This window comes from Clostridium sp. Marseille-QA1073 (genome assembly GCF_054863625.1).
Map to the genome: position 1 here is coordinate 1 of NZ_JBSVQM010000029.1, position 41,659 is coordinate 41,659.

43 protein-coding genes, 1 other RNA gene and 1 CRISPR repeat array are annotated in these 41,659 nt (G+C 28.4%); of the genes, 4 read left to right on the plus strand and 40 right to left on the minus strand.

Features of this window, described 5'->3' with window-relative positions:
• Nucleotides 1-67: 67 nt before the first annotated feature.
• From ACY1IQ_RS18615 to ACY1IQ_RS18625, 3 genes are all read right to left on the minus strand, one after another.
• Nucleotides 68-388 carry a putative heavy metal-binding protein gene (locus tag ACY1IQ_RS18615; protein ID WP_039632198.1) on the minus strand — a complete coding sequence of 107 codons (321 nt, stop codon included), beginning with the start codon at nucleotides 386-388 and terminating at the stop codon, nucleotides 68-70.
• Nucleotides 389-1,232: 844 nt separating this feature from the next.
• Entirely contained in the window at nucleotides 1,233-2,321 is a 1,089-nt protein-coding gene (locus ACY1IQ_RS18620; RefSeq protein WP_461615385.1) for an amidase domain-containing protein, read from the minus strand.
• Nucleotides 2,322-2,336: 15 nt separating this feature from the next.
• A complete protein-coding gene (locus tag ACY1IQ_RS18625) occupies nucleotides 2,337-3,248 on the minus strand; it encodes a M15 family metallopeptidase (protein WP_461615386.1) in 912 nt (303 codons plus the stop codon).
• 1,046 nt (nucleotides 3,249-4,294) lie between these two features.
• On the opposite strand from ACY1IQ_RS18625, the gene ACY1IQ_RS18630 reads away from it, so the two are divergent.
• Entirely contained in the window at nucleotides 4,295-4,516 is a 222-nt protein-coding gene (locus tag ACY1IQ_RS18630; RefSeq protein WP_461615387.1) for a hypothetical protein, read from the plus strand.
• Nucleotides 4,517-4,860: 344 nt separating this feature from the next.
• On the opposite strand, the gene ACY1IQ_RS18635 is transcribed toward ACY1IQ_RS18630, so the two are convergent.
• From ACY1IQ_RS18635 to ACY1IQ_RS18780, 30 genes are all read right to left on the minus strand, one after another.
• Entirely contained in the window at nucleotides 4,861-5,061 is a 201-nt protein-coding gene (locus tag ACY1IQ_RS18635) for a hemerythrin family protein (protein WP_461615388.1), read from the minus strand.
• Between the two features lie 504 nt (nucleotides 5,062-5,565).
• On the minus strand, nucleotides 5,566-5,763 hold the full coding sequence (locus ACY1IQ_RS18640; protein ID WP_461615389.1) for a hypothetical protein: 198 nt from the start codon (nucleotides 5,761-5,763) through the stop codon (nucleotides 5,566-5,568).
• Nucleotides 5,760-6,251 (minus strand): HAD family hydrolase, encoded by a 492-nt coding sequence (locus tag ACY1IQ_RS18645; protein ID WP_461615390.1) that lies wholly within the window; start codon nucleotides 6,249-6,251, stop codon nucleotides 5,760-5,762. The genes ACY1IQ_RS18640 and ACY1IQ_RS18645 overlap by 4 nt, the downstream gene beginning before the upstream one ends.
• 432 nt (nucleotides 6,252-6,683) lie before the next feature.
• Nucleotides 6,684-6,956, minus strand: coding sequence for a hypothetical protein (locus ACY1IQ_RS18650; RefSeq protein ID WP_461615391.1), 273 nt, complete (start codon nucleotides 6,954-6,956; stop codon nucleotides 6,684-6,686).
• Nucleotides 6,957-7,120: 164 nt separating this feature from the next.
• Nucleotides 7,121-8,278: a cell wall-binding repeat-containing protein gene (locus tag ACY1IQ_RS18655; protein ID WP_461615392.1), complete on the minus strand. Its 1,158-nt coding sequence runs from the start codon at nucleotides 8,276-8,278 to the stop codon at nucleotides 7,121-7,123.
• Between the two features lie 676 nt (nucleotides 8,279-8,954).
• Nucleotides 8,955-9,964: a CRISPR direct-repeat array (repeat unit 30 nt; unit sequence ATTTAAATACATCCTATGTTAAGGTTCAAC).
• Between the two features lie 404 nt (nucleotides 9,965-10,368).
• Nucleotides 10,369-10,539: a hypothetical protein gene (locus ACY1IQ_RS18660; RefSeq protein ID WP_461615393.1), complete on the minus strand. Its 171-nt coding sequence runs from the start codon at nucleotides 10,537-10,539 to the stop codon at nucleotides 10,369-10,371.
• Between the two features lie 217 nt (nucleotides 10,540-10,756).
• Nucleotides 10,757-11,911 (minus strand): N-acetylglucosamine-6-phosphate deacetylase, encoded by a 1,155-nt coding sequence (gene nagA / locus ACY1IQ_RS18665; RefSeq protein WP_461615394.1) that lies wholly within the window; start codon nucleotides 11,909-11,911, stop codon nucleotides 10,757-10,759.
• 12 nt (nucleotides 11,912-11,923) lie between these two features.
• The gene (gene pfkB, locus ACY1IQ_RS18670; protein WP_461615395.1) at nucleotides 11,924-12,853 is read right to left on the minus strand and encodes a 1-phosphofructokinase; all 930 of its coding nucleotides are present in this window, start codon (nucleotides 12,851-12,853) and stop codon (nucleotides 11,924-11,926) included.
• A 4-nt stretch (nucleotides 12,854-12,857) separates the two neighbouring features.
• The gene (gene fba, locus ACY1IQ_RS18675) at nucleotides 12,858-13,712 is read right to left on the minus strand and encodes a class II fructose-1,6-bisphosphate aldolase (protein ID WP_461615396.1); all 855 of its coding nucleotides are present in this window, start codon (nucleotides 13,710-13,712) and stop codon (nucleotides 12,858-12,860) included.
• An 86-nt stretch (nucleotides 13,713-13,798) separates the two neighbouring features.
• On the minus strand, nucleotides 13,799-14,893 hold the full coding sequence (locus tag ACY1IQ_RS18680) for an ABC transporter ATP-binding protein (RefSeq protein WP_461615397.1): 1,095 nt from the start codon (nucleotides 14,891-14,893) through the stop codon (nucleotides 13,799-13,801).
• Between the two features lie 39 nt (nucleotides 14,894-14,932).
• Nucleotides 14,933-15,928: an N-acetylglucosamine kinase gene (locus ACY1IQ_RS18685; RefSeq protein WP_461615398.1), complete on the minus strand. Its 996-nt coding sequence runs from the start codon at nucleotides 15,926-15,928 to the stop codon at nucleotides 14,933-14,935.
• A 33-nt stretch (nucleotides 15,929-15,961) separates the two neighbouring features.
• Nucleotides 15,962-17,209, minus strand: a complete 1,248-nt coding sequence (locus ACY1IQ_RS18690; protein ID WP_461615399.1) for a Gfo/Idh/MocA family protein — start codon at nucleotides 17,207-17,209, stop codon at nucleotides 15,962-15,964.
• A gap of 60 nt (nucleotides 17,210-17,269) precedes the next feature.
• On the minus strand, nucleotides 17,270-18,103 hold the full coding sequence (locus ACY1IQ_RS18695; RefSeq protein ID WP_461615400.1) for a carbohydrate ABC transporter permease: 834 nt from the start codon (nucleotides 18,101-18,103) through the stop codon (nucleotides 17,270-17,272).
• A gap of 25 nt (nucleotides 18,104-18,128) precedes the next feature.
• Complete coding sequence (locus tag ACY1IQ_RS18700; protein WP_461615401.1) at nucleotides 18,129-19,073, minus strand: carbohydrate ABC transporter permease; 945 nt, start codon at nucleotides 19,071-19,073, stop codon at nucleotides 18,129-18,131.
• Between the two features lie 93 nt (nucleotides 19,074-19,166).
• Nucleotides 19,167-20,441 carry an ABC transporter substrate-binding protein gene (locus tag ACY1IQ_RS18705; RefSeq protein WP_461615402.1) on the minus strand — a complete coding sequence of 425 codons (1,275 nt, stop codon included), beginning with the start codon at nucleotides 20,439-20,441 and terminating at the stop codon, nucleotides 19,167-19,169.
• A 177-nt stretch (nucleotides 20,442-20,618) separates the two neighbouring features.
• Nucleotides 20,619-21,788 carry an SIS domain-containing protein gene (locus tag ACY1IQ_RS18710; protein WP_461615403.1) on the minus strand — a complete coding sequence of 390 codons (1,170 nt, stop codon included), beginning with the start codon at nucleotides 21,786-21,788 and terminating at the stop codon, nucleotides 20,619-20,621.
• Nucleotides 21,789-21,867: 79 nt separating this feature from the next.
• Complete coding sequence (locus ACY1IQ_RS18715; protein WP_461615404.1) at nucleotides 21,868-22,596, minus strand: GntR family transcriptional regulator; 729 nt, start codon at nucleotides 22,594-22,596, stop codon at nucleotides 21,868-21,870.
• A 697-nt stretch (nucleotides 22,597-23,293) separates the two neighbouring features.
• A complete protein-coding gene (locus tag ACY1IQ_RS18720; protein ID WP_461615405.1) occupies nucleotides 23,294-24,064 on the minus strand; it encodes an SHOCT domain-containing protein in 771 nt (256 codons plus the stop codon).
• Nucleotides 24,065-24,347: 283 nt separating this feature from the next.
• Entirely contained in the window at nucleotides 24,348-24,959 is a 612-nt protein-coding gene (locus tag ACY1IQ_RS18725; protein ID WP_461615406.1) for an LptM family lipoprotein, read from the minus strand.
• 295 nt (nucleotides 24,960-25,254) lie between these two features.
• Entirely contained in the window at nucleotides 25,255-26,349 is a 1,095-nt protein-coding gene (locus ACY1IQ_RS18730; RefSeq protein ID WP_461615407.1) for a hypothetical protein, read from the minus strand.
• A gap of 690 nt (nucleotides 26,350-27,039) precedes the next feature.
• On the minus strand, nucleotides 27,040-27,297 hold the full coding sequence (locus ACY1IQ_RS18735) for a hypothetical protein (RefSeq protein WP_461615408.1): 258 nt from the start codon (nucleotides 27,295-27,297) through the stop codon (nucleotides 27,040-27,042).
• A 153-nt stretch (nucleotides 27,298-27,450) separates the two neighbouring features.
• Entirely contained in the window at nucleotides 27,451-28,212 is a 762-nt protein-coding gene (locus tag ACY1IQ_RS18740; protein WP_461615409.1) for a DNRLRE domain-containing protein, read from the minus strand.
• A gap of 465 nt (nucleotides 28,213-28,677) precedes the next feature.
• The gene (locus ACY1IQ_RS18745) at nucleotides 28,678-28,839 is read right to left on the minus strand and encodes a hypothetical protein (RefSeq protein WP_461615410.1); all 162 of its coding nucleotides are present in this window, start codon (nucleotides 28,837-28,839) and stop codon (nucleotides 28,678-28,680) included.
• Between the two features lie 24 nt (nucleotides 28,840-28,863).
• A complete protein-coding gene (locus ACY1IQ_RS18750) occupies nucleotides 28,864-29,016 on the minus strand; it encodes a hypothetical protein (protein WP_461615411.1) in 153 nt (50 codons plus the stop codon).
• Nucleotides 29,017-29,359: 343 nt separating this feature from the next.
• Nucleotides 29,360-29,572, minus strand: a complete 213-nt coding sequence (locus ACY1IQ_RS18755) for a hypothetical protein (RefSeq protein ID WP_461615412.1) — start codon at nucleotides 29,570-29,572, stop codon at nucleotides 29,360-29,362.
• Between the two features lie 481 nt (nucleotides 29,573-30,053).
• Nucleotides 30,054-30,875, minus strand: coding sequence for an MBL fold metallo-hydrolase (locus ACY1IQ_RS18760; protein ID WP_461615413.1), 822 nt, complete (start codon nucleotides 30,873-30,875; stop codon nucleotides 30,054-30,056).
• A gap of 377 nt (nucleotides 30,876-31,252) precedes the next feature.
• A complete protein-coding gene (locus tag ACY1IQ_RS18765) occupies nucleotides 31,253-31,486 on the minus strand; it encodes a PepSY domain-containing protein (protein ID WP_461615414.1) in 234 nt (77 codons plus the stop codon).
• 239 nt (nucleotides 31,487-31,725) lie between these two features.
• Complete coding sequence (locus tag ACY1IQ_RS18770) at nucleotides 31,726-31,914, minus strand: hypothetical protein (RefSeq protein WP_461615415.1); 189 nt, start codon at nucleotides 31,912-31,914, stop codon at nucleotides 31,726-31,728.
• A 51-nt stretch (nucleotides 31,915-31,965) separates the two neighbouring features.
• The gene (locus ACY1IQ_RS18775; protein ID WP_461615416.1) at nucleotides 31,966-32,235 is read right to left on the minus strand and encodes a hypothetical protein; all 270 of its coding nucleotides are present in this window, start codon (nucleotides 32,233-32,235) and stop codon (nucleotides 31,966-31,968) included.
• 10 nt (nucleotides 32,236-32,245) lie between these two features.
• Nucleotides 32,246-32,527: a hypothetical protein gene (locus tag ACY1IQ_RS18780; protein ID WP_461615417.1), complete on the minus strand. Its 282-nt coding sequence runs from the start codon at nucleotides 32,525-32,527 to the stop codon at nucleotides 32,246-32,248.
• A gap of 229 nt (nucleotides 32,528-32,756) precedes the next feature.
• Here ACY1IQ_RS18780 and ACY1IQ_RS18785 point away from each other — a divergent pair, with 229 nt between their 5' ends.
• Entirely contained in the window at nucleotides 32,757-32,927 is a 171-nt protein-coding gene (locus ACY1IQ_RS18785; protein WP_461615418.1) for a hypothetical protein, read from the plus strand.
• A gap of 24 nt (nucleotides 32,928-32,951) precedes the next feature.
• Entirely contained in the window at nucleotides 32,952-33,200 is a 249-nt protein-coding gene (locus tag ACY1IQ_RS18790) for a tyrosine-type recombinase/integrase (RefSeq protein ID WP_461615419.1), read from the plus strand.
• A 57-nt stretch (nucleotides 33,201-33,257) separates the two neighbouring features.
• On the opposite strand, the gene rnpB is transcribed toward ACY1IQ_RS18790, so the two are convergent.
• From rnpB to ACY1IQ_RS18825, 7 genes are all read right to left on the minus strand, one after another.
• Nucleotides 33,258-33,599, minus strand: an RNA gene (gene rnpB / locus ACY1IQ_RS18795) — RNase P RNA component class A.
• 61 nt (nucleotides 33,600-33,660) lie between these two features.
• Complete coding sequence (locus ACY1IQ_RS18800) at nucleotides 33,661-34,476, minus strand: Nif3-like dinuclear metal center hexameric protein (RefSeq protein ID WP_461615420.1); 816 nt, start codon at nucleotides 34,474-34,476, stop codon at nucleotides 33,661-33,663.
• On the minus strand, nucleotides 34,467-35,156 hold the full coding sequence (locus ACY1IQ_RS18805) for a tRNA (adenine(22)-N(1))-methyltransferase (RefSeq protein ID WP_461615421.1): 690 nt from the start codon (nucleotides 35,154-35,156) through the stop codon (nucleotides 34,467-34,469). Before ACY1IQ_RS18805 ends, ACY1IQ_RS18800 begins: the two co-directional genes overlap by 10 nt.
• Nucleotides 35,157-35,168: 12 nt before the next feature.
• The gene (locus ACY1IQ_RS18810; protein WP_461615422.1) at nucleotides 35,169-36,056 is read right to left on the minus strand and encodes a PH domain-containing protein; all 888 of its coding nucleotides are present in this window, start codon (nucleotides 36,054-36,056) and stop codon (nucleotides 35,169-35,171) included.
• Between the two features lie 110 nt (nucleotides 36,057-36,166).
• Nucleotides 36,167-37,222: an RNA polymerase sigma factor RpoD gene (rpoD, locus tag ACY1IQ_RS18815; RefSeq protein WP_039632143.1), complete on the minus strand. Its 1,056-nt coding sequence runs from the start codon at nucleotides 37,220-37,222 to the stop codon at nucleotides 36,167-36,169.
• Nucleotides 37,223-37,244: 22 nt separating this feature from the next.
• On the minus strand, nucleotides 37,245-39,005 hold the full coding sequence (gene dnaG / locus ACY1IQ_RS18820) for a DNA primase (protein ID WP_461615423.1): 1,761 nt from the start codon (nucleotides 39,003-39,005) through the stop codon (nucleotides 37,245-37,247).
• Nucleotides 39,006-39,193: 188 nt separating this feature from the next.
• Nucleotides 39,194-40,225 (minus strand): deoxyguanosinetriphosphate triphosphohydrolase, encoded by a 1,032-nt coding sequence (locus ACY1IQ_RS18825; RefSeq protein WP_461615424.1) that lies wholly within the window; start codon nucleotides 40,223-40,225, stop codon nucleotides 39,194-39,196.
• Nucleotides 40,226-40,825: 600 nt separating this feature from the next.
• Here ACY1IQ_RS18825 and ACY1IQ_RS18830 point away from each other — a divergent pair.
• On the plus strand, nucleotides 40,826-41,659 hold an 834-nt coding region (locus ACY1IQ_RS18830), incomplete at its 3' end, for a CotS family spore coat protein (RefSeq protein WP_461615425.1).

Sequence of the window (41,659 nt, forward strand, 5' to 3'; positions counted from 1 at the left end):
TCCCCCCCTAATATAAAAGGACTTTGCAATGCAAAGTCCTAATTTATTTATTATGTAAAAATTATTTTTAATCAACTAAAACTGCAGTACCTGAAACTGTTACCATAAGCATGCTGCCACCTTGACCTAGCACTTCATAATCTACATCTACTCCAACAACTGCATTACCACCTATTGCCATAGCTCTTTCTTCTAATTCTCTTAATGCAGCCTCTCTTGCTTCAATTAATTCATTTTCATAAGATCCTGAACGTCCTCCAAAGAAGTTAGTTAATCCTGCTTTGAAATCTTTAATAAAGTTAACTCCTGAGATTACCTCACCAAAAACTATTCCTTTGTACTCTAATATTCTTTTTCCTTCAATTGCATTTGTTGTCGTAACTATCATAAATTATCCTCCAAAGTTTTTTAATATTAATATAGGATTTTTCTATTATATTTTATACTTAAATAAAATAATTTCTATAATTTTTTTAAATATATTCTACAAATGTATGAAAAATCCCTTTATTTTCTTTAATATTATATGTAAATTTTAATTTTTTTAAAACTATACCATAAACAAAAAACTGAAAATTTAAAATTACGTTAATCAAATTACTGCTGCTAGAGGAAATATTTCTAGCAATGATGTTAAATACATCTTATGTTATGGTTCAACTTTAAGTACAGTTTTAGTTACTTCATCTTTCAGCCCATTTAAATACATCTCATGTTAAGGTTCAACTTCATCAATTGAGAATTGACTATTGACAATGGACAATTATTGATATTTCTCTCTTATAAGAGAAATTTAAAATTCATTTGTTTTTAAAAAAATTAGTTTGATTAAAACTAATTTTAACCTTAATTGTCAATTATCTATTCTCAATTTTCAATTGTATAAGATTCAACTACTGTGTTTAAGCCATTCTTTATTTTTATCATATCATTAAAACTATTGAGATTAAAGAGTTTTCTTAAAATTTTCCCAACCATTTTGTGTTTAAAAAATTAATAAAAACCCCTCACGACCTTTGAGTTTTCAATAGGTTGCGAGGAGCTTTATTTTTAGGGAGATTGGAAAAATTTTGTGTTAGTATACTAATAGGACAATTAGATATTTACTATTACATTAAGTCAAAATAAAAAAATGAAAATTTATATCAGTTAAAAATTACTGTACCACAGTTAAAATACTCTTTACTGCGGTGCTCCAAAGAAAATTTTATTTATAATCAGCATAACTTTTATTAATAATGTACTCTAACTAACCAAAATCTTATTTTTTTATCACTCCAGCCTAAATCCCATGGTACATCATTTCTGTCTACATTATGGCAGCTTACCAACGAATAGCCTTTGGAGTCTGCTCCTGTTACTACGGAGATATGAGTAATATCTCCTTTTTTCTCATAGGCTATGAAATCTCCAGGTAACAATTTATATGATGCTTTATATACATTTTCATAAGAACCTTTTGCTATAACTGATGCTCTACCACTATTTAACATATAGTGAGTAAATTTATCTGCGTTTACCCAAGGTCCTGTAGCGCTTCCTTTATCATAATTCCATGTATAATTCTTTTTAAACTTTCCTCCTTCATGAAGTATTTGAGATGCAAAATTTGCACAATCTCCTCCTTCATAGTTAAAGTTTCTATATTTTTTATTGTATTTAAAATCAAATTCTGGTTCTGTAGCTGAGCCGCAATACATTTTAGCATACTCTATAGCTCCCGCTCTTCTTTCGTTTAAGTTAGACATGTCTCTCGGAGGTTGTGAAATTATATGTTGTTTTATATCATTAGATTTTATATTCTCTAGGTCTAAGGAGTCTGCAAAAGGGTCATTATACCATTCTTTTGTAATAAGCCAATTACCATCTTTTTTAGCTAAAGTCATAGTATGATAGCTTCCTATCCTCGATTTATTGGAAACTTCTGGCTCGTCTTCATAGGAATATTTATATTCCATTGAACAAAGTATATTAAATGAATAAACATCATCATTACCCTTTACTTTTCTAATTACTACATGAGGGTTTATCTCTGTAAACTTAACTCCTTGCTTCTCAGCCCAATTTATTATGTATTTAGTTTTCTTTTCTTGATATTCATATGCCCATCTTCCATATTTACTATCTGTATCATAAAACTGTTCTACCAGTTCTAAGTCCTGATTTAATATGGCTAAACTTCTATCCTTAAAAATTCTTTCAACAACCTGATTAATATCAACATCCTCTTCCTCTGCCTTCACTGTATAAAATTTATTGAAAGGGCTAAAGAGAATGAGTAATAGCAAGATAATGACTTTTTTACAGGAAGAGAATCTCATATGTACACCTCTTTTCTAACTTAAAGCTTTGTCAATTTTTTCAATATAGGTTTTTATTGTTTCATCGCATGGTACGCCTTCATACCAATTAGCTTTTTCTCCCTTATTATCTCCAAAGTATCTTGCTTTTAATATAATTTCTGGACGATATTCAAAATGTAATATATCAAAATGTCCCCATTTTCCTCCCCACACAAAATTGTTCTCTTCAAAGGTTTTTACTAATTCATCTGGATATTGAAGTAATCTAGCTTTTCCTTGTTCTCTTGATGCCCATTTCCAATAATCTCTTTTATCACTAGCAATATCTATAGCAATGCCATAGGCATGTGGACTTAATCTTCCTGTTCCTGAGATTATTCTATAGTTAAAAGTTCCATTAGATGGATTTACAAATGGTCCAATCTTAGTATTAGTTTTGGCAAGTATTAAAAGTTTTTTTGAAACATTATCTAAATTTTCAGCTGCCTTATTATTTTTATTAAATTTATAATTTTGATATGCAAAATTTACATTTGTAAGATTTTTTTCTATCTGTTCTCTAGATGAGCCGTATACTTCATTTAATAATGAATAAACTCTTATACGACCAGGATCAAAATTTTCCTCCATTAAATCATCAATTTTTTCAAGAGGATATACTTGCTCCATCATGTCCTGTAAATCCCCATTAACCAACTTTTCTTGTTGAGTTTTTTCTTTTTTATCATCGTAAACTATTTTATTTCCTGATTTCATAACTAAATAAACAAGCCCATTATCCTGTTTTTCTATATCAACAATATCCTCTGGATATGCCATAAATAAAGATAATAAGTCCTGTTTCATAGTAGTATCATAATCTATATTTTGAGCGTAAGCATTTATATTATAGAATTTACTTGTTAATAAGGTAAATGCTACAATAAAGGAACATATTTTTTTCATTTTAATACCACCTCTAAGAATTTATATATTCATATCCTCTCCCTTAGACTAATATAATATGTATTCGTCTTTAAATTAAGATTGCATTTTTATAGATATATGGGTATATAATGTTAAAACTTAAAATATACTATGAAAATAATACATAAAAATAGTCTAAATCTTTATAAATTAAAGATTAATAATTAGAATGAAGAATTAGGATGAAATTACTAAATGTGAATTTCTTAAAATAAAATTTATTTTAAAAACTCAAAGGCGCTGGCATTATAGTTTTAAGCCATAATTCGTATCCCTTCATTCTTAATTGCGATCATAGAAAAAGAATTTTTGACATTATATAGAAATTAAAATTATACATAAGTTAAATTTTCAAAATTTGTGAAATCCATAATCCTAAATTTAATATATATTAAAACACATGCCAAAAAATACCGTTATTTTGAAGTTATAACCTAGATTTTCAAGATAGTTTATCTATAACATTATCCAATAGCTATCTTGATTATTTAATAGAAAAATATTTTTAAAAATAAATGAGGATATGTCATATCCTCACTAAATATTATAAATTATACTTCTGCAATATTTAATGAAAAATTATATCCAACAAAGATAACAATAGCTGAGAAGGCACATAAAAAAGCCATATTGATAATCCGGAGATATTATGCACTATGTCAATAAAGGTCCATGAGATTCCTGTAACTTCTGTTATATTATATAAAGCTACATTTATATCACATAAAATAAAAAGTATCATACCATAAGCTATCATATATTTATTAGGGCAAGGGTATAAATTATTTTTACAAATTTTTATAGCTTTTCTAATACTGATTATTAGACAAATAGCATAAATAATGCTACTGCAAATAATATATCAATTTTTATAATAAACAAATTAATTAATAAATAAGATAAACGTGCAGGAAAGGAATGTAATTATAAATTTTAGAGATGTTTCACTAATTTTAAGAGCTTCATATCTAATAGAATAAAGTATTTGAACCACACAAAATAAAGCTACACCTAAAGTATAATAATTGAAAACAGTAAGAAATAAATCTGCAAACATGGTTATAAAAAGTCCTGCTTTAAGTAAAGAAATATCTAATTTATTAAGAGAATTTTTTTCAGCAAATAAACATATTAGAAAGCAAAGCATTATACATATATACTTAATCATATATGATGAAATAAATATTTCTATATTGAAAAACTCTATATACAAAGAAGAAAATGCCTATTATAGAAACTATTATTAATAAAGCTTTAAGAAACCATGATCCATAATTTATACTACTTTTCAACTGTATCACCATCATCATTTAAATTTTATCTCACATATTTTTTTATTTTTTATAAATTTTCAAATCAATTTCTTAATTTAGTTTACTCAAATTTAAAGATATTATTAAATATTGAGTAAAAGGTTAATATAAATATGCCGTTCTACAATTAATGTATATATTGAAATGAATGTTATTCTTTTAGTACTTTAATTGTATCTATTTAGTTCACAATATCAAAAATTAAAATTTATGATTTATGTAAAGCAAAAAAAGAGCTTTTGGCTCCTTTTCTATTTTAATAAATTTAAATGTTATTCTTAATTTTGTTCTAATGCTATTAATTTATCTCTCTTTAAAATATGTCCATCTATCCATTTTATTACGAACTCTAGTATCTCTATTAGATATCGTTGTTGACTTTCATCAATTTCTTTTAAATCAAAGCTATTAATCTTTGCAATAAAGTCATCATGTTCAACTTTGTGTGATAAATATTTTTTATAACCTATACTAAGCATGTACTCTTCTTCTGATTTAAAATGAAATACAGCATAATCTTTTAAATCATTTAATATTTAATTAATTCTATCGTATTTATCTGTAATAAATTGATTTTTCCAAAAGTTGTATAAATCATCAGCTATTCAATTAATTTTTTATGTTGTTCATCTACTAGTTCCACTCAGTAATATATACTCATCTTTCCAGCTATTCATTTTATCCTCATCATCAAATTATAAGATTTTCTATATAAATCTAAAAATCCCTTCTATAAAATCAATCGTTTTTTACATATAATTTAAAATTTACTTATAAATTCTTCTGTTTTATTATTTATATATAAATTCATCTATCCTCATAAAATTAAATCCTTTAATTTATTGCTAATAAAATTATAAACTTTTTCTATAATATAGAAAGATAAAATCTTCTATCACTTAAATATTAAGAATTATTAGTTATAATCCCAATAATCCTTTTAAATTCTATATTAAAATTAATAAAATTTAGTTTTCATTATTTCAAAATAATATACTTTTAATTTCTTTAAAATCTTTGATATAATAATCTGCAAATTTCTTTATTGCATTATGTTGTCTTTCATCCCTTTTTAGTAAGTATTCTGTTAATATGGTCTTTATTCCTAACTCTTTTGCACCTTTTAATTCATCAGAACCACCATCTCCAATAAAAATGCATTCTTTTGGATTAACATTCATTTTTTTAATGCAATATCATATATTTCAGTTTGAGGCTTTAAATATCCTACTTCATATGAAAATATTGTATCGTCAAATAAACCATTTAGAGGAGACTTCTCCCAATGCATCACATCAATTATATCTGCATTACTGAGCAAGCATATCTTCTTTCCATTTTTCTTTATATCTGCAAGAACATCAAGTATTGTAGAATCTACATCAATTAACGATTTTTTAAATCTCTCTTCCCTTAGTTTTAAAATTTCTATTTTCTCACACTCTTTAACATCTATTTGCATTTTTTCAACAATACCTTCAATTATCTTCTGAGGTTTTTTTTCCTGTCCAGTTGCTCTTTTTACATATAGTTCATTGTCTTCTGTATATTTTTCCCATTCTGCTTTTGTTATTCTTAATACATCATTTTCATTTCTTAAATCGTTATATTTTGGTGTTACCAGTGTAAAGAACAAATCAAAAAATATAACATTTATATTATTATTCATATTGAAACCCTCACTTTTATATTTAATCTTTCATGATATATTTAATCAAATTTTCAGCTCTTTTGATATTGCAAAAATGTCTATAACTTAGATATTAATCTAATTCATATCACTATCTACCTACTATTAATTTTCTTTGCTCTCTGTACTGGGGTTATCTTATCTAGCAATATATTATTCTACAATCACATATATTTACCTTTTATAAACAAAAAAGTTAGCTTCTAAATTTAAGTTAAAACAAGGTCTTTTGCAACTAGCCAATATAAAGATTAATTTAAAAATACAATTATAACTAAAAGAAAAAACTTTTATTTTTTAATAAGTAATTTCTTCATGTTAATTTTTAAATAATAAATCAAATAATTAAAAAGAGAATTACTAGGTATAATTCCTAATAATCCTCTTTTTTGATTTCTAGTTTTAAATATACTATTTTTTCTCTTCTTTGCTTTGATCTGCGCTTTGATCTTTATTTTCTTCTTTGTTATCTTCTTTGTTGTCTTCTTTTTTATCTTCTTTACTTTCTTCTTTTTTATCTTCTTTATTTTCTTCTTTTGAAGAATCTTTATTTTCATCTACTTTTTTATCTTCTACTTTAGTACCTGGAGTTTCTTCTGTCTTTTGTCCACAAGCCATAAATCCAGTAGCTGTTAAAAGTACTGCTCCTGTTAAAAGTAATGTTTTTATTCTTTTTCCCTTCATGAATATTCCTCCTAAAATTTTAATTAATACGTATTACATATTATATATTACCAAAGTTTATTAATTTTTTCAAATTATATTCACTTTTTATTCATTAAAAATTAATGAGAAAATATAAAAAGACAAGAATTAACTAGATAATACTAACCAATTCTCTTGTTATTCTAAGGATTACATTTACTGCAAGGCTTATATTTTTTAGATATTGCATCTGCTCTAGACATAGCAGTAGGATTCTTCATATTACTACAAGTATCATTTTTGTGATACGCTTTTCCATTCAAAGTTACATATACAGTGTTTGATACTGGTTGAGGTTGTGGTATTTGATTCGATTCTGTAGTATTATCTTTATCTGGCACGTAACTTCCTGTTTTAATAATGTTAATTATTGTCTCTGATACAACACCAGTACCTCCTAGTACTGTTATTGTATTAAATTTGTTCTCTTTTACAAAATTTAAAGTAGTATTATTTATATTTTCTTCTACTAATAAAATATAGCCGTTATTTTTAGCAGATAATGCACTTCCTGCTAAAGCATCAGGATAATTATCTCCAGTTGCTACATAAATATTTTCTTTGTTATCTACAAATTTATTTATTAAATTTATATTTCTCTCGTATTTATTTACTCCACTTATTCTCTCTGGTGAAGGAAGTTGTTTGTATACTACTTCATTTATTTCCTTCGTTCCACCAATTACATATGTTTTTGATACTTGTGCTAAATATTTTTTAACAGCATTATTTATGTTACCCGATGGACTTAGTATAATTGGTGCTCTCATTTGAGCTGCAATAGGTGCAACTGTAAGTGCATCTGCAAAATCAGTTCCAGTTACTATAAATGCTTCTTTAGTATTTTCTAATTTTTTAGCAACCTCAACAGATGTCTCATATCTTCCATGTCCCCATATTCTTTCTATACTTATACTTTGCTTTTTTAATTCATTTTCTATTTGTGGTCCTACTGCTCCTAGTCCCCCTACTATAAATACTTTTTTAACACCTAACCTTTTTATTTCACTTAAGGTATTATTATTTAATTTACTTTTTTCTGTTAATAGTATTGGAGCATCATATTTTTTAGCTAATGGTGTTGCACTAAGTGCATCTGGATAATCTGAACCTGTAACTAAAACTGCATATTCTGATTTATCCCATTGTGATGTAACAGCTTTTGCAGTTTCATACCTCCCTTGACCAGCTAGTCTTTTTACTTGAGTTTCTGCATTAACATTTAAGCTAAGTAGATTGGTAATTATTAATGTTAATGCAATAAAACAGGATATAACTTTTGTTTTTCTATTATTCCCCATAAAATCACCTCTCAATGTATTATTATTCTACAATTATTTATATTATCCTTTTATAAACGAAAGAGGATTATTAGGTACGTCTCCTAATAATCCTTCTTAAATTACATCCTATGTTAAGGTTCAATCAAATTGCTTTAAATAATTTAAAACAGAGATTAAAATTTAAATACATCCTATGTTATGGTTCAATTCTTCTTGCCTTTGAGTATATATCTCTTTTTCTGTTATTTAAATACATCCTATGTTATGGTTCAATCCTACTTTTTATAATTTATTTGTGTTATGCCTTAATTTAAATACATCCTATGTTATGGTTCAATCACTGCACTTAAGCCATTCTCTATTTTCATTATACCTCTTAACCCATTGAAAATAAAAGGCTTATTAAAAATTTCGCCAACTATTTTGTGTCTTTTAAAAAACAAGAATAAAACTCCTCATAAACCTTGATATTTCAACAGATTATGAGGAGTTTTATTCCCTTCGAGGTTGGTAAAACTTTATATAAAATTTGATATTAAATTTATTGGCATTGTTCCAAACTATACTACACCTCAGGGGAACCCTAAAGGGCTTCACTACTGTTCCCCAGAGGTGGAAAACTAATAGTATTTTGTTATTACAAATTGGACAGGGTACTATAAAAATCCCCCTTAGATTTGCTCTATAATCTAATGTTGAAGTACATCTTATGTTAAGGTTCAACATTTTTGAGCGAACAAATGGAGCAAAATAAACAAACATTTAAATACATCCTATGTTAAGGTTCAACCACCCATGTAATGCCTAAAGAAAAAGTTTCTGCTGCATTTAAATACATCCTATGTTAAGGTTCAACTTATACTGCATAGGGAATTTGATAAGCAACAAACATTTAAATACATCCTATGTTAAGGTTCAACCTCTTCTGTATCACTACTATCTGGCATGTAAAAACATTTAAATACATCCTATGTTAAGGTTCAACTATAATAACAAACAAGTTTTAATTCTTAGAGACAAATTTAAATACATCCTATGTTAAGGTTCAACCTTTAAGAAAGAAAAATAATTAGGGGGATAAATCAATTTAAATACATCCTATGTTAAGGTTCAACATCTTAGGCTAGAAATAGAGACGCTTAGAAGTATGTATTTAAATACATCCTATGTTAAGGTTCAACAAGAGAGGTTGACGATTATATACTAAATAAATTTAAATTTAAATACATCCTATGTTAAGGTTCAACTATCACATTGATATAGAAACTGGCGAGATTATTTTATTTAAATACATCCTATGTTAAGGTTCAACTGTTACACAAGATACATGGATAGATAGGCGCCTAAGATTTAAATACATCCTATGTTAAGGTTCAACATAAATGGGAAATAACCTCGGTCGGTCATTTCCTATTTAAATACATCCTATGTTAAGGTTCAACTATAACTTTATCATCAATAACAAATTGAACTTCATTATTTAAATACATCCTATGTTAAGGTTCAACATGTTCCACTAACGAAATCTTGTTTTAGTGTTTCATCATTTAAATACATCCTATGTTAAGGTTCAACAACAACGTATTTGCCTATCAAGTAATCTGTCATTTATTTAAATACATCTTATGTTAAGGTTCAACAAAATGGTTTAGAAAACATGGAGACTGAATTAAAATTTAAATACATCCTATGTTAAGGTTCAACCACTGTATTTAAGCCATTCTTTATTTTTATCATATCATTAAAATCATTGAGATTAAAGAGTTTTCTTAAAATTTTACCAACCGTTTTGTATTTTTGAAAAAATAATAAAAAAGCTCCTCATAAATCTTGATATTTCAACAGATTATAAGGAGTTTTCTTTAAACTTAGGTTGGTAAAATTTTATATAGTTTTAATATTAATATTTTTAAAAAGTAACTGATTAAGAAATTATACTAATAAAATTACTGCACCCCATGGGAATCTTGCCGTAAGGATGTCAAATATATCTTATGTTAAAACTCAACTATTTAAATTGTTCTTTTATAAAATAAAAATAAGATAGTCTATAAATTTTCTGATAAACCACCTTATTAAGCTAATACAATGCATAGTTATTATCATATTTAATGATTTTTTAGATAATTTTCCACTTCCATAGCTGCTATAGATATGATGTATAATCCAATTATAATCCACGTATCTTTATTATTTTCAAGCTTTGAAAATAATAGATACATCATTAAAAGCATAGATATAGTCCTAGCAAACCTAGCAATATATTTATATTTTTTCATTATTTATCTCCCCCTTAACTAGTTTACATTATTAATCAAATGATTTCTAATCTTTAAATAAATGGAATATATTTAAACTTTAACTCAAAATAAGATAGTCCTTAACATAAGTAAGAACTATCTTTATTGCATTATTTTATATATAATTATCTTTAAATGAAGTTTTTTGAGATAAGGTAAACCATTGCATTTAATTTGACAATTTAGTGTTAAAAAATTAGAAGTTAACACAATTTCCAGCAATAAATACAGAGGATATATTTATATCATCATCAAATAATAACATGTCCGCGTCTTTACCAATTTCAATACTTCCTTTATGTTTACTTACACCAATCGCTTCACCTGGAGATAAGCTAGCCATCCTTACAGCATCTTGAATTGGTATATTTAACATACTTACCATATTGTATACCGCATCTTTTAAATTTAATGTTGACCCAGCTAAACCTCCATTCTCTAAACGTGCTGCTCCATTATTAACTATGACCTTTTGTCCACCTAATTCATATTCTCCATCTTCAAAGCCTGCTGCCCTCATAGCATCTGAAACTAATATTATTTTATCTACTCCTTTTGTTTTTAGAGCAATTTTTACTGTTTCATCATGTAAATGTATCCTATCATAGATAAGTTCACAATATACCCTATCATCTGTAAGAGCTGCTCCTATTATACCAGGCTCTCTATGGTTAAATTCTCTCATACCATTAAATAAATGAGTAGCTACTGTTACACCATGATTTATTCCTCTTTTAGCTTCGTTAAATGTAGCATTGCTATGAGCCATTGCAATAGTAATATTCTTTTCTTTTAAGTAAGAGATAATCTCTATAGCTCCATTAAATTCCGGTGCTATAGAAACCATCTTTAATTTATTTTTAGCCAGCTCTACAAAGTCCTTAACAATCTCAATATCCGGCTCTTTAATATATTTTTCTGGTTGTGCTCCTTTTCTAAGAATGGAGAAAAAAGGCCCCTCAAGATGAATACCTAGTAACTGTGACAGTGTTTTCTTGTTTTTATAATCCGTTATATTTTTTATTGAAGTAATAATATTATCATATGAAGAGGTTATTATAGTTCCTAAATAGGAAGTAATTCCATTTTTTATATGAAATTCTCCAATTCTATCAAGAGTTTCTTCTGTGCTATCCATAATATCATGACCTGTATTGCCGTGATTATGAATATCAATAAAACCAGGTGATAAGAATTTTCCATCTCCATTGATTACTTTACTTATTAATTCTAGATTTATATTTTCTTCTAAATCTATATCTATTATTTTACCTTCATTAAATACAACCCCATATCCTTTTTCTACACTATTAGGTGTAATTAATCTAATATTTTTAATTAAAGTACTCATTAAATCTCCTTTTTATAATTTAATCTTTTCAATAATTATATCTTCTATAAGTCTATTAATATTATTGATGTCTACCTTTCCTGTTTCCTCTTCTAAAGCATTAGCTGTTCCACAAGCCGCTGCTAATTTTAGCATATTTTCAAATTCATAATTTCTTTTTAAAGATACAGCAAATCCTGCTATCATTGCATCTCCTGAACCTACTGGATTAACAGCCTTTACTTTAGGTGTTTTTACTCTATACATATAATTATCATTAAATACTAAACATCCTTCTCTTCCAAGAGATACAGCAATTATATTGATACCTTCTTTAATCATAGGACTTACTGCTTTGATTATATCCTCTTCTGTAGAAATAACATTTCCAATGAGATTTTCTAATTCTTCCTTATTTGGCTTTATTAAATATGGTCTAGCTTCCATACCCTTTTTTAACGCTTCTCCACTGGTATCTAACAAAATTTTCTTTCCTTCTCTATTAGCGGTCTCTATTAAATTCTTATAAGCCTCTATGTCCACATCTTTTGGCATACTTCCTGAAATACATATGATTTCATCCTGTCTAATTAATTCTTCATATAGCTTGTAAAACCTCTGCATATCTTTTTGTGATATCAAAGGGCCAGACTCTAATATCTCTGTTTGGCTACCATCATCTGAAATTATTGCTAAACAACTTCTGGTCTCACCATCAATGGAAACAAAATTATGCCTAATATTCATTTCATCTAACTTTTCCTCTATATAGCTTCCAGATCTTCCTCCTAAAAAGCCTGTAGCTATAACTGGTTCGTTAAGAGTTTTTATTATTTTTGCCACGTTTAATCCTTTTCCTCCAGGAGTATACTGGAAGCCATCAGCTCTAAAAACCTTTCCCCTCTCAAAGTTTTTAATATTATATCTTCTATCAATTGATGGGTTTAAGGTAACAGTAATCATTAGTTTACCCCCTATTTATACTGCCACAAATTTTTATTTTTTCTGCTACTGCCTTTTTTAATGCTTCTTTAGCAGGTACTAAATAATGTCTAGGGTCATTTGCACTAGGATTTTCATTAAAGAATTTCTTTATTGCATCAGCAAAAGGCATTTTTAACTCCGTTGCAATATTAACTTTGCAAATACCATATTCTATTGCTCTTATAAGACTTTCAGCGGGCACTCCTGAAGCTCCATGTAATACTAAAGGAATGCTGACTAAGTTGTTAATTTCATGTAATCTTTCGAAATCTAACTTTGGTTCACACTTATAAGCTCCATGGGCAGTACCTATTGCAACTGCCAGTGAATCAACTTTTGTTTTTTCCACAAAATCCAAAGCCATATGGGGATCTGTAAGCATGCTATCTTTTTCTTCAATTTTTCTTTCATCTTCTTGTCCACCAACTAGCCCTAGTTCTGCTTCTACACTTACATTATACTTATGTGCAAAGGTTACCACTTCTTTTGTTATTCTAATATTCTCCTTATATCCCTTTAATGAGGCGTCTATCATTACAGACTTATATCCTTCTTTTATACATCTTTTTATGGTTTCAATATCTGAACAATGATCTAAATGCAATGAAATGGGGATATTATATCTTTTAGCTCCAACTTTAACCATTGAAACTAAATAATCCATTCCTGCATAATCAATAGTTCCTGGTGTAGTAGCAATGATTACTGGTGAGTTTAACTCATTAGCAACTTCTAATACACCCTGCATTGTTTCTAAATTATGAATATTAAAAGCTGGAACAGCATATCTATTTTTTTTGCAATCTAATAACATTTCTTTTGTTGAAACAATATCCATCTTATTCACCTCTCTAATATCAAATTATTTATATGGTTAAAATTCCTCAATAACATAAGGCTTACCTCATAATTCTAATAAGAATACTATACTAATATGCCACTATCTTTATCAAATATGTGAATTTTTTTATCATCTAGATATAGCCTTACCTTATCTCCTTTTTTCACAATATTATCCGAATCTACTCGAGCTGTAAATGAACTGCCTTCCATTGTAAGATAGAGATATTTCTCTGAACCTAGCATTTCTATAAAGTCTACTATACCATCTAAGAATACATCAGTTTTCTTTTTATTATAATACATATGTTCTGGTCTAATTCCCATTATAATATCTCTACCTACATATCCCTTATCTATTATTCTCTTAACTCTAGCACTATCTAGTTTAATCATTGAATTAAGGAGTTTTATGAAAATATCTCCGTCCTCTTTAACAACTTTAGCATCTACGAAATTCATCTTGGGGCTTCCTATAAATCCTGCTACAAAGATATTTGTCGGATTTGAATATACATTTTCTGGTGTATCTACTTGTTGAATTAAACCATCCTTCATTATTACAATTCTATCTCCCATTGTCATTGCTTCAGTTTGGTCATGGGTGACATAAATAAATGTAGTTTTTAATTTATTGTGTAGCTTTGTTATTTCTGCTCTAGTCTGAATCCTTAATTTCGCATCTAAATTTGATAGTGGTTCATCCATTAAGAAAACCTTTGGATTTCTAACAATGGCTCTTCCAAGAGCAACTCTCTGCTTTTGACCACCTGAAAGGGCTTTAGGTTTTCTATGAAGCAGGGTTTCTATTCCTAATATTTTTGCCGCCTCTTTAATCTTCTCATCTATTTCTTGTTTTGGATATTTTTTAGATTTAAGACCAAAAGCCATATTGTCATATACAGTCATATGAGGATATAGAGCATAATTCTGAAAAACCATTGCTATATCTCTATCCTTAGGATGAACATCATTAACAAGTTCATCATCAATATATAGTTCACCTTTAGATATATCTTCTAGTCCTGCAACCATTCTAAGTGTAGTAGATTTTCCACATCCTGAAGGCCCTACTAGTACTATAAATTCTTTGTCTTCTATTTCTAAATTGAAATTACTTACAGCAGTTACATCACCGTCATATATCTTATATAAATTTTTAAATAATAAACCAGCCATAAAAGCTCTCCCTTCATACTTGAATAGTATTTAACTCATTCAACGATCGTGGATTTCCCATTTTAATTGCTCTGCTTTTATATTTTCAACAATATTAATATTGCTTTTCCCCATTTTCATAGTTAAAGCGTATAGTGCAGCACCATATACTGGCTTTAATATAGGAGTAATTAGCTCAATACATTTATTTTCATCTTGAAAGTATTTTCTTAAAGGAGCTAAAACATACTCGCCTGCATTAAATACTCCCCCCGAGTAAGAAACTAATAACTTTTCCTCAGGTAAAAAATCTAATTTATCTATTATAGATTTAATAGTTAGGTAAAGTTCAAATGCCGCTTGTGAATAAGTTTCTATTGAAATTTTGTCATTTTCTTCAGCTGCTTTGTATAATAATTTCGCTAGTTTTGCAACTTCCTCTCTTTTCATTTCCATCTTATTCACAACAATATCAAGTAGATCAAAATCATTTTCAATACCAAATTCATTTCGAACAATATGGTATAAAGGTGTTCTCTCTAATCTCCCATCAACTTCTTTACTAAATATCTCTATAACCTTTTTGCCAAGCCAAAAGGCTGAACCTTCATCTCCACAAAATGGACCCCATCCACTAGATCTAGCAGTCTTACCTTTATAGTCCACTCCGTATCCTATTGCACCTGTTCCAGCCACAATGTTTATTCCAGGATTACACCCTAGCGAGCCTGCCCATGCCACCACAGCATCATTTACGCATTTATATGTATCCTTCAATAAGATACTTTTGACCACTTTTTCAATAGTATCGATATCCGCTGGTATTTCTCCATATCCTGCAATTCCAATTACAGAAAAATCTATCTCACATATACATATATTTGCTTGTTTACAAACCTCTTCTATACCTTCCAACATAACTTTTTCGAATGTTTCTAAAGATGTTTGTTTGTAGTGGCAGGTAGGTTTAATGTGATGCCCAAGTACCTGTCCATTTTCATTTATTATGATGAATTCTGTTTTAGTTCCACCTCCATCTACCCCTAAAAAGTTCAAACAAACTCCCCCTATCACTAAAATATATGAAAATTAAAAATTATTGTAATAATCTTTCATATTTACTACTTTATCTGTTAATCTTGATTCTTCTGCTGCAAAGGCCATCATATGGCTTTGTACGGAGACATTAGCAGATGTTAAAGCTTTACTCTTGTTAGATAAGATTAGAGATATAAAATCTTCCATTATCCCTGTATCTCCACCACCATGCCCTCCAGTGATTTGTTTAGGATTTAATACTTTTCTTTCATTTGTATCAAATAATTGAACTTCTATTTCATTTTTACTATCTATTGCACGAATTTCTCCTTTAGTTCCCATTATTTTAAGGGTTCTATTCACTTGATTTGTAAATGCTGATAAGTTAAAAGTTACTGTAACATTATTTTCAAATTCTAATATAGTACTTTGATGATCAACTACATTATTGTCACAATTGTACACACATCTTCCATAAGGTCCCTTAGCAACTGCCTTTTTAACCTCATCTATTGTTTGAATTTCAACTATTGCAGTAGTGGGCCATCTTCCAACGTTATTGTAATATAATTTAACTGCTGAATAAGGACACTTACTTTCTATGCTGCACTCAACACACCTATCTCCTGCACCTTCAGGCTTTCTTTCCTTTTTAAAATAGCTTAACTCACCAAAGGAAGCTATTTTTCTGCAAGGACTTCCCACTAACCATAATAAGATGTCCATGTCATGACAAGACTTTTGTAACATTAGAGAACTTGATAAATTTGAATTTCTCCAGTTTCCTCTTACAAAACTATGGCCAAAATGGAAATATCCAATATTTTCGTTATGTTGAATGGACATTATATCCCCTATTTCACCGCTGTCTATTATTTTTTTGATAGTATTAAAGAAAGGTGTATATCTAAGAACATGGCATATCATAAATACTTTGTTATTTTCCTTTGCAAGCATTCCTAATTTCATTACTTCCTCTGGTATACTTGACATAGGTTTTTCTAAAAGTATATGATAACCACTTTTTAATGCAAGCTTTGCAGGTTCAAAATGTGTTCTATCTGGAGTAGCAATAACCACTGCATCGCAGAATTTATCTTTTTCTAAAAGTTGTTCCCATGATTCAAATTGATATTCTGATTTTATATTATGTTTTTCGGAAAACTCTTTTCTTTTTATTTCATTTGGTTCTGCTACTGCTATAAATTCTATATGCTCAGGATTTACAAGTGCATAATTTCCATAAATATCTTTACCTCGCTGTCCTGCTCCTATTAATCCAACTCTAATTTTTGACATTTTTAATCCCCCTCAACTAATTAAGATTTCCAAAATATTATAAAATGAATTTCAATCATATTAACCTTTTGTTCCAGTGAAAGCCATTCCTTCAACGAATTGTTTTTGGAATATTAAGAATACAATTATCATAGGCCATATAGCAAGTACAGTTCCAGCCATCATTACTGGGTAGTTAGTTGAATGCTGTCCTTGCATGGAAGCAAGACCCGCTGACAATGTCATCTTATCTATAGAAGTATTTGCAATTAAAGGCCACATTAATGAGTTCCAGCAATACAACATTGTACTTATTGCAAGTGCAGTTAATGCAGGTTTAACTAGTGGAAGCATTATCTTCGTCAATATTTGAAAACGATTATAGCCATCCAATACTGCAGCTTCTTCCAATTCCTTTGGAATATTCATAAAAAACTGTTTCATTAAATAAGTACCAAAAGCACTAAAGAGTCCAGGAAGGATAAGGGCAGGTATTGAATTTAATAATCCTAGTTTCTTAATAATCATGAACTGAGGGATTATAAATATTTGTCCCGGTACCATAAGTACAGATAGTATAAGAATGAATATAAAATTTTTCCCCGGAAAATCAATTCTTGCAAAGGCATATCCTGCCATGGAGCAGAAAACTAGTTGTCCTATAGTGGTTACTATAGTATATACAATAGTATTGTAATAGAATGTTCCATAAGGCAGCGTATCTATAGCCTTCTTATAATTGCTCCACTGAGGTGAAGATGGAAAAATTTTAGGAGGTATTTGTGTTGTTTCTCCTAATGTTTTAAGTGATGTTAGTATCATCCATATAAATGGTATTGCCGTAGTAATTACTCCTATTATTAAAATAAAATATATAAGAATTTTTTTATTCTTATTTAAATTTAATTCATTCATTTTCAACTCTCCTAACCTATTCTTACTAATCAACAAATTTCTTTTGCAGTTTAAGTTGAAATGCTGTAATGATAAGTATTATTACAAATAATACTATAGAAATTGCTGATGCATATCCTTTATCAAGATATTCGAATGCATTTTTGTAGAATAGATATACAATGGACATAGTGCTATCTATTGCCATACTAGTCTTGCTAATCATCATAAATATTATGTCGAACATTTGAAGAGCACCAATTAATGATGTAATTGAAACAAAGAATATTGTTGGTGCTAATAGTGGTAAGGTTATTGAGAAAAATTGTCTTATTGGACCAGCACCATCTATAGTAGCAGCTTCATAATAAGACTTTGAAATCCCCTGAAGTCCTGCAAGAAAGTAAATTATTTTCATTCCGAGTGAACTCCATATGCCTACAATTATTAAAGCTGTCATTGCGTATTTAGGCTCTGCTATCCAAGCATGTCCCTCTAAGCCAAGTTTAGCTAAAACATGGTTTATCAAACCATATTGTCCATTGTAAAGCCATTTCCACATGGTAGCAATAGCAGCTGGCATAGTGACAGCTGGCAAGAAAAACAATAATCTATAAAATGAGATTCCTTTTATTTTTAAATTTAATAACGTAGATATGATAATTGCTAAGCAAATACTAATAGGAACAGATACTATGGTAAATTTGAAAGTATTAAGTAATGCTCGTGGAATAGTAGGATCAGAGATAAGTCGCTTATAATTTTCGAGTCCGATCCATGAGTATTTTCCAAAAGAGCCTAAGTCCGTAAAACTATAATACAGATTCTGAAAAAAAGGTATTATATAAAATATACCTAGTCCTAATAATAATGGTAGTATTAATAAATATCCCCAAAGACAATCATTCAATTTTTTACTTTTAAGTCTACTCTTTTTCTTAGGAGGTTTTTTCTTTTTAATTTCTCTTTCTTCAACAATTAATGTATCCATTTTACTCCCCCTTCTTTAAATCTAAGGAATAGTACAAACTAGGTGAGCTATTTTAAAAAAGTCCAACTAGCTGTACTACTATTAGTTTTCACCTTACTTTTCTTGTTGAAGTACTTTGTCCATTTCCTCACCGATTTTTTTCAACCCTTCTTCAACGGATATTTTTCCAGCCCACATTTGCTTAATGTAATTAATTTCAATATCATTCCATTTTGGCGTGTTTTTTGATGTTGGATACATTATTGAATAGTCTAATTCGTCAATATATGCTTGAAGGTTTAGATTAGGATAAGTCTTTTTCCATATATCTAATACATCCATACGTGCAGGGATAACTACTCCTGATTTTGCCCAAATTTCATTTGCTTCTTTACCTCCAAGGAATTTCACAAACTCCCAAGCTTCTTTAGGATGCTTTGTATTAGCAGAAATAACATTGCTCAATCCATGTATTACTGCTGCGCGCTCTTTAATCAATGGCATTACAGTCAAATCAATGTGATCTTTTATTAATTCATTTTCCATAAATACAGGCACATCCCATGAAGCTGCGTTAACCATAGCTAATCTCTCAGCCTTAAACATGTCTATTTCAGAGGTATCTGACATTTCTTCTATAGTAGGTGATATTCCCTCTTTTATAAGATCTATCCATATTTGTGTTCCTTCTATAGCTTCTGGAGAGCTATATCCTGATTTTTTTCTATCCTCTGAAATTATAAATCCACCACTTTGAGGTATTGAGTTATAAAGACCTTCTTGTGTATCAGGTCTTGCAGCTGTTCCGTAAACACCTTTTTCTTTATCTGTTAATTTTCTAGCCGCTTCAACCATATCATTCCACGTCCAATTTTCATTTGGATATTCTACACCTTTCTCATCAAACAATTTTTTGTTATACCATAACGCTGTTAAATCCCAATCTTTTGGAATACCATATAGTTTATCATCAACGGTATATAACTTCACTAAGCTTTCTGGATATAAACTTAAGTCCATATTATCTTCCTTCACATTATCATCAATAGGTAACAGTATTCCATTCGATGCATATTTAACTATATTGGGACCATTAATCCAGAATATATCTGGAAGAACTTCACCAGTAGCAGCTGCTTCTAGTTTTGTCCAATATTGACCAAAAGGCGTTAATTGAATGTCAATTTTAATATTTGAGTTCTGTTCTTCAAATTTGTTAGCTATCTCTCGCAGTATTGGTTCTTGATACTTGTCCCACAATCCAAAGGTCAAAGTTACATTGTCGTCATTACTAGTAGTTTTGTCATTAGTTTCTCCGCTGCATCCAGCAAGCATTGTAGTCACTATAATTACGGAGAGAATAGTGCCAACCATTCTTTTAAATTTCATAATATTTTCCCCCTTAAAATATATGATAGTGTAAAATTCTTCACACTACTTTTTAAATTTTTAATATATATGAAAGGTTACACAGTTTTTTAAATAAAAAATAATGACTTTCTAATTTCATGTTATAATTCACTACTATATATCGACTCATACTATTTAAATATATTTTTATAGCTACTACTCATAACTATAAATTGATACTCCCTTAACTACCCTATTAACAATTCCACTTGGATTAGGATTATCAGGTTCCACATGATTATTTACTGAGCATAATAGTGTGAATACTTGAGCGTAAAGTAGATAAAGTAATGATATATAAATTTCATTATCTATTTTAATTGGATATTTACTTAAATAAAGTTGATGATTTGAATTTTTTTCAACCTCTTCATCATATTCCTGTGTGATTGAAATTATCTTATGTTCTCCAGCATTATTATAAATTTCGCTTAACATATCTACATCATATTTTCTCGCATAATCATCTATGGAAACATATAAAAATATTAAGGTTTTATCATCAACAATAGACTTAGGACCATGTCTAAACCCTAGTACCGTCTCATTATAAGATATAATTTGCCCTCTAGTTAGTTCTAATAGTTTTAACGAGCTTTCTTTTGAAATTCCAAAGAAACTGCTAGATCCCAAATATACAACCCTATTATAATCATAATCTAATAATTTTTTCTGTTCCTTATATCCATCCTCTAATAGGTGTTTACCAATGTTTGACATTTCATATATCTGTTTCTTATTCTCTTCAAGGTTTTCCATATCAAAAATTAATGATGCCGCAATGGTCATGCAGGTAAAACTACTAGTCATGGCAAATCCTAAATCATTAGATTTATCTGGCATAAGCAATAAAAGAGCATTTTCATTTTCCTCAGACATTTTTGCTAGTTTTCCTTTTGAATTGCATGTAATAAATATATGACTTATATCATCAATTAACTTATTAGCTAAATCATAAACTGCAACACTTTCAGGACTATCCCCTGAACGAGCAAAAGATACTAATATTGTAGGAATATGCTTTTTAAAATATGACTCAGGATTAGAAACTATGTCCGTTGTAGGTATAGCTTCAAAAATATATTCCTTTCTTTTATTTAAATAAGGAATCACTACTTCCCCTACATAGGCAGAGGTACCAGCTCCTGTAAATACCACTCTAATCTTTTCTTTTTTAAGTCTTTCATCTATAAACTTGTTAATATTATCTTTATTAGCTTCAATTATTTCTAATGTTTTAATCCAAAGCTCCGGTTGTTGATATATTTCTTTAGCTGTGTTAAATCCATTCAGTTCTTTCCACTTATCTTCATTAAATCCAAACATTTCATCACCCTTATCACGTCATAATTACATGATGTCATTATGTCATCATGTTGTAATTACCAGTTAGTTTAAAAAAAATTTATTTTTTTAATAAAACATGGTATTTAAATTTATCTCCTCTTGCAATACCTTTTGTATATTCAATAACCATATTATTTTCATATGTTATTCTCTTTATCATCATTGCAGGCAATCCGGAATTATATTTTAGTATTGCTGCTTCTTCTTCACTGGCTAACACTGGCTGAAATATTTCCTCAGCACAGGTAAAGGTTGTTTTGTATGTCTCTGTAAATATATTATACATTGCGTCTTTTTCTAGCTGTTCTTTCGTAAGCCCTGGAAATCTGTTACAAGGTACATAACTTGTTTCTAACATCATAGGTTCATTATCAGCTAGTCTTAATCTTGTAAATACATAAACTTTTTCTCCTGACAATAAATTCATCTTTTTTGCTAATTCATCATTACATTCTATTGTTTTAAAATCTAATACTTGTGATGATGGTTTCTTTCCTATTTTTTTCATTTCATCAGTAAAGCTATAAAACTCTAGAAGATCTTGTTTCAATTTTTTTGGTGAAACAAAAGTTCCCTTTCCATGTTCTCTATATACATACCCTTCTCTTTCTAATTCTTGCATCGCTTGTCTTACAGTAGATCTACTAACATTGTAAGTTTCACACAATTCTCTTTCTGAAGGCAGTTGATCATTTTCATTCAGATATCCATTGTCCATCATTTCTATAAGGATATCTATCAACTGGTAATATAATGGTATTCTACTTTCTTTATTTATATTCTTCATAGTTTCCACCTACAATTATTTTTATTACTGGTACGTACCACATATTTAAATGTTATATTATTTTTCATATACTGTCAATACAATTTAACAATTTATTTTATTAATAATATTCTTCTAATTACATTAATATGTTAAGTTTTAACGTAGAGAAAATTTTTAAAGTAAATCCTGTTACTTATTATATCAAATGGGTCATTTTAAAATAAATCATAGATAATTTCGAGCCTAAACTTAACACTCAAATAGCTGTTGATACTACAGGAGCATCTTTTTTTAATAGTGCAGAATAAATATTTTTCTATTTAAAAAGCAAAAAGCCATGCTACCGCCATATTTTGAGTAATACCTAATATGAAATTTACTATTTCAATACTATTTAGTGTCATCTCTCTTAAAACAATTGTTCTACTCCATAAAATTACAGCAACAAGGCCTAAAATTTTAGTTGCTAAAAACTTTTTATATGAATTCTATCTTCTTTAATTCAATTTATAACATATAACTTTACTCTAATATTACATTTATCTACTTTTAATCATTAACAATTACTTCTCTATCCACCCTTTATTTAATTTAAAATTACATTTATTCAAATTTCCAAAATTATAAATTGTTAGCTACCAATAATCTATATTAAATTAAAAGAGCTTTTTCACATATAAAAGCACCTACAACTATGTAAGTGCTTGTTTTGCTTTTATTTAAGTAAAATTTTATTTTTCTCTGCAATAAACTCTTCTTCTGTAAGTATACCATCATCTAACAAACTTTTTAGCTTTATCAATTCATCTGCTACAGATACTGTATTAGTTATCTTTTCTTGCTGATTTTCATTTTCATTACTCTGAGTTATAACAGAAAGCATTGATAGTATTTCTTGTGCTGATTCATATGCCATTTTATATAAAAATGAGTTAGCTTTTGTTGGCGTATTTATTAAATTTATATAAATACTAGGATTGCTGGTATCATTAACAGTTATTTTAATTCTTAAATTATTAATTACAGATTTAGTTTTCTTTTTACCAGTTACTCCACCAACAACTGCTCCAACACCTCCTGCTAAAACTCCACCAACAATAGCACTTCCTAATCCCCCTTTTGTTATAGTATCTCCGTCCTCTAAAAGCTCATATTCTACAATATTATCAAAAGTATATATTCTCGGATGAATTTTTTTACCTCGAAGTCCATCCGGTATAAGCCATAATCTCTTTTGTTCATCAAATTCTATATAAGCTCCTATCTTTTTAGTAGTTATAAAATCACCTAGCAATTTTTTATTATTTTTATTATTCTCTATTTCAGTTAATATTGCTTCTTTTGTTGTATTCTTATTTATTTTAACTTGAAAATTAATACTACATGAATGTAAACACTGTTTACAAATAAATCCACTGGCCATTTTCTTTTTTCCTTCTTCAATACCACAAATACAACAATTTTCTTTTCTTGAGAATAAACCCATATTATGCACCCCCCATAAACCTAATTAAATAATACCAAATAATAGCGGTGCTTTCAATATTATGTTTTTCTTTTAACTTTACCCATATGTTTCTTTTACTTTCTACATGCGACCTATTGAAGCATATATAAAGTTCTTTCATTTCTAAGCATATCTCTAAAGACGCTAGGTAGAATTTTAAATCTATGGAGGGCATAGTGAGCATATATTGCCTCCCTACCACCTTACCTTTACATATAATAAAAACACTTACCAATGTAAGTGTTTTTATTATGTATTACTTTTATCTAATATTATATTTAAACTCTTGATTATTAGCTTTTATGATAATTGCTAAAGGTTTATTATCGCTCTCCATACTTTCTGGTACTGTTGCTAAAAAGTGAAGTACTCCATTTGCTAATGGTTCTATTGATGTTATATTAGTATAAGTAAAATCTGATCCATCATCATACTCTATTGTTGAAAATGTACCATATTCATATTTATTATAAAGAACTTTAACTGATAAAAATTCATCTGCTATTTTCCCATCTGGTAGGAGATTCTTTATATTTATAACAGATTCAAAAAGTGCTTTCCCTTCACCTTCAGCCTCATAGTAAGAATAAACACCTTTTGCATTGGGTGGACTTATTATTTTATCAAACTTAGTATCCTCAATTGTTAATTCACAATAATCATCTACACTAACTACTTCACCTTTTTTGATTTCTTTTATTTCTGAACTCTTTTCTTTTTTAACATCTTCTTTTTTAGTATCTTCCTCTTTTTTACTATTATTATCTTCTACTACCTCATTATTTTTTTGAGGTTCTAAATCTGTTTTTTGCTTACAACCACTGACTGTAAAAAGTAATGTAATGATAAGTAATATACTTGCTATTTTTTTCATATGTCTCTCCTTTATTGCCAATATTTCATTTCTATAATAGCAAAGCATAACTTATTAAACAAGCATTTCCTTTATCTTTTTGCTTTATTTCAAATAGTTTTCTCTTTTTCTTCATGCAAATCTATTGAAGCATATATACCGTTTCATTTCTAAGTATATCTCTAAGAACGTTAGATAGAATTTTAAATCTATAGGAACTTAGTTAGCATAACTTGCCTCATTGTTACCTTACTTTTACATATAATAAAAACACTTACTAATGTAAGTGTTTTTATTGTTAAAATACATTTCTAACTTAATTTTTTACTTTATATTCTGATTGAGTTTTCGTATGATTTTCTATATTCCTTATTACTTCTTCAGCACTGATTTTCTCTTCCTCAGGCTCTATGGTTTCATATTCAGCATCTGGGGTTAATGTTATATTATCTTGTTTTGGAATTTGTCCTGTCTCTTGTAAGTAATCTGATACTATATTTTCAGCTTTTATAGTACTCACAAGTATCCAATCCTCATAAAGCTTACCAAACTTATTTCTAAACCACTTTGTTGTATATTGATTAGAATATTTAAATAGTGAGTATATATCTCCTAATCTATTACGTATTTTTATACCATCATCATTTGTCCATTCTACAATTTTATTTAAATCAGCTTTTCTTATATCTTTTAAATCTACGTTTAAAATACTTCCGTCCAACTTATAGTAAATATCAGCGATACTTTCATATTCATGTCCTATAAGTTTTTTCCACCCTGCCATTTCTCCCGTTGCAGGTTTTGATTGTAATTTTTCCTTTTTATATGGAAACCATTTTTTATATACATCATATGGAACTTCATTTTGAGGAATCATTCCTACATATGTTGTTGAAGTTGGCTCATAATAGTTGCAATTAGTTCCCAGTATTTCGCATACTTCTTGTAGCGATATAAAAGTATTATTATTATAAAGAATATTATCAGTATTCATTTTCTTCCCATGAATTTTAACGCTACCACTATTGAAAGTAGCATTAATATTGGCTAAATCTTTCGAAATAAGTGATTCTTTTGTAGTTTTATCTGTCTGCTTGATATTTTTCCAAGAATCAATAACATTTTTAGGAACTTCTCCAACAGGTACCTGCCCTATATATGTTGTCCTAGTTTTTCCATAATAGTAAACATTCATATTAAATAGCTTAGCAATACTGTTTATTGGTAGATATATTTTATTATTATATAACATTCTGTTGCCATTAAAACTAATCCCATTGACTTTAACGTTGGTTTTATTAAATGTTACCTTTATATCTTTTTTGTTTGTACTTGCAAATGCAGAAAGTGGCGTAATAGTAAGAATGGCGATTATTAAAAAAACTAACATTTTTCTAATTTTTACTTTCATTATAATTCCCCCCTTATTTACTATATTATACCAACATAGTATTTAAGAGTCTAGTAAGTTAAATAATATTTTGGATGGCAAAATAATGGCAAATTTTATTTTGCCATCGTAATTATTATTATCCTATTTTATGTTAATAATCTTATAACTTTTATTTTTTTATTAATAACTTAGTAAATTTTAAAAGGGTTATTGCTTACAATTCATAATAATTCTTTTTATTTATAACATCAATATGTTACGGTTCAACTTTTCCCTTCTTTGTTTAAATTCGTCTTTATTTAAATACATCTTATGTTAAAGCTCAACCATAAAATTTGACAGATTAAACCAGAAAAAACTTTATTTAAATACATCTCATGTTAATGTCCAACATCTAATAGAGCAGATGCAGTTATATATTCATTTGCATTTAAATACATCCTATGTTACGCTTCAACCACATAATAAACTTTATCTTACTTATTCTACAAATATTTAAGTTTTCTTTTATAAAATAGAAATAAAGGATTACTAGATATAGCTCATAATAATCCTTTTTATTTCAACTCTTTTTTAGAAAATTTATAGTAAAAAATAATTTATCTAAATTCTTAATAATTTTCATATAAAAATAAATAAAGTATAAAACTACTTACTTTCTTCAATAGTTTATACTATAAATTTTCATATTAAATTCAATTGTAAAAATTAGCTAAGAACATAGGAAATATCATAACCGGAAGTTACAGTAGCATCTTTTATTGGTATATATGCTACATCAAGCGTCATCGGTGGTGTTGGTAATTCAGTATATTTTTGTGAAAGCCTATATACTACTGGTGATCCTGTTGTTGGTGTAACTGTTACTTGTGCAACAACTACTAAAGTATAATCTGTTCCACTTGGATCAGTAAGAGTACTTGTGTCTACAGTTATAGTCTGAAAACTTCCAAAGCTAAATGCCATAAAAATCACCTCTATTATTTTTCAAAATGGTTATTTCCTATACTTTATTATATTAATTTAGTTAAAACATGTTACAGTTAAAAAAATAGCCTTTATAATAACTTTTTTTAATTATTTCAATCTTTTTTGTAATTTTTCATCTAAACTTTATTTTTATAGGTGATGATAGGAAGATCCAATTTCTATTATAGGTATTATGCCTTCTTGTGGTATATAAGCAACGTTTATTACATCAATACCTTGGCTTGGTATATAATCATATTCTTTTGAAACGTAATATTTTTTATTTCCCACAGTTACTACTATAGAAATTAATAATCTACATTTATCATCATAGTTAGCAGGATTTTCATAATCAGCATAGTTTATAGTTACAGGTAAATATGCATATTGACCTTGGCCATTGCAAGAAGAATAATTGTATACTATCCTTAAAATTGGCATTAAATATTTATTGCTAATAGAAGCGGATCCAAAACTTAATAAAGGAGTTACTCCTGTCTCTCCCTCAATAACTAATCCTTTATTTATAATTGTACCATCAAGCCATGCTATAACAATATCCATTATATCAATTTCAATTGATATTTTATTTATCGATACGTTTCCAATCTTTTTATAAGAGTCATATATTTGTGGTTGAACTTTATAGGTTGTACAAGTACTAAAATCATCTTTTAATGGATATATATTTATCAAACTATTAACCTGAATATCATAGCAACTTTTAAACAACACAAGTTTTGCTGATGATATTAATGCATTCTCTGGTATACTGTCTATATTAAAAAATAGATAGCTTTTATTAATGCTTTCATGAATATCTTCAATAAATATAAATTCATCTTTAATTGCACAACATATTTTATTTGAAATTGTTATACTTTTATCCCCTGGGATTATAAGAGAGGCCATTTATATCACCTCTTTTACATAATTTATTTTGCATATATATAATACAATATGTTAACTTTTTTAAAAAGGCTACTTAAGAAATTTAGTAGCCTCAAGCTTTATTTAGGTAATCTTTATTTTTCTTATATCACAACAATTTTTCACTACAAATATACTTACAAGTATTTATAAAACTTTGTAAATACTTGTAGGTATAAATTATATCTTTATGTCTTTTTAAAAATATTAGTACAATTTTTTATCTGCTAATTACACAATATTTTTGTATAAACTAACAAAAGGATTACTAGGTACAATTTCTAATAATCCTTTTTAATTACATCAATGTGTTACGATTCGACTAAATAAGGCTTCTTCATACTAAATTTCTACTCCTGTACATTCACCGAAACTATTCATCACATTATTAACTTCTATTATTTTTACTTTCATATCTTTTATAGTTATTCCTGTTCTTTTTATCGTTTATATCATATTGCTTTCTTCCATACTCTCTATTACATCTTTAAGTTGGTCCACTTTATATTGTCTTTCATTTAACTTGTTTTGTTCTTCTTTGTACATTTCTTTTAATCTTTTTAGTAACTCTTCTTTACACCCTAACTTCTCCATTGTATCTATTAACATTTTTTATATCATCTTTCACACATATCAACCTCCCATCTGTTTTAATCTACCATTATTCCTTTTATACTTTCTCTGCCTCATACACGCCTCTATATCTTGATAAGGATCAAGTGCTACTTCCAACTCTTCGTACTCTTTCCACTTCTTATCACAGAGGATTAAAAAAGGAACACGCACATTCTAAGTTGTGTTTGCTCCATCTTGTATAAAGTACTATTTTCTTTTTCACACTCTCACCTTACTTTAATTTTATGTATTAAAAAAGCTAGGTGTGTTCCAACCTAGCTTAGTGCTATTTTATTTCTATATTCATTAATAAAATTAGGTAAATCATTAAGATAAATATAGTTATTATTTATTTTTAAATTATTCTTATAACAAAGCATATGATTATCTTTATTACATGGTTTAATTTGAATTGCGTTATAAGTGCCAATTGGTTTTATAACTATCTAAAATAATAACTCTTTATCTTCACTTTCATTTTTAAATTGTATTTCTATGTTATCATATTTAGCTATTATATATTTATTATCATGCTCAATTTCAAATTTTCCATCTCTAAAAAATTTTCCGCCTCATTCATACATTGAATTTGTAATTCTTCACCCTTTTTCTTTTGTAAATCTTCCAACTGTGTGCATACTTCTTTAAATTCATTAATTTTGTTAATTACATTTTCTTTAACTTGTTTCAATTCTTTTTCTTCATTTATTAAATCTTCTAATTTCATATTTATCCCCTCCTATGTAAATGTTTCCACATTTTAGGAGGTAATCCTTTATTTGTCCATTTATTATGCTATTAATCTTTGCTCTGGTAAATAACTTAATTTTACAAGTAATCTGCATTTACCTTTACATATTTGATATATATCTTTGTAATAAGTACCTTTATTAACTTCTTCTGATATAATGTGCTCTATTGAGTTTTCTAAATTATATATTACATCTTAATAATGGAACTATTAAAATAAAAAAACTATTAAAATTAAGTGAATAAAACATTGGTATTACTTAATTTTAATAGTTTATATTGGACTAATGAAACTTACTATACAATCACATCTTTTAAAAAGCTTTTCTATGCTTATATGATCTAGTTTTATTCTTTTCCATCTTCTTAAGTATTTCTTTTTCTAGATCTGTATCTAAAGCTCCACAGAAATCACAATTCTAAAACATAGTTTTATCTTTAATAACTAAAATTATTAATTATTGTGTAGTAACAAAACGACCTTGTTCAGGTTTTGCAATTTCATCAAAATGATTAACCAGCATATCTAAATGCTTGGTAAGTTTCTCACCTTTCATAGGTTCACCATGACTAGGTATTACTAATGATGGTTTTAAATCTCTAAGAATTCTTACCGAATTCTCTGCCGTCTTCCAATCTGTGGTTAAATACTTTGGCGGACCGCTTATCTGCTCCCTGTGGGTCATTACAGACATTAAAGATTCCTGTTTTGTAGTGGAAAAAGCATCTGCAACAATAAGTACACGGTCTTTTTCACGGAATAGTGAAATATGGCCTTCTGTATGTCCAGGAGTGTGTATCCATTTCCATTCAGGCATCTCGGGAACACTTCCATCATCAGGCAGTGCCTCTACATGAGCAGTTATATCAATACTTGTATGTGGGAAAGTTGGAGATAATTTTGCAACCATACCTTTATCAACAGTAGAATCTCCCACAGGATAGTCTTTTTTTCCTGTTACATAAGGCATTTCTAATCGATGAATATATACTGGAATATTCCATAATTCACATAACTTTATAACCGATCCTACATGGTCAAAGTGACCATGCGTAAGAATAATTGCTTTTGGTTTGCTGTTTCTGCCAAATTTATCTTTAATACATTGCAATATAAAATTTGCTGAATTTTCAAGTCCAGTATCTACAAGAATATAGTTTTCAGCGGTACCAACCAAAGAAGCATTAACAATTGTAAAATTCATTATTAATATATCTGGAGTTATTTGTAATGATGTTGTGTTCATTGCTGATAGGCCTTCTACCATCTTATTCCCCATTATAACAACCTCTCTTTCGTGATTAAATAAACTTCTCTGAATTAGTATGTGCAGGTATTTTTATGTTATTCTGTAAAAGCGTCAACTATTTTATCAATCAAACCGTGACCGCCTTCTGCTGCTCTAGCTATATTTGTATTGTCTACAGTTCCATATTGAAGCCCTTCTACTGGGTTTTGTCGAAAATGTTGGTGGCATCCCCTATAGAATATTTACTCCATTTTAATGCCATCTATAAATCCTCATCTTTCATTTGATAATAAATTTCTGTGGCATTTAAATCCAATGGGTATTAATCTACAATTATTTTCTGTTTTGGTGTTAGCTTCATAACCCTATCCCTTTATATGCTAAAAAAGAGCCCTGTTAAGGCCCCTCTACCTACTATTAACTTCAAGTATCTTTCCCATCTCGGTATCTACTTTTATTTCATACATTCCAACAGGAGTTCTTATGGTAACTTTATAAATTAACATGCCATTTTCCATACCTAATTCAATGTTTACTAATTGATAAGGAACTTGCTGTAAAGCAATTTGAGCAGCTTCTTCAGTAGTAACTCGATACGTTTTCCAGTAATCATCCCATATTTTATAGTATGAATTATTCATTATATGAATCTCTTCCTTTTTAGCATTTACACGACTATTTTATTCAAATACTTGGAAATTTATGACTTATGATAACTTATATATCATTACATAAAAGTAGCACCTAGTTTCCTAGATGCTACCTAACAGCTGTAAACACTTGTAATCCCTGTTGTGTACTGCCTAATTTAAAACTTTCTATAATACTATTATAAATCACCTTTATCGTATTATTTATTCAAGTTTTATTCACTTTTTATTCAGCTTTTTATCCATTCTTCCCACCTTGATATATTTTCTATTAACTTTTGTCTAATCCTATACGCTGTTGGTTGACTCATTCCTAACTCATTTCCTACTTGCCAATCATTCTTTCCTCCCTCATATTTAAGCTTAAGAAAGTTTTGATCTTCTTTATTTAAAAATTGTAGGCTATATTCTATTATCACGTTATTCGCTTCAATATTTCTTCTTCCAGTTTAGCTATTTCTTCTGTTTTCCTATCCGCTTCTCTCTAGGTTTTCTGTTATTTTTATAGCTGTTCTTTCTGCATAACTAGATTCATCATTTGAATTCTGTACACGTTCCTCATAATTTATACTTCTGCTTTCTTCTGGTATAAATATATTTATCTCTCTAAATTTCTTTTCTATATTTTCTAATTTTTTATTTAATAGCTCTATCTTTTGTTTTATACTTCCTATTTTCTTATCTCTATTAAAAAAGTTATATAACTTCTTTTCCGTTAATCTAAAGAAAGTCTTGTCCATCCACGCCCTTCTAACTATTTTTTAATTCCATCCTAAGCCACGTAAGCATACTTCTTAATGTCTCTATCTCCAGTCTTAAATTATTTAATGCATCTATGGTCACATAGTAAGAACTTTCTGCTATATCTTTATTTAACCGTAATTCCGCAACCTTACTGTCTCCTCTAACAAGGTCCTGTATTAATGTAGCAGGATATTTATTTGCCTTTAACTCTAAAATCTTTTTATTAAGTTCTATATAATATTCTTTCTTAGTTCTTGCCTTCTCTAAAGCCAGTGTTTTAAGTTGCACGTTCCCGCTTTGTAAAGCTAATATTGCTATATTTATTTTTCTATAATTTCTCCTGGTGTCATTTAATTACCTCAGTTATTTAATTCTTTCAAAATTATTATTAAAAGTTTCATCATTCACTTCTATCCAATATTCTTCATTCGATAGTGTAGAATAGCCAAATATAAATTGGAAAAATAATTTAATATCTATTAAAAATAATTTAGTTTATACAAATGGATTTGTAGTTATGGAGACTACTAAAACAGACGAGTCAGAAAGAACAATGTATATTTCTGATAGAATATTAGATAAATTAAAAGCATTGAAACTTATGCAAGAAAAATATAAGTCTAGTATAGAAGAATACTATATAGAAAACTTCTTTGATGATGTTAAGTATGATTTAATAATGAGATAGAATAACGATAAATATATACACCCAATGTACTATACTAATAAGATGACTAGGGTTCTAAAGAAAGCTAACATAGATAAAAAAATAAGATTCCACGATTTAAGACATACAAACGCCATACTTCTTCTGCAACAAGGTGTAGATTTTAAAGTTATACAAACTAGATTAGATCATAAAGATATAAGCTCAACTCTTAATGTATATAGCCATGTAAATAAAGATATGCAAAGGCAAGCTGCAGAAAAATTAAATTCTATACTCGATTTCTGGGTCTAGAATGACAAAAGAATGGCAAAATAAAAAACACTAAGTCACAAACCTAGTGTTTTCAATGGTACGAGTAAACCTATAAGCCGAGTTCTGTATTTGACAATCATCTATCTAGGCCCATTGTTATCAATGGACTCAAGCGACACACCCGAAGGCGGGACGGGCAATCCCATTTACCTTCCTATTCGGTCTTGCTCCAGGTGGGGTTTACATAGCCGTACAGTCGCCAGTACGCTGGTGAGCTCTTACCTCGCCTTTCCACCCTTACCTAAGTAAACTTAGGCGGTATATCTCTGTTGCACTTTCCTTAGAGTTGCCTCCACTGGGGGTTACCCAGCACCCTGCCCTATGGAGCTCGGACTTTCCTCTCCTGAATAAATCAGCAGCGATTGTCTGGCTTACTCGCAAAATATATGTTATCATAGTTTATTCATAAATGCAAATATTTTTTTCCTACAGTTAAAACTTACATAAATTTATAAGGATCTTGCATTTTTTCTGATATGTATACTTTGTTATTAAAATTGTTTTCTCTAAGCAATTTTTCGAAAATTTTTCCAAAACTTATCATCGGTGGCCATTCTGTAGCAAAATGTCCAGCATCTATGATAGCTACATCTTCTTCTTTTATATCACTTACATAATGATATGTAGTATCCCCTGTTATAATACAATCTGCACCCTTAGCTTTACTTATAGCAAAGAAATCTTCTCCACTGCCATTTACTACTGCAATAGTGCTGATTTCTTTATTTTCTTCACCTACATATCTTATGAAAGGTGTATTAAAACTATTTTTAACCTTTTCACATAAATCTTTTAACTTAACTGATGTTTTTAATTTTATTAATCTTCCTATTCCATTTTTCCCATTGTTATACTCTGGTAATGAAGTATTTGCTATAATAGTAAATTCATCATATCCCAGCATCCTTGTAGCTATATCATTAATTCCATCTTCAACAGAGTCTAGATTTGTGTGACTTGAATATACGTTTATATCATTTTTAACTAATTTAATTATTTTCTTACCTAAAAGATTATCTGTAGTTATTGTTTTAGGCTTTAAAAATAATATTGGATGATGGGTTAATATAAAATTACAATTTTTCTGTATTGCTTCTTCTATTACTTCTAATGTAGCATCTAGAGCAACTAATATAGAAGTTACTTCTGCATTACTATCTCCTACCATTAGTCCTACATTATCATAGTCTTCCTTTAACTTGCTTGGTGCATAGCTTTCCATTATTCTTATAATATCTTTTACTTTTAAAGACATTGTAAAAACTCCTTTAGCTTTATAATTATTTTCTCTAATTGTTCTTTTCTTTTTATGGCACTTTCAGTTTCTTGATTTAAGCCATTGTAAATCTTAGTATATTTATCTAACTTGAACGCTAAATATTCCTTCATCACGGGATGTTTCTTCTTTATAAGAGTTTCACTTATTTCATAGTGTATAGGTTGTATTTCTTTAATCTTATTATCATATTTAACCTTAAAAATTTCATAAAATTTATCTTCTTCTTTTACTAGTTCTTCATCTATTATTTTGTATCCACTTTTATAAATATATTCCCTTAACACCTCTGGATTTTGAACAGGCTGAAGTATAGCATAATCAAGATTTTTAAAAACTTCTTCGCTTTCTTCAATTATATCTCTAATTAAGTTTCCTCCCATACCTGCTATTATAGCCGCATCTACTTCCTTAGGTTTCACAGTAGTGAGCCCTCCACCTAATCTACAACTTATCTTATCTCCTAAATTATAGTCACTGACATTTTTTTTTGCCTTTTCTACAGGACCACTATTGATATCAGAAGCTATAGCTCTTTCTATGATATTATTCTTAATAAGATAAATTGGAATGTAGGCATGGTCTGTTCCCACATCTACAATGGTGTTAACATCTTTTATCATTCCACCTACGGTTTTTAATCTATCACTTAAGTTCATTTTCGTCATCCTTTACATTGCTATTAATAACATTCTTATTTGCATATATAAAAATACTGATGCTACTGCTAAGGCTATATATAAATATCTATAGGCTGTTTTTTTATCATATTTAGCACAAAAGTAAGAGGCATAATACATACAAAACAACAAGCCCATATTTAGCCCTCCATAAGTCATTTGTGTAAAAGTAAATTGCTTAGGTGTCCCCATAATTACTGGTCTTAGCTTTGCATCAAAAGTTATTGGCATTACATCTGGTAATCTTTGAGTCACATATAAAAATAATGGATTTATAGTAAGTATTATAATAACAATACTAGTTAAAAATAATGGTAATTTATATTTTATATTTCTATATAATTTATTTACCTTATTAAACTTTGTCTCCCAATCCATTAAGTAAATACCATTCTTATTTAATAAACCTTCTACTGCGGACACATCTTCTGGAGAAATTGCAATGTTACAATCCTGCGTTTTTAGATATATAACATTTTTATTATTAGTAACAAACATTCTTGTAGTACCAACTTTTTTAACTACAGTTCTACCCAATGCAAAAGTATTGGTTGCAATCCCTGATAATTTTACACCTTTAATTTTGCCACTTAATTTTGTATATCCTTCTATATCTTTTAATGGGATCTCTATCTTTTTTAATCCATTTAGACCATTAATTATTAATTTGTCTTCATATAGTTCATATTTTAGTGATAACCATAAAAATATATAATAAAAGTAATATAAATTACAAGCTACAGTTATTAATCTTAGTAAATTTATAACTACATAAGAGTGCATATTATTCATCAAAATTACAAGCAAAACATTATACAATAATGCTAATAGCAATATTGAGATTACTTCTTTATCTTTTTTAGAAGTAAATACCGTCATTTTATCACCTTCTTTGCTCAAATTATACCATAAAATCCATTGATGGTAAATTTAATTATATTTTAACTTTATGAATAATAGTACTAAAAAAAGAACACCAAGTTGGTGCTCTAATCTAGATAATCTTTTAATTTCTTACTTCTACTTGGATGTCTTAACTTTCTTAAAGCCTTAGCTTCTATTTGTCTTATTCTTTCTCTTGTTACATTAAATTCTTTACCAACCTCTTCTAAGGTTCTAGCTCTTCCATCATCCAATCCAAATCTTAATCTTAAAACCTTTTCTTCTCTTGGAGTTAATGTACGTAATTGGCTTATTAGTTGTTCTTTGAGCATAGTAAAGGCAGCTGCTTCTGCTGGCGCTGGAGCATCATCATCTGGAATAAAATCTCCTAAATGACTATCTTCCTCTTCACCTATCGGAGTTTCAAGTGATACTGGCTCTTGAGCAATCTTCATAATCTCACGAACTTTATCTACTGACATATCCATTTGTTTTGCAATTTCTTCTGGTAATGGTTCTCTACCTAATTCCTGTAGTAATTGTCTAGAAACTCTTATAAGTTTATTAATAGTTTCAACCATGTGTACTGGTATTCTTATAGTTCTAGCCTGATCAGCAATAGCTCTAGTTATCGCCTGTCTAATCCACCATGTAGCATAAGTACTGAACTTATAACCTTTTCTATAATCAAACTTTTCAACAGCTTTAATAAGACCTAAATTTCCTTCTTGAATTAAATCAAGAAATAACATTCCTCTTCCCACATATCTTTTAGCAATACTTACAACCAGTCTTAAGTTAGCTTCTGCTAGTTTCTTTTTTGCATAAGCATCGCCTTCTTCAATTCTCTTTGCAAGCTCTATCTCTTCTTCTGATGATAATAGAGGTACTTTACCTATTTCTTTTAAATACATTCTTACTGGGTCATCTATAGTAATACCTTCTGGTATAGATATATCTATTTCTTCTTCCTCTTCTTGAAGATCTCCCACAACATCTATTTCCATTGATTCTAATACTTCATATATCTTTTCAATCTGCTCTGGACTTAAATCTATTTCATCAAGTTCATCTATTATTTCCTTATATGTTAATGAACCCTTCTTTTTACCTTTTTCAATCAGCTTTTTAACTACAGTTATTTTTGTATTTTTATCTTTCATTACATTACCTCCCTTCATCAACTTATATGTTTTTTAATGCCTTTTGTATATCAATTAACTCTTGTGTACACTTTAAAGACTTCTCTACAAGGCCTTTAGATTCATACTGTTTAATTTTATTCATAACTTCTTTTTCCGACTCCTCTAACCTATATTTTTTAATCATCTTGACACAATCATGAATCATTTTATCAAGGTCATACTTATCTCCACTTATTTCATATTCCATCAAGTTAATAAATTGTTTTGTGGTTTCACTATCATTACAGTTATTCTCGATATGTTTTAATTTATCTTCATAAGATAAATCATTAAATTTTAAAATTAAATCATAGAGTATTTTATGACTGTAAGATACAAAACCGCAATCCTTTAATTCATAAGATATAAAATCTAATCTATCAATATCTGTTAACATAAACTTAAGTAATATTCTTTCAGCCTTAATATGAGCTGGTTCTATATATAGATTTTGCCCATAATTATGCTGTATATTATCATTTTTTTCATTTTGTTTGATTTTTTGGTTAAATTCATCGCTTAATAACTCTTCTTTTACTTTAAGTTTTTCTGCAACTTGTTTTATATATATATTTTTTTCAAAATCACTTAAGTCTTTTATTATTTCCAAGACTTTATTTTTATACCTTATTATCATTTCATTATCTGTAAAATTTATGCCTTCTTCTACTTTTTTGATTTTGTAATCAACAAGTGGCATAGCTTCATTTATTAATGCCTGAAAGGCTTCTTTGCCGTAAGTCTTTATGAACTCATCTGGATCCTTTCCACTTGGGACTGATAAAACCCTAACATCAAATCCAGATTTTTTTAGTATGTCTAGTCCTCTTAAAGTAGCCTTTTGACCTGCTAAATCTGCATCATAGGAAATTATTGCCTTGTCTGCATATCTTTTTAATAACTTTGCTTGTTGCTCTGTTAAAGCAGTCCCCAAAGTTGCCACAACGTTAGTTATACCTTGTTGATGAAGTGCAATACAGTCCATATATCCTTCAACAATAACAACTGTTCTATTCATATTTTGTTTTATGGCAAAATTTAAACCATACAAGTTGGTTCCTTTTAAAAATAAAGGTGTTTCTGGTGAGTTTAAATATTTAGGCTTTGAGTCATCTAAAACTCTGCCTCCAAAACCAATAACTGTACCCTTATAATCAAAAACTGGAAAAATAACTCTATTCCTAAAACGGTCATAGTAGTTGCTCTTTTTACCTTTAATAATTAGTCCTAACTCTGACATCTCCTTATCACTATAACCTTTTCCCCTTAAGTAGTCTCCGAGTGCATGCCATTCATCTAATGCAAATCCAAGTCCAAACTTTGTCATAGCTCTTTCATCTATAGATCTATTCTTTAGGTACTGGAAAGCTTTTTTATTTCTTCTTAAATTTGCATAGAAGTATTTAGCTGCATCCACATTTAGCTTTTTCATTTTTTCAAACTTATCTTTTTTAGCTTTATTTAAATTGCTTTTTTCCTCTACCTCAATACCAACCTTTTCAGCCAAAGCTTTAACTGCTTCAGGAAAACTCTTATTTTCAACTTTCATAATAAAACTAAATACATTTCCTGCTTCTCCGCACCCAAAACATTTATATATTTGTTTATCCTGAGAAACAGTGAATGATGGAGTCTTTTCACTATGAAAAGGACAATTTCCTATGAAATTTCGTCCTGATTTTTTGAGTCTCACTCTTTCTGATATTACATCAATAATATCTGTTTGTTCTTTTACTTTTTGTATGACTTCTTCTGAAATCACTAAATTATATCCCACCTTTTAATTTTACACTTTTGTCATTTTCGACAAAAAAGTATAAAATCCTTCTTTTTTCTTATAAATTTTTATAAAATAAACTTTTTTACTTTTTATATATTCTTTGTAAATTAGATTTTTCCTTCAAAAATGCAAATTTTTGTAGTTTTATAATGCCTTAGTAAAATTATAAATTATATATAAATGCTTTGTTTAGGCACATATAAATCATTAAAAAGCTGTAAGCAATACTCATCACTCATGCCTGAAATGTAATCTGCAACACCCTGTTCAAGCCCTTCATTATCTGCAATGGTCTTATAAAAATATGGCAGTTTTTCTGGATGTTTGTAAAAATATGAGTATACATGCTTTAAAACAAATTTTGCTTTTTCTCTTTCTTCTTTTAAAATATTTCCTTTATATATATTTTTAAACATAAAACCCCTAAGTTCACTTAAAGATTCTTGTACTTTATTTGACAATGTAACTTGAATATTGTTATTTTTAATGTTTTCTAAAGTATTATAAATACAGTCATTGACCAAAGTTTCAATTCTATTGCTATGATTTCTACCTAAAACTTCTATAATTTCTTTTGGCAAGTCACTTTCACGGAGAATTCCTGCTCTTATAGAATCATCTATATCATGATTCACATAGGCAATTTTGTCACTATATTTTACTACTTGTCCTTCCAAAGTACAAGCCCCTTTTGACTGGGAAGAAAACCCACTATGATTCAATATTCCATCTATAACCTCATAAGTTAAATTTAGTCCTTTTCCTAACTTTTCAATTTTTGTTAAAACCCTAACACTATTTTCATTATGTTTAAATCCTTGAGGTAATAATTCATTTAGAACTTCCTCACCATTATGTGCAAAAGCAACATGACCTATATCATGGCCTAGTGCAATAGCTTCTATCAAATCTTCATTAAGTCCTATCCCTCTTCCTATAGTTCTAGCAATTTGATTAACTTCTAAAGTATGAGTAAGCCTAGTTCTATAGTGATCATTCCAAGTTTTAATATACACTTGAGTCTTTAATTTTAATCTTCTAAAAGATTTACAATGTATTATTCTGTCTCTATCCACCATATAATCGGTTCTCATTTCGTCTTTCTTTTCCTTAATTACTCTTCCTTTAGAGTTAATTGATAATGCTGCATAAGGATTTAGAATAAGTTTTTCATTTTTTTCTATTCTTTCTCTTATGTTCATCCATCACTCCTCCTAATAATTTAATATATAGCTATTTAATTTTATGATTGTACCTATTCAATTCATAACTCAATCTTTTTAATCAGTAAAGCTTTTCTTTTTATAAAATTGATAATTAATAATTATTAATGAATAATTGTCAATTTCTTATTTCAGATTATTTAATAATTAAAGTTATAAATTGAACTATCAAAGTAAACAGTTTTATGAGCTATACATTAAATTTTAATGTATTATATATATTCTCCTTTAAATACCAATGATATTCAAAAGGTGAAAATCTATTTTATCCATTTTAATTTATAATCTTTTTAAGTTTCTAAACTTGACTATTTTAAAGATTCATATTTAGAAACCTAATTTAGAAACTACCATGAAAACTTTATATATTTTTAGACTTTACAACATAGCTTTTATATTATGACAGTTTAAATTAAACGAATTTTAAAACTGTAAGTGTCTATAGAATATTCGCCTCTTTAAATATAAAACCCTTTATTTATATATTTAAACTTTTTTATAAGTATTTTTAATATTGATGTATATTAATGTTTTTTCCTTAATATCCTTATAATGTAATGTTTAAAGGAGAGTGCTATGATGACTACTGCAACGATTTATAAAAATAATATAGAATTATTGTCTGAAAAGAATGTAAAGAAACATGTTTTGCCTCATTATAATTTGAATAATGCTATAGTGGAACAGGTAAAATTAAAGAATACTGACAAACAAAGAGCTGTTTATATGATAGTAGATGGTGAAGATAAATATTGTCTAAAAAAAGTTTACTATCCTGTTGAAGAACTCCTTTTTGTGTATTCAGCTATAGAATGGTTGTATCGTCATAACATAAATGTTCCTAGAATATTATCAACTACAAACCATGGCAGATATGTGGTTTATGAAAATATGCTATTTATATTAACTCCTTGGGTAAATGGAGACAAATGCGACTTTGACTCAGTTTATGAAATATTATTAGCTTCCTCAAATCTTGGCAAAGTTCATGATATTAGTAAAAATTTTGAACCTATATTAGGTAGTAAGAATAAGATTGGATGTAGCAGTCTTTATAATTCTATAAATAAACACTTTAATAATTTGCTTATGTATTCTAACTTAGCATATAAATATCATGATAACTACTCTAAGATTTACCTTAAGAACTTCGATACTAACATAAAACTTGCTGAAATATCTAATAGCATAGCAATTACAATTAAAGAAGAGGATTTAACAACTTCACTTTGTCATAACGATTATGTTAGTAAAAATCTTATAGTTGATGAAGATGATAATTTGTGGCTTATAGATTTTGATAAATGTAAAATTGATTACTGTGCTCTAGATATCTCATATTGCCTAAGAAGACTTTTAAGAAAAGAAAAAAATAGATGGGGCTTGGATTTAACCATAAGCTTCTTAAATACT

Bases quoted from the DNA above. Each gene is read 5' to 3' on its own strand.
- ACY1IQ_RS18615 (WP_039632198.1), bottom strand. From the start codon at position 388: ATGATAGTTACGACAACAAATGCAATTGAAGGAAAAAGAATATTAGAG.
- ACY1IQ_RS18620 (WP_461615385.1), bottom strand. From the start codon at position 2,321: ATGAGATTCTCTTCCTGTAAAAAAGTCATTATCTTGCTATTACTCATT.
- ACY1IQ_RS18625 (WP_461615386.1), bottom strand. From the start codon at position 3,248: ATGAAAAAAATATGTTCCTTTATTGTAGCATTTACCTTATTAACAAGT.
- ACY1IQ_RS18635 (WP_461615388.1), bottom strand. From the start codon at position 5,061: ATGCTTAGTATAGGTTATAAAAAATATTTATCACACAAAGTTGAACAT.
- ACY1IQ_RS18640 (WP_461615389.1), bottom strand. From the start codon at position 5,763: ATGAATGTTAATCCAAAAGAATGCATTTTTATTGGAGATGGTGGTTCT.
- ACY1IQ_RS18645 (WP_461615390.1), bottom strand. From the start codon at position 6,251: ATGAATAATAATATAAATGTTATATTTTTTGATTTGTTCTTTACACTG.
- ACY1IQ_RS18650 (WP_461615391.1), bottom strand. From the start codon at position 6,956: ATGAAGGGAAAAAGAATAAAAACATTACTTTTAACAGGAGCAGTACTT.
- ACY1IQ_RS18655 (WP_461615392.1), bottom strand. From the start codon at position 8,278: ATGGGGAATAATAGAAAAACAAAAGTTATATCCTGTTTTATTGCATTA.
- ACY1IQ_RS18660 (WP_461615393.1), bottom strand. From the start codon at position 10,539: ATGAAAAAATATAAATATATTGCTAGGTTTGCTAGGACTATATCTATG.
- nagA (WP_461615394.1), bottom strand. From the start codon at position 11,911: ATGAGTACTTTAATTAAAAATATTAGATTAATTACACCTAATAGTGTA.
- pfkB (WP_461615395.1), bottom strand. From the start codon at position 12,853: ATGATTACTGTTACCTTAAACCCATCAATTGATAGAAGATATAATATT.
- fba (WP_461615396.1), bottom strand. From the start codon at position 13,712: ATGGATATTGTTTCAACAAAAGAAATGTTATTAGATTGCAAAAAAAAT.
- ACY1IQ_RS18680 (WP_461615397.1), bottom strand. From the start codon at position 14,893: ATGGCTGGTTTATTATTTAAAAATTTATATAAGATATATGACGGTGAT.
- ACY1IQ_RS18690 (WP_461615399.1), bottom strand. From the start codon at position 17,209: ATGTCAAAAATTAGAGTTGGATTAATAGGAGCAGGACAGCGAGGTAAA.
- ACY1IQ_RS18695 (WP_461615400.1), bottom strand. From the start codon at position 18,103: ATGAATGAATTAAATTTAAATAAGAATAAAAAAATTCTTATATATTTT.
- ACY1IQ_RS18700 (WP_461615401.1), bottom strand. From the start codon at position 19,073: ATGGATACATTAATTGTTGAAGAAAGAGAAATTAAAAAGAAAAAACCT.
- ACY1IQ_RS18705 (WP_461615402.1), bottom strand. From the start codon at position 20,441: ATGAAATTTAAAAGAATGGTTGGCACTATTCTCTCCGTAATTATAGTG.
- ACY1IQ_RS18710 (WP_461615403.1), bottom strand. From the start codon at position 21,788: ATGTTTGGATTTAATGAAGATAAGTGGAAAGAACTGAATGGATTTAAC.
- ACY1IQ_RS18715 (WP_461615404.1), bottom strand. From the start codon at position 22,596: ATGAAGAATATAAATAAAGAAAGTAGAATACCATTATATTACCAGTTG.
- ACY1IQ_RS18720 (WP_461615405.1), bottom strand. From the start codon at position 24,064: ATGGGTTTATTCTCAAGAAAAGAAAATTGTTGTATTTGTGGTATTGAA.
- ACY1IQ_RS18725 (WP_461615406.1), bottom strand. From the start codon at position 24,959: ATGAAAAAAATAGCAAGTATATTACTTATCATTACATTACTTTTTACA.
- ACY1IQ_RS18730 (WP_461615407.1), bottom strand. From the start codon at position 26,349: ATGAAAGTAAAAATTAGAAAAATGTTAGTTTTTTTAATAATCGCCATT.
- ACY1IQ_RS18735 (WP_461615408.1), bottom strand. From the start codon at position 27,297: ATGGCATTTAGCTTTGGAAGTTTTCAGACTATAACTGTAGACACAAGT.
- ACY1IQ_RS18740 (WP_461615409.1), bottom strand. From the start codon at position 28,212: ATGGCCTCTCTTATAATCCCAGGGGATAAAAGTATAACAATTTCAAAT.
- ACY1IQ_RS18745 (WP_461615410.1), bottom strand. From the start codon at position 28,839: ATGTTAATAGATACAATGGAGAAGTTAGGGTGTAAAGAAGAGTTACTA.
- ACY1IQ_RS18755 (WP_461615412.1), bottom strand. From the start codon at position 29,572: ATGAAATTAGAAGATTTAATAAATGAAGAAAAAGAATTGAAACAAGTT.
- ACY1IQ_RS18760 (WP_461615413.1), bottom strand. From the start codon at position 30,875: ATGGGGAATAAGATGGTAGAAGGCCTATCAGCAATGAACACAACATCA.
- ACY1IQ_RS18765 (WP_461615414.1), bottom strand. From the start codon at position 31,486: ATGAATAATTCATACTATAAAATATGGGATGATTACTGGAAAACGTAT.
- ACY1IQ_RS18775 (WP_461615416.1), bottom strand. From the start codon at position 32,235: ATGGACAAGACTTTCTTTAGATTAACGGAAAAGAAGTTATATAACTTT.
- ACY1IQ_RS18785 (WP_461615418.1), top strand. From the start codon at position 32,757: ATGGAGACTACTAAAACAGACGAGTCAGAAAGAACAATGTATATTTCT.
- ACY1IQ_RS18790 (WP_461615419.1), top strand. From the start codon at position 32,952: ATGTACTATACTAATAAGATGACTAGGGTTCTAAAGAAAGCTAACATA.
- ACY1IQ_RS18800 (WP_461615420.1), bottom strand. From the start codon at position 34,476: ATGTCTTTAAAAGTAAAAGATATTATAAGAATAATGGAAAGCTATGCA.
- ACY1IQ_RS18805 (WP_461615421.1), bottom strand. From the start codon at position 35,156: ATGAACTTAAGTGATAGATTAAAAACCGTAGGTGGAATGATAAAAGAT.
- ACY1IQ_RS18810 (WP_461615422.1), bottom strand. From the start codon at position 36,056: ATGACGGTATTTACTTCTAAAAAAGATAAAGAAGTAATCTCAATATTG.
- rpoD (WP_039632143.1), bottom strand. From the start codon at position 37,222: ATGAAAGATAAAAATACAAAAATAACTGTAGTTAAAAAGCTGATTGAA.
- ACY1IQ_RS18825 (WP_461615424.1), bottom strand. From the start codon at position 40,225: ATGAACATAAGAGAAAGAATAGAAAAAAATGAAAAACTTATTCTAAAT.